The sequence below is a fragment of the Micromonospora sp. NPDC005324 genome (genome assembly GCF_040607155.1).
In the GTDB taxonomy this organism is placed as follows: Bacteria; Actinomycetota; Actinomycetes; order Mycobacteriales; family Micromonosporaceae; genus Micromonospora; species Micromonospora trifolii.
The window spans coordinates 167,932-220,064 of record NZ_JBEXGE010000010.1 but is presented as its reverse complement, the minus strand read 5'-3'; the positions used below and the strand labels follow the sequence as shown (position 1 = coordinate 220,064).

General features: G+C 71.5%; 50 protein-coding genes and 1 pseudogene (1 of these 51 running past the window's edge). 15 read left to right on the top strand and 36 right to left on the bottom strand.

All coding sequences use genetic code 11. From position 1 onward, the window contains the following. From ABZS40_RS13885 to ABZS40_RS13875, 3 genes and pseudogenes are all read right to left on the bottom strand, one after another. Positions 1–498, bottom strand: a pseudogene (locus ABZS40_RS13885) (hypothetical protein); the annotation flags it as partial. Beyond that, a complete protein-coding gene (locus ABZS40_RS13880; RefSeq protein ID WP_354943629.1) occupies positions 495–2,033 on the bottom strand; it encodes a replication-associated recombination protein A in 1,539 nt (512 codons plus the stop codon). The pseudogene ABZS40_RS13885 and the gene ABZS40_RS13880, both read right to left, overlap by 4 nt. A gap of 74 nt (positions 2,034–2,107) precedes the next feature. Further along, positions 2,108–2,329 carry a hypothetical protein gene (locus ABZS40_RS13875; RefSeq protein WP_030335598.1) on the bottom strand — a complete coding sequence of 74 codons (222 nt, stop codon included), beginning with the start codon at positions 2,327–2,329 and terminating at the stop codon, positions 2,108–2,110. 138 nt (positions 2,330–2,467) lie between these two features. Between ABZS40_RS13875 and ABZS40_RS13870 the strand changes: the two genes are divergently transcribed. After that, complete coding sequence (locus ABZS40_RS13870) at positions 2,468–3,208, top strand: GNAT family N-acetyltransferase (RefSeq protein WP_354943628.1); 741 nt, start codon at positions 2,468–2,470, stop codon at positions 3,206–3,208. A gap of 15 nt (positions 3,209–3,223) precedes the next feature. Here the strand turns inward: ABZS40_RS13870 and ABZS40_RS13865 are convergent, their stop codons facing one another. The 4 genes from ABZS40_RS13865 to aspS form a co-directional block, all read right to left on the bottom strand. Beyond that, positions 3,224–4,510, bottom strand: a complete 1,287-nt coding sequence (locus ABZS40_RS13865; RefSeq protein ID WP_354943627.1) for an MFS transporter — start codon at positions 4,508–4,510, stop codon at positions 3,224–3,226. Next, a complete protein-coding gene (locus ABZS40_RS13860) occupies positions 4,507–5,115 on the bottom strand; it encodes a helix-turn-helix domain-containing protein (protein WP_354943626.1) in 609 nt (202 codons plus the stop codon). Before ABZS40_RS13860 ends, ABZS40_RS13865 begins: the two co-directional genes overlap by 4 nt. Before the next feature lie 61 nt (positions 5,116–5,176). Further along, positions 5,177–5,989: a sugar nucleotide-binding protein gene (locus ABZS40_RS13855; protein ID WP_354943625.1), complete on the bottom strand. Its 813-nt coding sequence runs from the start codon at positions 5,987–5,989 to the stop codon at positions 5,177–5,179. A gap of 106 nt (positions 5,990–6,095) precedes the next feature. Further along, a complete protein-coding gene (gene aspS / locus ABZS40_RS13850) occupies positions 6,096–7,901 on the bottom strand; it encodes an aspartate--tRNA ligase (protein ID WP_354943624.1) in 1,806 nt (601 codons plus the stop codon). 139 nt (positions 7,902–8,040) lie between these two features. Between aspS and ABZS40_RS13845 the strand changes: the two genes are divergently transcribed. Next, a complete protein-coding gene (locus tag ABZS40_RS13845) occupies positions 8,041–8,772 on the top strand; it encodes a DUF998 domain-containing protein (RefSeq protein ID WP_354943623.1) in 732 nt (243 codons plus the stop codon). 114 nt (positions 8,773–8,886) lie between these two features. Continuing rightward, the gene (locus tag ABZS40_RS13840) at positions 8,887–9,510 is read left to right on the top strand and encodes a DUF998 domain-containing protein (RefSeq protein WP_354943622.1); all 624 of its coding nucleotides are present in this window, start codon (positions 8,887–8,889) and stop codon (positions 9,508–9,510) included. Positions 9,511–9,606: 96 nt separating this feature from the next. Here the strand turns inward: ABZS40_RS13840 and ABZS40_RS13835 are convergent, their stop codons facing one another. Together ABZS40_RS13835 and ABZS40_RS13830 are read right to left on the bottom strand one after the other, a co-directional pair. Then, a complete protein-coding gene (locus ABZS40_RS13835; RefSeq protein ID WP_354943621.1) occupies positions 9,607–10,653 on the bottom strand; it encodes a S1 family peptidase in 1,047 nt (348 codons plus the stop codon). A 372-nt stretch (positions 10,654–11,025) separates the two neighbouring features. Then, the gene (locus ABZS40_RS13830; protein WP_354943620.1) at positions 11,026–11,502 is read right to left on the bottom strand and encodes a helix-turn-helix domain-containing protein; all 477 of its coding nucleotides are present in this window, start codon (positions 11,500–11,502) and stop codon (positions 11,026–11,028) included. A gap of 55 nt (positions 11,503–11,557) precedes the next feature. On the opposite strand from ABZS40_RS13830, the gene ABZS40_RS13825 reads away from it, so the two are divergent. Continuing rightward, on the top strand, positions 11,558–12,070 hold the full coding sequence (locus ABZS40_RS13825; RefSeq protein WP_354943619.1) for a PaaI family thioesterase: 513 nt from the start codon (positions 11,558–11,560) through the stop codon (positions 12,068–12,070). 105 nt (positions 12,071–12,175) lie between these two features. Here ABZS40_RS13825 and ABZS40_RS13820 read toward each other — a convergent pair whose 3' ends face one another. The 3 genes from ABZS40_RS13820 to ABZS40_RS13810 form a co-directional block, all read right to left on the bottom strand. Continuing rightward, positions 12,176–13,117, bottom strand: a complete 942-nt coding sequence (locus tag ABZS40_RS13820; RefSeq protein WP_354943618.1) for an acyl-ACP desaturase — start codon at positions 13,115–13,117, stop codon at positions 12,176–12,178. Between the two features lie 71 nt (positions 13,118–13,188). Beyond that, positions 13,189–14,517 carry a histidine--tRNA ligase gene (hisS, locus tag ABZS40_RS13815; protein WP_354943617.1) on the bottom strand — a complete coding sequence of 443 codons (1,329 nt, stop codon included), beginning with the start codon at positions 14,515–14,517 and terminating at the stop codon, positions 13,189–13,191. Positions 14,518–14,590: 73 nt separating this feature from the next. Further along, positions 14,591–15,301 carry an MBL fold metallo-hydrolase gene (locus ABZS40_RS13810; RefSeq protein ID WP_354943616.1) on the bottom strand — a complete coding sequence of 237 codons (711 nt, stop codon included), beginning with the start codon at positions 15,299–15,301 and terminating at the stop codon, positions 14,591–14,593. 271 nt (positions 15,302–15,572) lie between these two features. Here ABZS40_RS13810 and ABZS40_RS13805 point away from each other — a divergent pair, with 271 nt between their 5' ends. Further along, entirely contained in the window at positions 15,573–16,457 is an 885-nt protein-coding gene (locus ABZS40_RS13805) for a peptidylprolyl isomerase (RefSeq protein WP_354943615.1), read from the top strand. Positions 16,458–16,514: 57 nt separating this feature from the next. Beyond that, entirely contained in the window at positions 16,515–17,357 is an 843-nt protein-coding gene (locus ABZS40_RS13800) for a peptidylprolyl isomerase (protein ID WP_354943614.1), read from the top strand. Between the two features lie 67 nt (positions 17,358–17,424). Here ABZS40_RS13800 and ABZS40_RS13795 read toward each other — a convergent pair whose 3' ends face one another. The 8 genes from ABZS40_RS13795 to ruvC all read right to left on the bottom strand — a co-directional run bounded on the left by ABZS40_RS13795 (position 17,425) and on the right by ruvC (position 26,919). Next, positions 17,425–19,947: a bifunctional (p)ppGpp synthetase/guanosine-3',5'-bis(diphosphate) 3'-pyrophosphohydrolase gene (locus tag ABZS40_RS13795; RefSeq protein ID WP_354943613.1), complete on the bottom strand. Its 2,523-nt coding sequence runs from the start codon at positions 19,945–19,947 to the stop codon at positions 17,425–17,427. A gap of 197 nt (positions 19,948–20,144) precedes the next feature. Then, a complete protein-coding gene (locus tag ABZS40_RS13790; RefSeq protein WP_354943612.1) occupies positions 20,145–20,711 on the bottom strand; it encodes an adenine phosphoribosyltransferase in 567 nt (188 codons plus the stop codon). 78 nt (positions 20,712–20,789) lie between these two features. Continuing rightward, on the bottom strand, positions 20,790–21,989 hold the full coding sequence (gene secF, locus ABZS40_RS13785) for a protein translocase subunit SecF (RefSeq protein WP_354943611.1): 1,200 nt from the start codon (positions 21,987–21,989) through the stop codon (positions 20,790–20,792). Position 21,990: 1 nt separating this feature from the next. Beyond that, positions 21,991–23,892: a protein translocase subunit SecD gene (secD, locus tag ABZS40_RS13780; protein ID WP_354943610.1), complete on the bottom strand. Its 1,902-nt coding sequence runs from the start codon at positions 23,890–23,892 to the stop codon at positions 21,991–21,993. A 278-nt stretch (positions 23,893–24,170) separates the two neighbouring features. Then, positions 24,171–24,527 (bottom strand): preprotein translocase subunit YajC, encoded by a 357-nt coding sequence (yajC, locus tag ABZS40_RS13775; RefSeq protein WP_238679790.1) that lies wholly within the window; start codon positions 24,525–24,527, stop codon positions 24,171–24,173. A 122-nt stretch (positions 24,528–24,649) separates the two neighbouring features. Continuing rightward, entirely contained in the window at positions 24,650–25,717 is a 1,068-nt protein-coding gene (ruvB, locus tag ABZS40_RS13770; protein ID WP_354943609.1) for a Holliday junction branch migration DNA helicase RuvB, read from the bottom strand. A 75-nt stretch (positions 25,718–25,792) separates the two neighbouring features. Then, positions 25,793–26,395 (bottom strand): Holliday junction branch migration protein RuvA, encoded by a 603-nt coding sequence (gene ruvA / locus ABZS40_RS13765; protein ID WP_091401818.1) that lies wholly within the window; start codon positions 26,393–26,395, stop codon positions 25,793–25,795. Next, complete coding sequence (gene ruvC, locus ABZS40_RS13760) at positions 26,392–26,919, bottom strand: crossover junction endodeoxyribonuclease RuvC (RefSeq protein WP_112584546.1); 528 nt, start codon at positions 26,917–26,919, stop codon at positions 26,392–26,394. The genes ruvA and ruvC overlap by 4 nt, the downstream gene beginning before the upstream one ends. 382 nt (positions 26,920–27,301) lie before the next feature. On the opposite strand from ruvC, the gene ABZS40_RS13755 reads away from it, so the two are divergent. Both ABZS40_RS13755 and ABZS40_RS13750 read left to right on the top strand, forming a co-directional pair. Continuing rightward, positions 27,302–28,084, top strand: coding sequence for a 3-hydroxybutyrate dehydrogenase (locus tag ABZS40_RS13755; protein WP_354943608.1), 783 nt, complete (start codon positions 27,302–27,304; stop codon positions 28,082–28,084). 14 nt (positions 28,085–28,098) lie between these two features. Continuing rightward, positions 28,099–30,018: a helix-turn-helix domain-containing protein gene (locus ABZS40_RS13750; protein ID WP_354943607.1), complete on the top strand. Its 1,920-nt coding sequence runs from the start codon at positions 28,099–28,101 to the stop codon at positions 30,016–30,018. Positions 30,019–30,064: 46 nt separating this feature from the next. On the opposite strand, the gene ABZS40_RS13745 is transcribed toward ABZS40_RS13750, so the two are convergent. From ABZS40_RS13745 to ABZS40_RS13710, 8 genes are all read right to left on the bottom strand, one after another. Then, positions 30,065–30,673 carry a TetR/AcrR family transcriptional regulator gene (locus ABZS40_RS13745; RefSeq protein ID WP_354943606.1) on the bottom strand — a complete coding sequence of 203 codons (609 nt, stop codon included), beginning with the start codon at positions 30,671–30,673 and terminating at the stop codon, positions 30,065–30,067. An 11-nt stretch (positions 30,674–30,684) separates the two neighbouring features. Further along, complete coding sequence (locus tag ABZS40_RS13740) at positions 30,685–32,253, bottom strand: MFS transporter (RefSeq protein WP_354943605.1); 1,569 nt, start codon at positions 32,251–32,253, stop codon at positions 30,685–30,687. A gap of 84 nt (positions 32,254–32,337) precedes the next feature. Next, entirely contained in the window at positions 32,338–33,009 is a 672-nt protein-coding gene (locus ABZS40_RS13735) for a transcriptional regulator (RefSeq protein ID WP_354943604.1), read from the bottom strand. Between the two features lie 79 nt (positions 33,010–33,088). Next, positions 33,089–34,102: a branched-chain amino acid ABC transporter permease gene (locus ABZS40_RS13730; protein ID WP_112583339.1), complete on the bottom strand. Its 1,014-nt coding sequence runs from the start codon at positions 34,100–34,102 to the stop codon at positions 33,089–33,091. After that, on the bottom strand, positions 34,099–34,980 hold the full coding sequence (locus tag ABZS40_RS13725) for a branched-chain amino acid ABC transporter permease (RefSeq protein WP_112583340.1): 882 nt from the start codon (positions 34,978–34,980) through the stop codon (positions 34,099–34,101). Before ABZS40_RS13725 ends, ABZS40_RS13730 begins: the two co-directional genes overlap by 4 nt. Beyond that, entirely contained in the window at positions 34,977–36,215 is a 1,239-nt protein-coding gene (locus ABZS40_RS13720; protein WP_354943642.1) for an ABC transporter substrate-binding protein, read from the bottom strand. Before ABZS40_RS13720 ends, ABZS40_RS13725 begins: the two co-directional genes overlap by 4 nt. 63 nt (positions 36,216–36,278) lie before the next feature. Further along, positions 36,279–36,971 carry an ABC transporter ATP-binding protein gene (locus tag ABZS40_RS13715; protein WP_354943603.1) on the bottom strand — a complete coding sequence of 231 codons (693 nt, stop codon included), beginning with the start codon at positions 36,969–36,971 and terminating at the stop codon, positions 36,279–36,281. Further along, positions 36,958–37,719: an ABC transporter ATP-binding protein gene (locus ABZS40_RS13710; RefSeq protein ID WP_238681526.1), complete on the bottom strand. Its 762-nt coding sequence runs from the start codon at positions 37,717–37,719 to the stop codon at positions 36,958–36,960. Before ABZS40_RS13710 ends, ABZS40_RS13715 begins: the two co-directional genes overlap by 14 nt. Before the next feature lie 223 nt (positions 37,720–37,942). Here ABZS40_RS13710 and ABZS40_RS13705 point away from each other — a divergent pair, with 223 nt between their 5' ends. Together ABZS40_RS13705 and ABZS40_RS13700 are read left to right on the top strand one after the other, a co-directional pair. Then, complete coding sequence (locus ABZS40_RS13705) at positions 37,943–38,800, top strand: SPFH domain-containing protein (RefSeq protein WP_354943602.1); 858 nt, start codon at positions 37,943–37,945, stop codon at positions 38,798–38,800. Between the two features lie 165 nt (positions 38,801–38,965). Then, positions 38,966–39,229 (top strand): hypothetical protein, encoded by a 264-nt coding sequence (locus tag ABZS40_RS13700; RefSeq protein ID WP_354943601.1) that lies wholly within the window; start codon positions 38,966–38,968, stop codon positions 39,227–39,229. A 199-nt stretch (positions 39,230–39,428) separates the two neighbouring features. Here ABZS40_RS13700 and ABZS40_RS13695 read toward each other — a convergent pair whose 3' ends face one another. Beyond that, positions 39,429–40,016: a CGNR zinc finger domain-containing protein gene (locus tag ABZS40_RS13695; protein ID WP_354943600.1), complete on the bottom strand. Its 588-nt coding sequence runs from the start codon at positions 40,014–40,016 to the stop codon at positions 39,429–39,431. A 127-nt stretch (positions 40,017–40,143) separates the two neighbouring features. Here ABZS40_RS13695 and ABZS40_RS13690 point away from each other — a divergent pair, with 127 nt between their 5' ends. Together ABZS40_RS13690 and ABZS40_RS13685 are read left to right on the top strand one after the other, a co-directional pair. Then, a complete protein-coding gene (locus tag ABZS40_RS13690) occupies positions 40,144–40,905 on the top strand; it encodes an SDR family NAD(P)-dependent oxidoreductase (protein ID WP_354943599.1) in 762 nt (253 codons plus the stop codon). Then, on the top strand, positions 40,899–41,696 hold the full coding sequence (locus ABZS40_RS13685; protein WP_354943641.1) for an SDR family oxidoreductase: 798 nt from the start codon (positions 40,899–40,901) through the stop codon (positions 41,694–41,696). Before ABZS40_RS13690 ends, ABZS40_RS13685 begins: the two co-directional genes overlap by 7 nt. A 78-nt stretch (positions 41,697–41,774) precedes the next feature. Here ABZS40_RS13685 and ABZS40_RS13680 read toward each other — a convergent pair whose 3' ends face one another. The 3 genes from ABZS40_RS13680 to ABZS40_RS13670 form a co-directional block, all read right to left on the bottom strand. Next, positions 41,775–42,950: an alcohol dehydrogenase catalytic domain-containing protein gene (locus tag ABZS40_RS13680; protein ID WP_354943598.1), complete on the bottom strand. Its 1,176-nt coding sequence runs from the start codon at positions 42,948–42,950 to the stop codon at positions 41,775–41,777. Beyond that, positions 42,947–44,401, bottom strand: coding sequence for an aldehyde dehydrogenase family protein (locus ABZS40_RS13675; protein ID WP_354943597.1), 1,455 nt, complete (start codon positions 44,399–44,401; stop codon positions 42,947–42,949). Before ABZS40_RS13675 ends, ABZS40_RS13680 begins: the two co-directional genes overlap by 4 nt. Before the next feature lie 62 nt (positions 44,402–44,463). After that, complete coding sequence (locus ABZS40_RS13670; RefSeq protein WP_210784958.1) at positions 44,464–45,120, bottom strand: TetR/AcrR family transcriptional regulator C-terminal domain-containing protein; 657 nt, start codon at positions 45,118–45,120, stop codon at positions 44,464–44,466. Positions 45,121–45,316: 196 nt separating this feature from the next. Between ABZS40_RS13670 and ABZS40_RS13665 the strand changes: the two genes are divergently transcribed. Further along, positions 45,317–46,489: an acyl-CoA dehydrogenase family protein gene (locus ABZS40_RS13665; RefSeq protein ID WP_354943596.1), complete on the top strand. Its 1,173-nt coding sequence runs from the start codon at positions 45,317–45,319 to the stop codon at positions 46,487–46,489. A 26-nt stretch (positions 46,490–46,515) separates the two neighbouring features. Next, positions 46,516–46,902, top strand: coding sequence for a peptidoglycan-binding domain-containing protein (locus ABZS40_RS13660; RefSeq protein WP_354943640.1), 387 nt, complete (start codon positions 46,516–46,518; stop codon positions 46,900–46,902). A gap of 35 nt (positions 46,903–46,937) precedes the next feature. Here ABZS40_RS13660 and ABZS40_RS13655 read toward each other — a convergent pair whose 3' ends face one another. The 4 genes from ABZS40_RS13655 to ABZS40_RS13640 form a co-directional block, all read right to left on the bottom strand. After that, positions 46,938–47,975, bottom strand: coding sequence for an aminotransferase class V-fold PLP-dependent enzyme (locus tag ABZS40_RS13655; RefSeq protein ID WP_354943595.1), 1,038 nt, complete (start codon positions 47,973–47,975; stop codon positions 46,938–46,940). 61 nt (positions 47,976–48,036) lie between these two features. Then, positions 48,037–48,573, bottom strand: a complete 537-nt coding sequence (locus tag ABZS40_RS13650; protein WP_354943594.1) for a SigE family RNA polymerase sigma factor — start codon at positions 48,571–48,573, stop codon at positions 48,037–48,039. Next, positions 48,573–49,184, bottom strand: a complete 612-nt coding sequence (locus tag ABZS40_RS13645; RefSeq protein ID WP_354943593.1) for a permease-like cell division protein FtsX — start codon at positions 49,182–49,184, stop codon at positions 48,573–48,575. The genes ABZS40_RS13650 and ABZS40_RS13645 overlap by 1 nt, the downstream gene beginning before the upstream one ends. An 88-nt stretch (positions 49,185–49,272) precedes the next feature. Beyond that, a complete protein-coding gene (locus ABZS40_RS13640; RefSeq protein ID WP_354943592.1) occupies positions 49,273–51,462 on the bottom strand; it encodes an FUSC family protein in 2,190 nt (729 codons plus the stop codon). A 418-nt stretch (positions 51,463–51,880) separates the two neighbouring features. Between ABZS40_RS13640 and ABZS40_RS13635 the strand changes: the two genes are divergently transcribed. After that, on the top strand, positions 51,881–52,133 hold the 5' end (the start) of the coding sequence (locus ABZS40_RS13635; protein WP_354943591.1) for a hypothetical protein. It continues 278 nt past the right edge of the window; the window shows 253 of its 531 coding nt (coding positions 1–253); the start codon lies at positions 51,881–51,883; its stop codon lies beyond the right edge, outside the window.

Genomic DNA, 52,133 nt, shown 5'->3' with positions numbered 1-52,133 from the left:
TGACCGCGGCCTTTTCCTAGCGGGGGGCGGTGGCCCCGGCGCGCGGGGGCCGGCGGCGGGTGGCCGGTCATCCGGGCGACGACCCGCTGGCGGCGTCTCACCGGGCCAGGGGCCGTCGACCGGTCGACGGGCGGCGGTGGCGCCCGATTCGGTCTGGCGCGGCGCCGGCGGCGCCGCGGACTCCGGCCCGCTGCCGCGCGCACCGGCCGGCTCTGCCGGCGTACGCGGGGTGGGTTGTGCCGGCGGTCCGGCCGGGTCTGCCGGCGGCATGCCTCCACGGGGCCGGTTCGGCTCCGCCGGTGCGCCGTCCGGGCCCAGCTCGGTGCGTTGCTGCTTCGCCGAGCGCAGGTCGTCGATCCAGCCGAACTCCTCGCCGGCTACCGGCTCCTCCGGCTCGGGCTCAACCGGCCGGCCGCGACCCCAACGGCGGGTCTTGGCGCGGGGATCGCGCCGCTCGTCCGGGCCCTCGTCCGGGCGGTCCCCACCACGCGATCTCACTGTTGACCCTCTCCCGCGGCGTCGGTGCCGCTGTCCTGCATCGTGCCGGGGGCACCCGTGCCCGTCGTCGGACGGGCGGCCCCCGGGGATAGCGCTGGCGCGGTCTGCGCCGTTACGGACGGCTCGGCTGTCCGCGTCTCCGGGCGGGCGGCCGGGGCCGGCAGACCACGCACGATCCGGCGCAGCAGCGGCAGTCGGCTGGCCACCGACCGCTCCGCGCCGTGCGGGCTGGGCTGGTAGTAGTCGGTGCCCACCAGGTCGTCCGGGACGTACTGCTGGGTGACCACGCCGCGTTGGTCGTCGTGCGGGTAGCGGTAGCCGGTCCCGTGGCCCAAGCCCCGGGCGCCGGCGTAGTGCGCGTCGCGCAGCCCTCGCGGCACCGGGCCACCGCGACCGGCCCGGACGTCGGCGACAGCGGCGCCGATGGCGGTGGTGGCCGAGTTCGACTTGGGCGCGGTGGCCAGGTGGATCACCGCCTGGGCGAGGTTGAGCTGCGCTTCGGGCAGCCCGACGTACTCGACCGCGTGCGCGGCGGCGGTCGCCACGCTCAGCGCCCCGGGATCGGCCATGCCCACGTCCTCGCTGGCGAAGATGACCAGACGACGGGCGATGAACCGGGCGTCCTCACCGGCGACCAGCATGCGGGCCAGCCAGTGCACCGCCGCGTCCACGTCCGAGCCGCGCATGCTCTTGATGAAGGCGCTGACCACGTCGTAGTGGGCGTCGCCGTCGCGGTCGTAGCGCACCGCCGCCACGTCGACCGCCTGCTCGGCGGTGGCGAGGTCGATCCGCCCGCCCCCGAGGGCCGTGGCGGAGGCCGCCGCCGCCTCCAGGGCGGTGAGTGCCTTACGAACGTCACCGGCGGCCAGCCGGACCAGGTGATCCTCGGCCTCGCTGGTCAGGGCCAGTGCGCCGTCCAGGCCACGCTTGTCGGCGACCGCGCGGCGCAGCAGGCCCCGCACCGCCTCGTCGTCCAACGGTTGCAGGGTGAGCAGCACGCACCGCGACAGCAGCGGTGAGATGACCGAGAAGTACGGGTTCTCGGTGGTCGCCGCCAGCAGGGTGACGGTGCGGTCCTCGACGGCGGCGAGCAGGGAGTCCTGTTGGGTCTTGCTGAACCGGTGCACCTCGTCGATGAAGAGCACTGTCTGCGGGCCGCCGGAACGGCGCTGGCGGCGCGCCGCCTCGATCACCGCCCGGACGTCCTTCACACCGGCGGAGAGCGCCGACATGGCGACGAAGCGGCGGTCGGTCGCCCCGGCCACCAGGTGCGCGATGGTGGTCTTGCCGCTGCCCGGCGGGCCCCAGAGGATCACCGACAGCGGAGCCCCGCCGGAGACCAGTTGCCGCAGGGGTGCGCCGGGAGCGAGCAGGTGCTCCTGCCCGACCAGCTCGTCGAGGGTCACCGGGCGCATCCGGACGGGCAGGGGCGAATCGTCGGCCACCGCGGTGAAGCCGTCGACACCGGCGGGACCGTCGGGCGCGCTGCGCGACCCGGCGGGTTCACCGAGGGAGAAGAGGGCGTCGGACTCCATCACGAAGACAGTACCGGGCCGGGCCCACGACGCCGGAATCGCGCCGCGGGCCCGCCACCGGTGATCGGTTCCGGTCAGCCACGCCCGGGGCGACGGCCCCGGTACCAACGGCCGCCGCCACCGCCGCCGCCGCCGCGCGGGCCGCTGCCCACGCCGGCCAGGTAGAGCGAGAGGAGGAGCAACCCGATGAGTACGAGGGTGTTCCAGTTGAACAGGTCGGGTGCGCCGAAGTTGGTGTCGAGCAGGTCGAGCAGCAGGGCAAAGCCAAAGACGATGGCCGCGAGAATGGCGAGCATGTCGGTCCTCCGGTGGGGGTTCCCAGTAGGTCGGCGCGTGATGTACCCAATCGGTCGACTCGCCAATCTCCACGGTGGAGATGGCCATGCCGGGACGGCCCGGCGAGGGCGTTCGACCCCCGGCTCTAGGCTGGAAGCATGATCATCGACGACCAGGTGCTCCAGGACCGGAGCGCCATCCTGGCCGCCGTCGGGCATCACCCGTTCGCCCGGCACGCGCTCGGGCGAGCCGTGCCGGCGCACGCGTACCGGCGTGATGGCGCGGTGCTGTGGCTGGTCCCGCCGGAGTACGGCCCGGCCGGCTGCGCGATCGGCCCGGCCGAGGCGGCGCTGGAGATCTGTGTCGCGCTCGTCGCCGACGGGATGCTCCAGCCCGGACAGCGGCTGCACCTGCCTCGACAGGATCGCGGTCGGCTGGCCGACCGGCTGGCGGTGGCCGAGCACAGCGACTGGGACTTCGACTGGACCGATGCGCCGCCGCCGACGCAGCCGGACGAGCAGCCGGTGGTACGCCTCACCGACGCAGACCAGCCGGCGCTGGCGGCGCTGGTGGAGGAGTCGTTCCCCAGCAGCACCTCCCGACCGGGCGACCCGCGGGTGGTGGACTGGTACGGCATCCGGGCCGGTGACCGGTTGGTGGCGTGCGGCGCGGACCGCAGCCAGGGTGACATCGGCTTCCTCGCCGGCCTGACCGTCGCCCCCGACCAACGAGGTCGGGGGCTGGGCGCGGCCCTGACCGCGGGGATGACCCGGGCGCTGCTGGCGCGCCACGACATGGTGGGGCTCGGCGTCTACACGCACAACGTCGGTGCGGCGCGGCTCTACCGTCGACTCGGGTACACCAACACCCTTCCGCTCAGCTCGATCCGCCTCGCCTGAGAGCGGCCCTCCTCGTCAGCGGTCAGCGGCGGGTACCGGGACCGGTGTCGGCTCGACGGCCGGGACGGCCCGACGGCCGGCCAGCCAGGCGGGCAGGTAGAGCGGTGCGGCGACGGCCAGCACCACACCGCCGACCACCATCGCGGTGCTGACGCTGGTGCTGGCGGCGAGCGCGGTGAGCACCACCCCGCCGAGCGCACCGGCCGGTGCCGCCATCATCGAGTTCAGCGAGAGCACGCTGGTCCGGTACGGGCCGTCGACCTGCCGGTGCAGCAGCCCACTGTGCAACGGGTTGGACGCGCCGTGCACGGCGTAGCAGGCCAGGTAGGCCACCAGCACGCCGACCGGCCCGGCGAACAACCCCATCCCGACCACCGTCACGCCCTGCAGGACGCGCAGCAGGGCCGCACCCGGCGCGGCGCCGAACCAGCGCAGCAGCAGTGGAGTCAGTGCCGCGCCGGCGGCCGAGGCGAGCCAGGCAGCCGAGTTCGCCGGCCCGAGCAGCACCGCGGCACGTTCCGGGTCGCCGATCACCTCGGCGAGTCTGACCGGCAGCAGCGACTCGAAGGTGACCATGCCGAAGCCCCAGAACAGCTCGACGGCCACCAACGCCAGCAGCACCCGGGAGCGACGCAGCAGCCCGACGGCCTGGCCGATCATCCGGGGCGCCTGGACCACCGAGGCCCGCAGCGCCGCGAACCCGGTGGCCGGCCGCTCCTCGACCAGCAGCACGACCAGCGCGACGAGCGCAGCCACCTGCGCGACGATGGCGGCCAGCACGGGCACGGTGAGCGCACTGACTGGCCCGATCGGGCCGAGCGCGATGAGGCCACCGCTGAGCAGCGCGCCACCGCCGATGGCCCCGCCGACAACGGTGCCGGCGTAGCCGAGGCCGCGCTCGTACTCGGCCTCCGGGTCGACGGCCAGGGTGGCGTCGACGTACCAGGACTCCAACGGGCCGCTGTCCAACGCCCGACAGATGCCCTGCAGAGCCCAGACCACGAAGAACAGCCAGAACGAGTCGGCCACCGCGAACAGCGCCAGCGAGGCGAGGTTGAGCACCCCGGCGGCGAGCAGCACCGGTCGGCGGCCGAGGGCGTCGGCGAGCCCGCCGGTGGGCAACTCCAGCGCCAGCACCAACAGCCCCTGCGCCGTGCCGACCAGCCCGATCTGCGGCAACGACAGGCCGCGCTCCTGCATCAGCAGGATCATCACCGGGATCATCAGACCCGTGGGCAGCCAGCGCAGGCCGTAGAGCGTGAGGTAACGACGCCGAACCTGGCGTACGGTCAACGCGCTCACCGGAGGCCCTCGCGCAACGGGTAGGCGGCCAGGAAGACCTGCACCGGGCGGGCCTCTGGGTCGGTAGAGGCGTCGGGCTGGGCCTCGCGGTGGTAGCGCTCCAGCACCTGCCACACCTCCGCCTTGAGCTCCTCCAGTCTGGCGGGCGGGATGGTCATGAAGATGTCGCCCATGCCGAAGCCGTCCCGCCAGGCGGGTGACCACTCGTGCTGGGTGGCGAACCAGCGGTCGGCGGTCTCGACGAGGAGACGCACCTGGTCGCCCTGGATCCACTCGATCGCGGCCCGGGCGTCGGGGTCGTCATCGAAGTCGCTCGGCTCCCAGTTGGTGACGTCGTGCGCCGCCTGCCACCAACGTTGCCGCCCGGTGCCTCGGTCGGGATCCTCGATGACGAGCCCGACCTCGGCGAGTTGACGCAGGTGGTAGCTGGTCGCGCCGGTGTTTGTGCCGAGCAGTTCGGCGAGGGTGGTGGCGGTGGCGGGCCCCTTCACACGCAGGGCGCCAACCAGCCGCATTCGTAGCGGATGCGCCAGCACCCGGACCTGCCGCTTGTCGATGCGGACCTCGCGTAGCGCCGCCCGCTGAGCGTCTTCGTCGTTCGCCATGACCGCAGAGTATCTCTGCACACTTTCTATGCACAAGTATTCTGCACAGAAAGTGTGCCTGTCAGCCGGCGAGGAGTTCGCGTACCCCGCGCAGTCGCGTCCGCAGCAGGGCGGCGGCGCGCGCGGAGTCGAGGCGTACGTCCAGAGGGCGGACCAGTCCGGTCGCGGCGCTGGTGGTGGTCTTCAACCCGGTCGCGTCCAGGCCGTACCGCTCGGCGACCAGCAGACCCAGCTCCGCCCGGCTGACCGCGTCCGGGCCGGCCACGTTCAGCAGACCGGCGTACGTCGAGGCGACCAGCTCCAGCACGGCCTCGGCCAGGTCGGTGACGTCGATCGGGCAGCGCAGTTCGTCGCTGAACAGGGTGGCCCGGCCGGCGAGCGCGTCCCGGCAGAGCTGGATCTGCTTGCTGCCCTCCCCCACGATCAGGGAGGTCCGCACCAGCGCCGCGCCCGGGTCGATCGCCCGCACGGCGGTCTCGGCCGCGGCCTTCGCGGCGCCGTACGCGTGCACCGGCGTGGGTGGTTCGTCGTCGGCGTACGGCACGGGTCGTCCGGCGTGCAGCGCGTCGCTGGACACGTGCACCAGCCGGGCACCCACCTCGGCGGCGGCGAGCGCCACGTGTGCTGCCCCGTCGGCGGTGACCGCCCAGTCCCCGTACCGATAGGGGGTCCCGACCACGGCGTCCGGCCGCACCTCGGCGACCAGCGCGCGCACGGCGGACCGGTCGGTCACGTCCAGTCGCCGTGCCGCAACTCCCGGCACGGCGATCTCACCGGAGTGGAACGTCCCGACAACCGACCACCCGGCGCCGAGGCCCCGCCGACAAACCGACCGCCCGAGTAAGCCGCTACCCCCGACAACAAGCACCCGCATCCCAGCCCACTCCCCCACCGACGATCAAGAGGTTTGCGTCATCTCGCGGGGCGATGATGACGCAAACCTCTTGATCAACCAAGCAACGGGCGGGAGGTGGTGGGAATCAGACGGGGTCTGCTACCGGGGCTGCGGGGCCGGCCGTGCCCGTGTGAGCCGTTGCGGCGGGCTTGGGCTTGGCGTCGATGCCGGCCTCGGTGCGCTGCTGGGCGGTGATCGGGGTGGGGGCACTGGTCAGCGGGTCGAAGCCACCCCGGGTCTTCGGGAAGGCGATGACCTCACGGATGGAGTCGGCACCGGCGAGCAGCATGCAGACCCGGTCCCAGCCGAAGGCGATGCCGCCGTGCGGCGGGGCGCCGTACTTGAACGCCTCCAGCAGGAAGCCGAACTTGTCCTGCGCCTCCTCGGGAGTGATGCCGAGCAGGTCGAAGACCCGCTTCTGCACGTCACCCCGGTGGATACGGATCGACCCGCCGCCGATCTCGTTGCCGTTGCAGACGATGTCGTACGCGTAGGCCAGGGCCCGGTCCGGAGCCTCCTCGAACCGGTCGACCCAGTCGGCGTTCGGCGAGGTGAACGGGTGGTGCACGGCCGTCCAACCGCCCTCGTCCGTGCGCTCGAACATCGGCGCGTCGACCACCCAGCAGAACGCCCAGGCGCTCTCGTCGATCAGGCCGGACCGCTTGGCGATCTCGACGCGGGCCGCCCCGAGCAGCTCCTGCGCCTCCCTGGTGGTGGCGCTCGCGGCGAAGAAGACCGCGTCACCCGGCTTGGCGCCGACCGCGTCGGCGAGCCCACCCAGGTGCTCGGCGGAGAGGTTCTTCGCCACCGGGCCGCGCGCCTCGCCGGTCTCGGCGTCCAGCACCACGTACGCCAGGCCGCGGGCGCCACGCGCCTTCGCCCAGTCCTGCCAGCCGTCCAGCTCCTTGCGGCTCTGCGCCGCGCCACCCGGCATCACCACCGCGCCGACGTAGCCGCCCGCGTCGATCGCCCCGGCGAAGACGCGGAACTCGGTGCCGCGCAGGTACTCGGTCAGCTCGGTCAGCTCGACGCCGTAGCGCAGGTCCGGCTTGTCCGAGCCGTACCGGGCCATCGCGTCGTGCCAGGTGATCCGCGGGATCGGTCGGGTGATCTCGTGCCCGGCCAGGTCCTTCCACAGCGTCGAGACGATTGCCTCGCCGAGGTCGATCACGTCGTCCTCGGTGACGAACGACATCTCGATGTCGAGCTGGGTGAACTCCGGCTGCCGGTCGGCGCGGAAGTCCTCGTCGCGGTAGCAGCGCGCGATCTGGTAGTACCGCTCCATGCCGCCGACCATCAGCAGCTGCTTGAACAGCTGCGGCGACTGCGGCAGCGCGTACCAGCTGCCGGGCTGAAGCCGCACCGGCACCAGGAAGTCGCGGGCGCCCTCCGGCGTCGAGCGGGTCAGCGTCGGCGTCTCGATCTCCAGGAAGTCCCGCTCGTGCAGCACACCCCGGGCGAGCTGGCTGGCGCGCGAGCGCAGCCGCAGCGCGTTCGCCGGGCCGCTGCGGCGCAGGTCCAGGTAGCGGTACCGGAGTCGGATGTCGTCGCCGGCCTCGATCTGGTCGTCCACCGGCAGCGGCAGCGGCGCCGCCTCGGAGAGCACCTCCAGCTCGACGACTGTCACCTCGACCTCGCCGGTGGGCAGCTCCGGGTTCTCGTTGCCGGCCGGGCGGCGGGTCACCTCGCCGACGACCTTCACGCAGAACTCGTTGCGCAGCGCGTGCGCATCTTCCTCGCGGAACACCACCTGGACTACACCGGAACCGTCGCGCAGGTCGACGAAGATGACCCCGCCGTGGTCGCGGCGGCGGGCCACCCAGCCGGCGAGCGTCACCGTCGAGCCGGCGTCCGCGGCGCGCAGGCTTCCGGCATTGTGGGTACGGATCACGGCTGGCAACTCCTCATCTGCGGTGCGGTGTGCCTCCGCATTCTGTCAGGGGTGGCCGCCCCGCCTCCGGGCACCCGTCAGGTCGACCGCGCTGGGCGAACCCGACTCAACCGGCCATCTCGCCGGTTAACGTGGCGAAATGCGGCCCGTACCGAACTGGGCCGTCGCCACGGCGGCGACGGCGCCTGTGCTGCTGGTGGCCGGTTGGACGGTGGCGGAGGCCCGGCAGCCCGTCGGGTACGACCCGGTCCGGGACACCATCAGCGAGCTGGCAGGACAGGACGCCACCGACGCCTGGATCATGGTGGTGGCTCTGGTGCTGCTCGGCTGCTGCTACCTGTCGGTCGCCGCCGTCCTGCACGCGGCCGGGCTGCCCAGTCGCTTCCTGCTCGCGATCGGTGGTGTGGCCACCATCGCGCTTGTCGCCTTTCCCCGGCCGCCGGTCGGTGGCTCGCTCAGCCATGGCATCGCGGCGACGGTGGCCGTCCTCGCCCTGGTGCTCTGGCCGGCCGGCTCGGCGCTGCGGCTGCCGCGTGGCCACGACACCGAGCACCCCACCCGACCGGAACCGCCCTGGGCGTTCCGCCGGGCGGTGGGGCTGAGCGCCACGCTCGTGCTGCTCGCGCTCTTCGGCTGGTGCGCGTTCGAGGTGACCAGCGGGTCCCGCACCGGGCTGGCCGAGCGGGTGACGGCGGTGGCGGTCTCCCTCTGGCCGCTGCTGGCGATCCTCTCCGCCCGGCGGGCGCACCTCGCCTGGTCGACCGGCGGCACCGTACGCGTCGGCCCGGACCTGCCGACCATCGGCGTCGTACCCCCGGATCCTCTCGGACCACCGAGCGGGCCCACCCCCGGGCGACCCGACCGGCTGTGACGAGTCGTCGCCCCGCCTGATCTGGCCTTGTCGTCCCCGGCTGCTCCGGCGTCCGCGCGTCGGCCCTGGCGCGCGGCCCGGGAACTGTGCCGGTCGGACCGCTACGATCGCCCGATGTCCGCCGTTCCCCGTTGGGCCCTGCTGTCGGCCGCTGGCGCACCGCTCTTCCTCGTCGGCGGCTGGACACTGGCGCAGGCCGCCCAGTCCGACGGATTCGACCCGGTGCGGCAGACCATCAGCGCGCTTGCCGCCGCGGGCGCGGACCATCGCTGGATCATGACGATCGGGTTGGCCGGCCTGGGCCTCTGTCACCTGACGACCGCGCTCGGCCTGGTCAGCGCCGCGCCGACGGGCCGAGCGCTGCTGGCGCTGGGTGGGCTGGCGACCCTGGTGCTGGTCGCGTTCCCGCAGAGCCCGGACGGTGACTCGACGACGCATGCCGTGGCCGCCGGGGTGGCCTTCGGGGCGTTGGCCGTCTGGCCGGCCCTGGCGGTGCCCCGTCGAGCGGCGCGGTCGCTCGACCGGGAGCGCCGCCACCCGCCGGCTCCCGCACGCCGGGTGGCGCTCGCGGCGGCGGTGGTCCTCCTCGGGCTGGTCGGCTGGTTCGCCGTCGAGTTCTTCACCGACGGGGCGTGGATCGGGCTGACGGAGCGGCTGGCGGCGGCGGCCGAGGCGGGCGTACCGCTGGCCGCTGTGCTGGTCTCCCGGCGGCGGCCGCGACTGTCCGGGGCCGGCTGAGCGCCGTCGCGTTCGCCCGCTGTCGGCGGGGTTCGGTGGCCGTCAACGCGACGCGGGCCGCCGGAGTGTTCCGGCGGCCCGCTAGCGGTGCGTGGATCAGAAGACGCTGACGCCGTAGCGGCTGAGCGCCTCGGTGACCGGCTGGAAGAAGGTCGTGCCGCCGGTGCGGCAGTTGCCGCTACCACCGGAGGTCAGACCCAGGGCGGTGCCGCCCGCGAAGAGCGAGCCGCCGCTGTCGCCCGGCTCGGCGCAGACGTTGGTGCGGATCAGACCGGAGACCGAGCCCTCGGCGTAGTTCACCGTGGCGTTGGTCGCGTTCACAGTGCCGCTGCGCAGGCCGGTGGTGCTGCCGGAGCGCTGCACCGACTGGCCGACGGAGGCGTTGCCGGAACCGGTGATGTCCCGGAAGCTGCCGTTGTAGAGGGAGACGTTGCCGGCGGCGTTGGCCGAGTTGTTGTGCCGCACGATGCCATAGTCGTTACCCGGGAAGCTGGTGCCGGTACGGGTACCGAGCAGCGAGGTCTGGGCGGAGTTCGAGTACCAGCTGGCCGAGATGTTGGTGCAGTGCCCGGCCGTCAGGAAGGAGTAGGTGCTGCCACTGCGCACGTTGAAGCCGAGCGAGCAACGCCCGCCCCCGCCGGCGTAGATGGCCTGACCGCCGGAGATCCGGGTGCTCAGCACGCCGGCCTCGGCCTCGACCCGGACCGCGCCGTTGGCCCGCGCGGCGGCGGCCTTGACCCGCTCCAGCTTGGCACCGGTGACGGTGCTGTCGACGGAGACGACGACCTGGTTGGTGACCGGGTCACTCCACCAGGCGGTGCCCGGGATCTTGGCGGAGCGCTCCAGCTCGGCCGTGGCCCGGTTGAGCTCGGCGGCGCCGCGGGTGACGTAGCGGACGACGGCGCCGGCCTTGCTCGCCTTGCTGGCGGCGGCCGCGTCGGTCACTGTGACGACGGATTTGCCGCTGGCGTCGATGTACGAGCCGGCGGAGCGGTCGCCGAGTTCCGCGGAGATCGCGGCGGCGGCGTCGGGCGACGCGGCAGGAGCGGCCTGGGCGGGCGCGCCGATGAGCGAGCCGACGACCAGGGTTCCGGAAACGGCGACTGTGGCCGCAACGCGGAATGAGGACCTCGTGGGTCGCATGTAACAAACCTCCTGGGCGGGGGAGCGGGTCTGCCGGGGGTAGCTGACCCGAGGGCAACCCGGCCGATCTGGGGAAACTGGCCGGATGAGACTGAAGTATTCACATACTTAAGATCATTAACAAGGCTTGGATTCACCCGGATTCGCCGATCCCGGTTGGTCGCACGGCCGCAACACCCCCGACACGCTGGCGAACAGCCACCGTCACACCCCACCGACATTCGACAGACTTTTGGTGCGCACGATCATCGATGTCTTCCCGCGCCGGGCGTCGGGTGCACCGCGCGCCGGGACGGCACTGGCGCCGCGCGACGGGCGCCGGACGTCAGGGTTCGGCGGGCGATGGGCGGCAGGGCCGCGGCGGGCGACGGGTCAGGGGGTACGGCGACGGGCGCCGGGACCCGGACTGGGCACCACGTCCCGTGGCCGGCCCACGTCGTGCCCGTCGGCGCAGCGCAGTTCGGCGCGCACCTCGGCGCCGCAGTCGCGGTGCCTGACACTGAGCGGCGGGCCCTCCGCGTCGGCGAGGTACCGGTCGCCCCAACCGAGGACGGCGACCAGCACCGGCCACAGGTCCAGGCCCTTCTCCGTGAGCCGGTACTCGTGGCGCAGCCGACTGCCGGGCTCCCGGTACGGCTCGCGACTCAGCACGCCCTGCTCCACCAGGCTCGCGAGGCGGTTGGTCAGCACCTGGCGCGGAATGCCGGTGCGTACGCGCATGTCGTCGAAGCGGCGTACGCCGGTGAACACCTCGCGGAGGACCACCAGCGTCCACCGCTCACCGAGGACCTCCATCGCGCGGGCGATGGTGCAGTTCTCCACTGACCAGTCCAGAGCCGCGGGTCGCATCGGACCAGGCTAGATCTCGTTGACAGACTCAGCAACTGGCTGCCAGGCTGCGTCCATGACGCAGACGCAGGAACCAGTGCGCAGCCGTACCTTCACCTGGGCGGACCCGTCGGTCAACGCCGCCCAGGTCGGTCGACGCAGCGGCCTGGACATGCTCCGGGCGATGATCGCGGGCGAGTTGGCCGCGCCGCCGGTGATGCACCTTCTCGACATGGCCCGGATGGAAGCCGACGAGGGTCGGGTCGTCGTCGAGCTGATCCCGCAGGAGTTCCACTACAACCCGCTCGGCAGCGTCCACGGTGGCGTGCTCTCGACCCTGCTGGACACCGCAGCGGGGTGCGCCGTGCACACCACAGTGCCCGCCGGCGTCGGCTACACCTCGCTGGACCTCAACGTGAAGTTCCTCCGCCCGGTCACCATCGACAGTGGCACCCTGCGTTGCGAGGGCACTGTGCTGCAACGCGGCCGCCGTACGGCCCTGGCCGAGGCCCGCATCACCGACGCCACCGACCGCCTGATAGCCCACGCCACCAGCACCTGCCTCCTGTTCCCCCTCCCGCTCCCCTGACCCCACCCCTCTGGGTCGATCATGAAGTTATTGCCCGGACACGCCGACGCGAGTGGCGATAACTTCATGATCAACGAGGTGGGGTGGGGGTGCAGGGGGTGGGTTTTAGCGCAGGGCTAGGCGGGCCGCTCGGGCGTCGCGCTTCTCCTCGAAGCGGCTCGCGGCGCGGTCCAGGTTCTCCAGCTGGGCGGCGAGCTGCTCGCGGGCGGCTTCGCCGTCGGCGTCGAGGCCGGTCACGTTGAAGACGTCCCACTGGCGCAGGACCGGCTGAAGCACCTCGTCACGGTGCTGGCGCAGGTCGTAGATGCCGGCCAGGGCGATCGCCACCGACTTGCGGGCGAACCCGTCGATGCCGCTGCCCGGCATCTGGAAGTCGGCCACCACGTCGGCGACGGCCCGCATGGCCTGGCTCGGAGCCAGCTCGAACGAGGCCGCGAGCAGATTGCGGTAGAAGACCATGTGCAGGTTCTCGTCGGCGGCCACCCGGGCCAGCAGCGCCTCGCAGGTGGGGTCGCCGGTGGCCTTGCCGGTGTTGCGGTGCGAGATCCGGGTGGCCAGCTCCTGGAACGAGACGTACGCCAGCGAGTGCAGCACCTCGTCGCCGTGGGCGTTGGTGTAGCCCTCCGACATGTGCGTCATCCGGGCCCGCTCCAACGCCACCGGGTCGACCGCCCGGCTGACGGTCAGGTAGTCGCGGATCGCGACGCCGTGCCGACCCTCCTCGGCGGTCCACCGGTGCACCCAGGTGCCCCACGCGCCGTCGCGGCCGAACAGGGTGGCGATCTCGTGGTGGTACGAGGGCAGGTTGTCCTCGGTCAGCAGGTTCACGATCAGCGCGGTGCGGGCCACGTCCGGGATGGTGGAGTCGGTAGGTGACCACGCCTCGCCGCCGAGCGGCCCGTCGAAGGTCCGTCCTTCGCTCCACGGCACGTACTCGTGCGGAAACCACTCCTTGGCGAGCGAGAGGTGGCGGTCCAGGTTGCGTGCGACAACCGGCTCCAACTCGACGAGCAGCGCGGTCTGGCTCACTGTGGTGCTGACGGTCACGAGAAACTCCCTACGGTGGCGTAACTTACGCTACCGTAGGTCCCCGCGGCCGTCAGCGCCAGTGGAGACACTCAACCGACTGTGGGTCTGAGGTCTCCCAGGGGTGGCGTCCACTCCCCCGCACCGGCCGTGACCTGCTCACCGGAGCGGATGTCCTTCACCTCGTCCGGCGTTCCCTCGGCACCGGGGAACCAGACGTACGGGATGCCGCGCCGCTCGGCGTAGCGGATCTGCTTGCCGAACTTCGCCGCGCTCGGCGACACCTCGGTCGGCACCCCGCGCCGCCGCAGCGCCTCGGCCACCCGGTTGCTGGCCGTACGCTGCTCCTCGCTGGTCACCGCGACGAGCACGGCCGTCGGCACCTCCCGCGAGACCGACAGCTCCCCCGCGCCGAAGAGCAGACCGAGCAGCCGGGTCACCCCGATCGAGATCCCCACCCCCGGGTACGAGACAGCGCCGGCGCTGGCCAGGTTGTCGTACCGACCGCCGGAGCAGATCGAGCCGAAGCGCTCGTAGCCGCGCAGCTGGGTCTCGTAGACGGTTCCCGTGTAGTAATCCAGGCCACGGGCGATGCGCAGGTCCGCCACGCAGAGGCCGGGCGAGTGCTCGGTGGCGGTGTCCACCACCCGGACCAGTTCCTCGATGCCCTCGTCGAGCAGCGGGTCGCTCACCCCGAGCGCCCGGACGGCGTCGGCGAAGGAGGCGTCCGGTGCGGAGATCTCGGCCAGCGCCAGGCAGGCCTTGGCCTGCGCCTCGCTCGCCCCGGCGGTCTGGGCCAGCAGCTCGGCCACCTTCGCCGGGCCGATCTTGTCGAGCTTGTCCACGGCGCGCAGCGCCGCCTCCGGGTCGGTCAGCCCGATGCCCCGGTAGAAACCCTCGCAGATCTTGCGGTTGTTGACCTGGATCGTCACCGGTGGGATCGGCAACGAGCGCAGCGCGTCCCCGATGACCAGCGGCATCTCCGCCTCGTGGTGCGCGGCCAGGGTGTCCCGGTCGACGATGTCGATGTCGGCCTGGACGAACTCCCGGTAGCGGCCCTCCTGTGGCCGCTCGCCCCGCCACACCTTCTGGATCTGGTAGCGGCGGAACGGGAAGCTCAGCTTGCCGGCGTTCTCCAGCACGTACCTGGCGAACGGCACTGTCAGGTCGAAGTGCAGGCCGAGCTGGTCGTCACCACCGGCACCCTCGGCGTCGGCGTGCAGCCGCCGGATCACGTAGACCTCCTTCGAGGTCTCGCCCTTGCGCAGCAACTGGTCCAGCGGCTCCACGGCGCGGGTCTCCAGCGGCGCGAAGCCGTACAGCTCGAAGGTGGCCCGGATCTTGTCGAGCACGAACTGCTCGATCATCCGCTGGCCCGGGGTCCACTCCGGGAAGCCGGAGATGGGCGTGGGCTTGCTCATCGGCGTACTCCTTGCGGTTCCGCGCCGGTGGCGCCGTGGTGTCGTGGGTCCGCGCGCGGCGCGGACGAAAGATCTAGAGGCCCCGGATGGGAGCGGCCGGCGACGTGCCAGCCACCTCGACGAGGTACGGGTTGCTGGCGCGCTCGCGGCCGATGGTGGTGGCGGGGCCGTGGCCGGGCAGCACGACGGTGTCGTCGGCCAGCGGAAGAATCTTGTCGCGCAGGCTGGTGAGCATGGCCGGCATGCTCCCGCCCGGCAGGTCGGTGCGGCCGATCGACCCGGCGAAGAGGACGTCACCGGAGAGGCACAGCTCGTCAGCCTCCCAGCCCGACCCGGCGCCCGGCAGCCGGAACAGCACCGACCCGCCGGTATGGCCCGGGGCATGGTCGACGGCGATCTCCAGGCCGGCGAGCGTGAGGGTGGCGCCGTCGGTCAACTCCGCCACGTCCTCCGGCTCGGTGTAGCTCAGCCGGCCGCCGAAGAGCGACGTCAGGTCGGTCGAGAGGCCCTTGGACGGGTCGGCCAGCATCTCCCGGTCACCGGGGTGCACGTACGCGGTGATGCCGCGCGCACCGCAGACCGGCGCGACCGAGAAGGTGTGGTCGAGGTGGCCGTGGGTGAGCAGCACGGCGGCCGGGTGCAGGCGGTGCTCGGCGAGCAGCGCGTCGAGCTGGTCGAGCACCCCGATGCCGGGGTCGACCACCACGCACTGCTCCCCCGGCGCGGTGGCAACCACGTAGCAGTTGGTGCCGAAGGCGTCCGCGGGAAAGCCGGCCACGAGCACTGGCTCTGTCCTTTCCGTCGAGCAGCTGTCGTCCTGCACAGCAGCCTATCGGGCGGGCCGAGCGAGTTTGCCGCGTCCGTCCCACCTGCCCCGCAGGGCACAGTGACAACCTCCGATAAGCGCTGCTCGGGACGGGGTGGACCTCGTACACCACATTCCCAGTGACTAGCCGTACACTCTGGCGGGCGTGTGGCGCGGCACACGCTGACGCCCGGACGGGCCGGTGCTACCGGCCGCCGGCGGCGACCAGGCAGAGGAAAGGGGAGCACCTGTGGCTTCCAGCAGGGACCGGCAGCGCAAAATGGCGCGGGCGAAGCTCGACCGGCAGATGGCCCGCCGGGCGGCGTCCACGCGGCGCCGACGGCAGATCCAGGCCGGAGTCGGCGCTGCTCTGATCCTCGTGTTGGTGGTGGCCGGCTCAGCCTGGGCGCTCGGTGCGTTCGACTCCGACCCGAAGCAGAACACGGATGCCGCGGACACCTGCCTCTGGACGCCGCAGGACGCGACGGCAAACACCAACCTCAAGGACGTCGGCACGCCGGCCACCAAGGATCTGCCCACCGACGGCACCCGGGCGATGACAGTGACCACCAACCAGGGCGCGCCGATCACCGCGGAGCTGAACCTGACCAACTCCCCGTGCGCGGCGGCGAGCATCGCCCACCTGGCGAGCCGGTCGTTCTACGACAACACCAAGTGCCACGAGATCACCGCCGAGGGCGCGCTGCGCTGCGGCGACCCCAGCGGCACGGGTCTTGGTGGGCCGACCTACTCGTTCTACGACGAGGAGTTGCCGACCGTACCGTCGGCGTCGCCGTCGGCCACCCCGGCTCCCGGCCAGCCGCCGACGTACCCGAAGGGCACTGTGGCGATGGTCTCCAACCCGCCGGGCAGCAACGGCAGCCAGTTCCTGGTCTTCTTCAAGGACTTCACCACCGCCGACCCGAAGTACCCGGTCATCGGCCGGGTCACCGGCGGGCTTGACGTGGTGGAGAAGATCGGCGCCCTTCCGACCGTGGACAATGGGACCGGGGCGAAGGTCAAGCCCAGCACCGATGTGACGATCCAGAGCCTCACGGTCGGTGAGCCGGTCACCGGTGCGGCACCGGCGCCGTCGGCCTCCGGCACCCCGGTCAGCAGCCCGAGCGCCGGCTGACCGGTCGCCCCACCCATGCACGCGGCACCCAGCAGCAGATAGCAGGAGGATCCAGGCGTGACGTCCACCAGAGAGCGGCAGCAAGCGGCGGCACGACGCGCCCGGCTTGAGAAGGAGATGGCCGAGCGCGCGGCCAAGGCCCGCAAGCGCCGGCAGACGACGGCGATCATCAGCGCGGGTGCCGCGCTGGTGCTCGTGGTCGCCGGCACCGTCTGGCTGGCGGTGAGCCTCGGCGGCGACGACGACAAGCCCGACACCACCGCCGCGGCGCCCGGTGCGTCCGAGTGCGTGTTCAACGCGCTGCCCACGGAGCAGCGGCCCCCGCAGATCAAGGATGTGGGGCTGCCGAGCAACGAGCAGTCCGGCACCGGCGTGCAGACCATGACGATCGACACCAACCTCGGCCCGATCACCGCCAAGGTCGACAGGTCGTTGGTGCCGTGCACGGCGGGCAGCTTCACCTACCTCGCGGAGAAGAACTTCTTCGACAACACCAAGTGCCACCGCCTGGTGACCGAGGGCATCAAGGTGTTGCAGTGCGGCGACCCGAGCGCCACCGGCAACGGCTGGCGCCCCACCGACGGCCAGGGCGGCCCGAGCTACCGCCTGCCCGAGGAGAACCTGCCCACCGACAAGCGCCCGCCCTACCCGGAGGGTGTCATCGCGATGGCCAACTCCGGCCAGCCGGGCAGCACCGGCAGCCAGTTCTTCATCGTCTACGGCGACTCGCCGTTGGACCCGGCGTACACGGTGCTGGGCACCGTCACCGGCGGCCTGGACCTGGTCAAGGACGTGGCCAAGGCCGGCGACGACGGGGCTTTCGCCCAGCAGGCCGGCGGCGGCCACCCGAAGAAGGAGGTCATCATCAAAGACCTCACAATGAGCAACCCGCAGGGCTGACCCCCGCGCGCACGACGAAGCGCCCGCCGGCTGAGCCGGCGGGCGCTGTCATTTCCAGGAGTACGCGTCAGGCCCCGGAGGTGACCCGGTAGGCATCGAAGACGCCGTCGACCTTGCGGACCGTGGCCAGCAGGTGACCCAGGTGCTTCGGGTCGGCCATCTCGAAGCTGAACCGGCTCACCGCCACCCGGTCGCGGGTGGTGGTGACGGTGGCGGAGAGGATGTTGACCCGCTCCTCGGAGAGCACCCGGGTGACGTCGGCCAGCAGCTTGTGCCGGTCCAGAGCCTCGACCTGGATGGCGACCAGGAACGTCGAGGCGGAGGTGAGCTTCCAACTCACCTCGACGACCCGCTCGCTCTGCGCGCGCAGGTCCTCGGCGTTGGCGCAGTCGTCGCGGTGCACGCTCACCCCGCCGGAGCGGGTGACGAAGCCGAACACCGAGTCCGGTGGGACCGGGGTGCAGCAGCGGGCCAGCTTGATCCAGACGTCGCTGACGCCTCGGACCACCACGCCCGGGTCGCTGCTGCTCTGCCGGCTGCGCGGCGGCCGGGTGGCGACGGCGGTCTCGGCGATGTCCTCCGCCGCGCCCTCCTCGCCGCCGTACGCGGCCATCAGCTTCTGCACCACGGACTGCGCGGAGACCTGGCTGTCGCCGACTGCCGCGTAGAGCGAGGCCACGTCGGCCAGGTGCAGGTCGCGGGCGATCGACATGAGCGCGTCGGAGGTGAGCATCCGCTGCAACGGCATGCCCTGCTTGCGCATCGCCTTGACGATCGCGTCCTTGCCGGCCTCGATCGCCTCCTCGCGCCGCTCCTTGTTGAAGTACTGCCGGATCTTCGTCCGGGCGCGTGGGCTCTTGACGAAGCCCAGCCAGTCCTGCGTCGGGCCGGCCGTCTCGGACTTCGACGTGAAGATCTCGATCACGTCGCCGTTGGACAGCGTCGACTCGAGGGGCACCAGCTTGCCGTTGACCCGCGCCCCGATGCACTTGTGCCCGACCTCGGTGTGCACCGCGTACGCGAAGTCCACAGGCGTCGACCCGGTCGGCAGCGGGATGACGTCACCCTTCGGGGTGAAGACGTACACCTCCTGGCTGGACAGGTCGAAGCGCAGCGCGTCCAGGAACTCGCTCGGGTCGGCCGCCTCTCGCTGCCAGTCGAGCAGCTGCCGCAGCCAGGTCATCTCGTCGATGTGGGCGGGCGGGCCGACGATCTGGGTGCCCTTGTGCTCCTTGTACTTCCAGTGCGCGGCGATGCCGAACTCCGCGGTGCGGTGCATCGCGTACGTGCGGATCTGCATCTCCACCGGCTTGCCGGTGGGCCCGATGACCGTCGTGTGCAACGACTGGTACATGTTGAACTTGGGCATCGCGATGTAGTCCTTGAACCGGCCCGGGACCGGCTGCCAGTTGGCGTGGATCACACCCAGCGCGGCGTAGCAGTCCCGAACCGTGTCGACCAGGATCCGCACGCCGACCAGGTCGTAGATGTCGTTGAAGTCGCGACCCCGAACGATCATCTTCTGGTAGATCGAGTAGAGGTGCTTCGGCCGCCCGGTGGTCTCCGCCTTGATCTTGGCGGCCTTCAGGTCGGTGCCGACCTTCTGCGTCACCTGCCGCAACAGCGACTCGCGCTGCGGCTGGTGCTCCCCGATCAGCCGGTTGATCTCCTCGTAGCGCTTCGGGAAGAGCGTGCCGAAGGACAGATCCTCCAGCTCCCACTTGATCGTGTTCATGCCGAGCCGGTGCGCCAGTGGCGCCAGGATCTCCAGCGTCTCCTTCGCCTTCTGCTCCTGCTTGGGGCGGGGCAGGAAGGTCAGGGTGCGCATGTTGTGCAGCCGGTCGGCCAGCTTGATCACCAGCACCCGCGGGTCCTTGGCCATGGCCACGACCATCTTGCGGATCGTCTCGGCCTTCGCCGCGTCGCCCAGCTTGACCTTGTCGAGCTTGGTGACGCCGTCGACCAGCAGGGCGACCTCGCCACCGAAGTCGGCCCGCATCTGGTCGAGGGTGTACTCGGTGTCCTCAATGGTGTCGTGCAGCAGCGCGGCGACCAGCGTGGTGGTGTCCATCCCCAGGTTGCCGAGGATCGTCGCCACCGCGAGCGGGTGGGTGATGTAGGGGTCACCGGACTTGCGGTACTGCCCGGAGTGCCACCGCGCGGCCGTGTCGAAGGCGCGCTGGAGCAGCCGGGCGTCCGCCTTGGGGTGGTTGTCCCGGTGGCTGGCGATGAGCGGCTCCAGCACCTCGCTGACCTGGGAGGTCTGCCAGGGCGCGTTGAACCGGGCCAGCCGGGCCCGGACCCGCCGACCGGTGGGCGCGTTGGACAGCCCGAAGCCACCGCTGGGCGACGGGTCGATGCCGGCGTCGGTCGGGAACGGCACCACGACGCCATCGGCGCCGGGGGACGCCTCGGCGCTCGGCGGGCCACTGACAGGACCAACCCCGCTCTCGCCGGAAGCCCTGTCGGAGCCGTTGCCGGTGCCCGTCACCCGGGCCGGCGCGTCGCCTGTCCGGTCGGTCACCGAGCCGTCAGCGTCGCCTGTCGGGTGCACCGTGCCCTCCGCCGGAGGGACGACATCGTGGGACACCGGCCTCCTCACCGCTCGCCGGAAACACGCCGGCCGAAGATCGGCCAACCTGGTCTCGCCCGCCGGACGGGTTACCGCCGGCGTCAGCAAAGGGCAATGCTACCCGCACGGACGGCCCCCTGCCGCTCCGCCGGACGGTCGGCGCCGGGTCCATCCGACGGGTCCGGGATCAAACGGTCAGCAGAGAATCGACCGGCTCAAACGGTCAACAGGGCGTGGACGGGACGCGGCGCCAGTCGCTCACGCCCACCCAGGAAGCCGAGCTCCAGCAGCACAGTGAAGCCGCTGACGGTGCCGCCAGCCCGCTCGACCAGGTCCAGCGTCGCCTCGGCGGTGCCACCGGTGGCCAGCACGTCGTCGACCACCAGCACCCGGTGCCCGGCGGTGAAGGCGTCCTCGTGCACCTCGAGGGTGGCCTCGCCGTACTCCAACTCGTAGGAGACCGAGTGCGCCGGGCGGGGCAGCTTGCCGGCCTTGCGCACCGGAACCACGCCCACGCCGGTCGCGTACGCGATGGCCGCCGCCACGACGAACCCGCGCGCCTCGATGCCGACCACCACGTCGAAGGTGTCCCGCCCGTGGTACGCGACGATCCCGTCGATCACCTCACGAAAGACCTTGCCGTCGGCGAACAGCGGCATCAGGTCCTTGAACATGACGCCGGGCTTGGGAAAGTCGGGCACATCCAGCACCCGACTGGCGACCAGTCGGGCGACCTCCGGGCCACTGTCCCCGTGCGCTGCGGCGCTGTGGGTCTCCGTCACGGCTGTTTCGCTCTCCTTCGACGACGAACGGCGTCCGGCAACAGCATGCCGGACGCCGTTCGGGTGTTTCCTGTCGGGTCAGCGCCGCTTGGCGCCACCCGGCCGGTTGCCGCCGCCACCCGGGCGACCGCCCCGGGCACCGGTGGGCCGCTTGCCCGCCGGCCGAGCGCCCACCTTGGGGGCGGCACCGGCCAGCGCGGCGGCGTCCTGGTCGACCGGCTCGTCGGTCGCGTCGGCCTGGGCCACCGGGCTCGCGGCAGCGCCCTTACCGGTGACCTCGCCGCGGCCGACCGCGCCCCGCCGGGTCAGGACGCGCTTGTTGTGCGCCTGGATCCGCGGGTCGTAGTTCTTCAGAAGCGCCAGCAGCGGGGTGGCCACCAGGATGGAGGTCAGGAACGCCACCGCCATACCGACGAACAGCACCAGACCGAGGTCCTTCAGCGTGCCGGCGCCGAGCAGGCCGGCACCGATGAAGAGCAGACCGCCGACCGGCAGCAGGGCGACCACCGAGGTGTTCAACGACCGCATCAGGCTCTGGTTGATGGCCAGGTTGGACGCCTCGCCGTACGTCTGGTTGTTGTTGGCCGTGATGCCCCGCGTGTTCTCCTGGACCTTGTCGAAGACCACCACCACGTCGTAGAGCGCGAAGCCCAGAATGGTGAGGAAGCCGATGATCGTCGACGGGGTGACCTCGAAGCCGACCAGCGAGTAGATGCCGGCGGTGAGGATCAGGTTGGTGATCAGCGAGGCGACCGCGGCCACGGCCATCCGCCACTCGAAGCGCAGGATCAGGTAGACCATCACCAGCGCGATGAAGATGACCAGACCGAGTACGGCCCGCTCGGTCACCTGGCTGCCCCAGGCCTCACTGACCTGGTTGTCGCTGATCTGGTCGGCGCTGATGCCGAGGTCCTCGGCGATCTGGGCCTTGACCGCGGTGGCCTGCTCGGCGGTGAGCTGCGGCGTGCGCAGCTCGTAGGAGTCGCCGCCCGGGCCGCCGACCTTCTGCGTGGTGGCCACCGTGACGCCGGTGTTCTCGGCGGCGAGGGCCGAGTTGACCTCCCGCTCGGCGTCGTCGAGGGTGCCGACGCTGGCCGGCACCTGGAACGAGTTACCGCCGGCGAACTCGATGCCCAGGCTGAACCCACGGATCGAGAAGCTGAGGATCGCGATCAGGACCAGAAGCCCGGCGACGCCGAACCAGAGCTTGCGCCGACCGACGATGTTGAGACCGGCCTCGCCGTTGTAGAGGCGGCTCGCCAGACCGTTTTCAGCCATCTCAGGCCTCCTTGGCGCGCGGGTTGCGGGGCTGAGTCGGCTGGTTGCGGGCCGGCAGTGCCCGGCCCAGACCGCTGACCCGCGGGGACAGGAACGCCCGGGTCCGGGCGAACATCGTCATGATCGGGTGCCGGAAGAGGAAGACCACTACCAGGTCCAGCACGGTGGCCAGGCCGAGCGCGAACGCGAAGCCCTTGACGGTGCCGACCGAGACCACGTAGAGCACCACAGCGGAGAGCAGGGTGATGGCGTTGGCCGAGATGATCGTCCGGCGGGCCCGGATCCAGGCGCGGGGCACCGCGCTACGCGGGCTGCGACCCTCCCGGATCTCGTCTTTCAGTCGTTCGAAGTAGATGACGAACGAGTCCGCCGCCACACCGAGCGAGACGATCATTCCGGCGATGCCGGCGAGGGTGAGCGTGAAGCCGATCTGCCGGCCGAGGAACACCAGCGCGCCGAAGACCAGCAGCGCGGAGAGGATGAGGCTCAGGAAGATCACCGAGCCGAGCAGCCGGTAGTAGAAGAACGCGTAGATGATGACCAGCAGCATGCCGATACCGGCCGCGAGCAGACCCGCGCGCAGGTGACTGGCACCCAGCGTGGCGGTGACGTTCTGCGCCTCCTGCTGCTCGAAGGTCACCGGCAGCGCGCCGTAGCGGAGCTGACCGGCGAGGGTGCTGGCGTCCTTCTGGGTGAAGGTGCCGGTGATCTGGGAGTTGCCGGTCAGCACACCCTGGATCTCCGGGGAGGAGACGATCTTGTTGTCCAGCACGACGGCCACCCGGCACTTGCCGTCCTGACCCAGCGCGGTCGCGTCGCAGGCCTGACCTTCGTTGTTGAACGCCTCACGGGTCAGCGAGGTCCACTTGCCCTGGCCGTCGCCGGTGAAGTCCAGGCTGACCACCCAGGCGTTGGTCTGGTCGAGCACCGCGTCGGCGTCGGACACGTCGGTGCCTTCGACCTTGGCCTGGTCGAGCAGGTACTTGGACGCGCCGTCCTCGCAGGAGACCACCTGCTGCTTCGCGTCGGAGATCGACGCCGGGGGGCGCTGGTCGAGCTGCGCGCAGCCGATCGTCGGCACGTTGAACTGCATCTGCGCCGGCAGCACCGCGACCTCCTGCGGAGACAGCGTGCCGAACGGCTTGAGCTTCTCGGCCAGCGACGGGTCGGCGGTCAGATCGGCCGGGGCCTGCAACCCGTTGGCGGCCTGCCACGCGGCGGCGCCGACCTTCTGCTCGACGACCTTGCGCTGCTCCTCGACACTGGCCGGCACCGGCTCGGCGCTGGCGCTGGGCGCTGCGGCGCTCGGCGAGGCAGTGGCGGACGCGGAGGGGGTCGGCGTGGCGCTGGGCGACGCCGGGGCCATTCCGCCCTGACCGCCGCTGGGCGACGAGGTCACCTTCGGCGAGGCGCTGCCCGTCGGGGTCGGCGCCGCGCTGCCGGTCGGGGCGGCGCTACCGGACGGGGCCGGCGTCGCGGCGGGCGGCGCCTCGGCCACCCCGCTGCCGGAGGCGCCCTTGAGCACCTTGCGGAAGCGCAGCTCAGCCGCTTCGCCCACGTCGTCGAGGTTCCGGTTCTCACCGGGCAGGGAGATGACGATGTTGCGGTTGCCCTCGGTGACCACCTCGGCCTCGGCCACGCCGAACGCGTTGACCCGGCTCTCGATGATCTCGCGGGCCTCCTCGAGGTTCTCCGCCGTCGGGGGCTTGCCGTCGACGCTGTTGGTCGCCTCCAGCGTCACCCGCGTGCCGCCGATGAGGTCCAGGCCGAGCTTGGGCTCGAGCCGGTCCTTCCAGCTGCCGCTGGCGCCGGCGAAGAACACCAAAAGATAGAGGACCACGAAGATGAACCCGAGCACGGCGAGCTGCCGCCCGGGGCGCATCTGTCCCTGAGGTGGTGCCACGGCTGTCCTGTCTCCCTGTACGGTCGCGCCGCTGTCGCAGCGGCGGCGGTGTCGGGCCGGGGGTCCCGCCCGACGGGTCTGCCTTGAGCCGACGGAGCGCCGACACGAGGACCAGACACCTCCGGCGCGGAACGCCGACGGTCACGGGAACGTGCCGACGCCCGGCGTCGACCCAACTATCCAGTTTTCACGTCTCGCCCGCTGCCCCGTTCGGACGCGACAACCCGGAAGCCGGCCGACCGGCCGTACGCCGCAATCGCCGCTCCCGGGGGTAGGGGTCAGTCCTTGACGGTGTCCGCGTCCTCGGTGACCGGCTCGCTCGGCAGCTCCGCGCGGGTGACCACCCGCGCGATGGCCGGGCGGGCGTAGCGGGTCTGCACGCCCGGGGCGACCTCGATCAGGACGGTGTCGTCCTCGATGCCGGTGACCGTGCCGTAGAGCCCACCGATGGTCACGACCTCGTCGCCGGGGCCGAGATTGGACTGCATCGACTCCGCCTCTTTGCGGCGCTTCTGCTGGGGCCGGATCATCATGAAGTACATGACCCCAAAGAGCAGGGCGATCATCAGGATCGGCGTGAAACCGCCGGCCCCGCCACCCGCTGCTGCCAAATGCACGGTTACTGACCTTCCCATTGGCCACCTGCCCGGCACCGTGGGTGCCGGAGCGGAGGCGGATTCTCACGTCCTGTAGAGACCGCGGCGAAGTCTAAACCCTGCACCTGAGAACGCCGAATGCGGCACAGATCACGTTCACATCACGGCTGATCGACATCCAAGGAGAACAAGTCGGGCACAGGTGGACTATCCGGACCAAATGTACCATTCGGCGGTGTGCGCCCCAGATGCCGCCAGGCGGCCTCGGTCGCCACCCGACCCCTGGGCGTACGGGCCAACAGCCCGGCCCGCACCAGGAACGGCTCGCAGACCTCCTCGACCGTGTCCGGCTGCTCCCCCACCGCCACGGCGAGGGTGGACAACCCGACCGGGCCGCCCCGGAACGAATCGACCAACGCTGTCAACACCGCGCGGTCCAACCGGTCCAGGCCCAGCGCGTCCACGTCGTACACGATCAGGGCCGCGCGGGCGGTGTCGAGATCGACCACCCCGTTCGCCCGGACCTCGGCGTAGTCGCGGACCCGGCGCAGCAGCCGGTTCGCGATCCGCGGCGTGCCCCGGGACCGACCGGCGATCTCGGTCGCGCCCTCCGGGCTGATCGGCACCCCCAGGATCCGCGCCGAACGGTGCAGCAGCGTCTCCAGATCCGCCGGGGCGTAGAAGTCGAGGTGCGCCACGAAGCCGAACCGGTCCCGCATCGGCCCGGTCAACAGGCCCGAGCGGGTCGTCGCGCCGACCAGGGTGAACGGCTCGACGTCCAGCGGGATCGCCGTCGCCCCCGGCCCCTTACCCACCACCACGTCTACCCGGAAGTCCTCCATCGCGCTGTACAGCAGTTCCTCGGCCGGCCGCGCGATCCGATGGATCTCGTCGATGAAGAGCACGTCACCCTCGGCGAGGCTGGTCAGGATCGCCGCCAGATCCCCGGAACGCTCGATCGCCGGGCCGCTGGTCACCCGGATGCCCGCGCCCAGCTCGGCGGCGACGATGTTGGCCAGACTCGTCTTGCCCAACCCGGGTGGGCCGGAGAGCAGGATGTGATCCGGCGGCGACCCCCGCCGCATGGCGCCCTGCAACAACAGGTCGAGCTGGTCGCGTACCCGGTCCTGGGCGATGAACTCGGCCAGGCGCCTCGGCCGTACCGTGGCCTCCGCGTCCAGGTCGGCGTCGCTGACGTACGCCGAGACGAGCCCCTCGGTCTCGCTCATCGCGCCACCCTCATTCGCGACTGCGGGGCTCGCAACAGCGGCTCACTCCTCGCGCTCATCGCACGGCCCGGGCGGTCATCGGGTGCGGCCCAGCAGTCGGATGGCCTGCTTGAGCAGGACCGGCACCGGCGGCGTCTCACCCTCGATCGACTCCGCCACCGCGGCCACCGCCTGATCGGCCTGACCGGCCGTCCAGCCAAGGCCGACCAGCGCCTGGCGGACCTGGTCGGGCCAGCTGCCGCGGGTCACCCCGGCCACCCCGTCGGCGCCGATCGGCACCGGGCCGATCCGGTCACGCAGCTCCAGCACCAGACGTTCCGCGCCCTTCTTGCCAATCCCGGGTACGCGGGTCAGGGCGGCCGTGTCGGCGTTGGCGATCGCCTTGCGAACCGCGTCCGGGGTGTGCACCGCCAGCACCGCCTGGGCCAGTCGCGGGCCGACCCCACTGGCGGTCTGGAGCAGCTCGAACAGCGACTTGGCATCGTCGTCGGCGAAGCCGTAGAGGGTCAGCGAATCTTCCCGCACGATCAGGCTGGTGGCGAGCCGGGCGACCTGGCCGACCCGCAGCTCCGCGAGGGTCCCCGGGGCGCAGTGCACGGCGAGCCCGACCCCACCGACCTCGATCACCGCCTGGTCCGGACCGGTCGCGGTCACCGTGCCGCGCACGCTGGCGATCATCGTGCTCCTCCTCGTCGTGCCCGGTCGGCCGCGGCGGCCAGCTTGGAGCGGGTCCCGCCGCGCCACACGTGGCAGATGGCCAGGGCCAGCGCGTCGGCGGCGTCCGCCGGCTTCGGCGGCTCGGCCAGCCGCAACAGCCGGGTCACCATCGCGGTCATCTGCGCCTTGTCGGCCTGACCGGACCCGGTCACGGCCGCCTTCACCTCACTCGGGGTGTACGTCTGCACCGGCAGCCCGGCCCGCGCCCCGGCCAGCACAGCGATGCCACTGGCCTGCGCGGTGCCCATCACGGTACGAACGTTGTGCTGGCTGAACACCCGCTCGACGGCGACGCTCTCCGGTTGATGCTCGGCGACCAGCTTGTTCAGCGACCGGTCCAGGTGCAGCAGGCGCAGCGCCAGGTCGTCGGCCGGGTCGGTGTAGACCACGTAGTAGGCGACCAGGGTGCAGGGCCGGCCGGGGACACCCTCGACCACGCCCACCCCACACCGGGTCAACCCCGGGTCCACGCCGAGCACGCGCACGCCGCCCCCTCCCCAGCCGTCAGCAGTACGTGTGTTCGACACCCTAACCGGCGCCCTTCCCACCAGCCCCACGGGACACGCCCCACGCGTCCCCGGCGGACCGGGAGCGGCCTTCGGGCGCCCACCGCCGTCAAGGTCACGCTCGATCCAGGATGTAGTGGCCACGACGAGCCGGGATGCCACTACATCCAGGATGTTGCGCGATCTTGCAGCGCGAGGAGTGGCGGGGCCCGGCAGCGCGATGGGCGGCGGGACGGGATGGAAGGGGCGGCGGCGGGGTGGGCACCGACGGCAGGGGCGGGTGGGGCCACACAGCTTTGGTACGGAGTATGTGTCGCTGGCCCATGTGCCGGGGAGCACACAGCTCGTAACTTCTTGCGCCATGACGGCAGAACCCGTGGTGGTCCCCCACGTCGTACAGGTCGACCTCTCCGGTCGGACCGCCCTGGTCACCGGGGGCGGCGGCGGTATCGGGCGGGCGTGTGCCCTACGGCTGGGCGCGGCCGGCGCCACGGTGCTCGTGGTGGACCGCAACCTGGAGGCGGCCAAGGCAGTGGCCGCCGAGGCCGGTGGCCGGGCCGAGGGCGTGGACCTGTCCGACGCCGCGGCGGTGGATTCGCTCGACGTTGACGTGGACATCGTGGTGAACAACGCCGGGCTCCAGCACGTCGCGCCGTTGCAGGACTTTCCGGTCGAGCGGTTCGAGTACATCCAGCGGGTGATGGTGGAGGCGCCGTTCCTGCTGATCCGTCGGGCGCTGCCAAACATGTACGCCCGGGGCTGGGGGCGGATCGTCAACATCTCCTCGGTGCACGGGTTGCGCGCCTCGCCGTACAAGGCGGCCTACGTCTCGGCCAAGCACGCGCTGGAGGGGCTGTCGAAGGTGGTCGCGTTGGAGGGCGCCGCGCACGGGGTCACCGCTAACTGCATCAACCCGGCGTACGTGCGTACCGCCCTGGTGGAGAGCCAGATCGCCGACCAGGCGGCCAGTCACGGCATCGACGAGGCCGAGGTGATCGAGAAGATCATGCTGGCCCGTGCCGCGATCAAACGGCTGATCGAGCCGGAGGAGGTGGCCGAGCTGATGGCGTACCTCTGCTCGCCGCCGGCGGCGTTCATCACCGGGGCGTCGATCGCCCTCGACGGGGGCTGGACGGCCAACTAGTGGGGCTGAGCACAATGTCGACCATGTCTTCGCCGGTGGAGTTCCTGGAGCTGCTCGCCCGAGAGGCCGCGGCGGTCGAGTTCGAGGGACCGCTGGTGGCCGCGCGGGCCGCCGGGCTGCCGCCGGACCGGCTGGCCGAGCTGGAGCAGGCCAAGTCGGTGGCGTTGCGGGTCCGCGCACTGTTGGAGCGTCGGCGCCGCCGGGAGAGCGAGCTGTCCGGCCTGTACGACACCGTCAGCGACCTGGCCGGGCTGCGCGACCTGGACGACGTGTTGCGGGCGATCGTGCACCGGGCCCGTCACCTGCTCGGCGCGGACGTGGCGTACATGACACTCAACGACGACGAACGTGGCGACACCTACATGCGGGTGACCGACGGGTCGGTCTCGGCCCGTTTCCAGCGGCTGCGCCTGCCGATGGGCGCCGGTCTCGGAGGCCTGGTGGCCCAGTCCGGCGCCCCGTACGTCACCGCCAACTACGGCGAGGACGCGCGCTTCCACCACACCGGCGAGATCGACGCCGGGGTGGGCGAGGAAGGGCTGGTGGCGATCCTGGGGGTGCCGCTGCGGCTCGGCTCGACCTCGATCGGGGTGCTCTACGCGGCCAACCGTTCGGCCCGGCCGTTCGTCCGGGAGGAGGTGGCGCTGCTGGTGTCGCTGGCCGCGCACGCCGCGGTGGCGATCGACACCGCCCGGCTGCTGACCGAGACCCGTTCGGCGTTGGCCGAGTTGTCGGCGGCGAACACCACCATCCGGGCGCACAGCAGCTCGGTGGAGCGGGCCGCGGCGGCACACGACCGGATGACAGCTCTGGTGCTGCGCGGCGGCGGCGTGGAGGACGTGGCGGCGGCGGTGACGGAGGTGCTGGGCGGCGCGCTGCTGGCGCTGGACGCCGAGGGTCGCCTGCTGGCCCGGGTGGGTGAGATCGAGGAGCCGGACCGCGCGGACATCGTCGAGGCGGTGGCCGCGTCCCGGACCGAGGGGCGCAGCGTGCGCCGGGGTCCACTCTGGTACGCGGCCGTGGTGGCCGGCGCGGAGAACCTGGGCGCCCTGGTGCTGCGCCCGGACGACGAGTTGGTCGACGCCGACCAGCGCATCCTGGAGCGGGCCGCACTGGTGACCGCACTGCTGCTGTTGTTCCGCCGGACGGTCGCGGAGGCGGAGGGGCGGGTGCGTGGCGAGTTGCTGGACGACCTGATCGCCCGCCCGCTGCGCGACACCGACGCGCTACGCAGTCGGGCCCGTCGGCTCGGGGTGGACCTGGACGCGCCGCACGTGCTGGTGGCGGTGGGCGACGACGCGATCGCCGCGACCGGCTCGGCGCGGCAGCGGGTGCTCTCCTGGGCCACCACGTACGCCTCGGCGCGCGGCGGACTGGCCGCGGCGCGCGACGGCCGGGTGGTGCTGATGCTGCCGGGGTTGGACGCGGGTGGCAGCGCCCGCGCGGTGGCCCGGGACCTGTCCCGGGTGACCGGTCGACCGGTGACCGCCGGGGCGAGTGGCCCGTCGAACACGCCGGCGGCGCTGGCCGGGACGTTCCAGGAGGCGGACCGGTGCCTGACGGCGCTGGGCGCGCTGGGCCGCGCCGGGCAGGGTGCGAGCACAGTGGAGTTGGGCTTCGTCGGGTTGTTGCTGGGCACCGTCGGTGACCGGGGCGAGAAGGACGTGACCGACTTCCTCGGCGCGACCGTCGGGCCGGTGCTCGACTACGACGCCCGGCGCGGCACGGCTCTGGTGAAGACGCTGGAGGCGTACTTCGGGGTGGGTGGCAGCCTGGCCCGGGCCGCCGAGCAACTGCACGTGCACGTCAACACAGTGACCCAGCGGTTGGAGCGGGTCGGGCAGTTGCTCGGCGTCGACTGGCAGCGACCCGAGCGGGCGCTGGAGGTGCAGCTCGCGCTGCGCCTGCACCGACTGCGCGCACCGGCCGGCTGACCAACGCCGGACGGCGGCGCGAACACCGCAGGCCGAGCGCTCGGCGTCAGCGGGCCTTGATGCCCTCCAGCACGGCGTCGACGACGCGTTCGGGCAGGGACTGCTCGTCCAGGTCCGGATTCCACTGGAGCACCCGCTGGATCAGCATCGGCCCGGTGAGCAGCGCCATCGTCACCTCGACGTCGATGTCGGCGCGGAGCACCCCCTCGTCGATGCCGCTCCGCAGCACCTCGCGCATCAGCTGTCGCCTCGGCGAGATGATGTTCTGGTAGAGCTGGAACTGGTCGGCGCTGCGGTTCACGGCGGGCGCCAGGCAGGGCATGATCTTGGCCGCTCGCGGGTCGACGTTCTTGCCGATCGCGCCGACCAGCAGCACCAGGTCGTCGCGGACGGAGTGGCCCGCGGGCTGCGCCATGACGCCCTTGAGGCGGCGCAGCGCGTCCAGCAGCAACGCGTCCTTGCCGGCCCAGCGCCGGTAGATGGTGGCCTTGCCGACCCCGGCGCGGGTGGCGATCGCCTCGATCGAGAGCGCCTCGATGGTGCTGCCCTCGGCGAGCAGGTCGAGGGTGGCCTCGATGATCGCCTCGTCGGCGCGGATGCTCCGCGGTCGCCCGGGCGACCGCGGAGCATCGGCAGTGGACGTCATGTCCGCCATTCTCCCCGAACCTATGCCGTGCCGGCCAGCTCAGGCTCGGCGACCGGCGCCGCCGGGGCGACGCTCACGTCCTCCTTGCCTGGCATCCAGCGCAGCACCACGATGATCCCGAGTGCGGCGATGACCGCGGAGAGCCCGGCCGCCCAGTGCATGGCGGTGACGAACGCGTCGTTGGCCGCCGAGATCAGCGCCGGCGCCGCGGGGCCGAGCTGGCCCGCCGCCGCGTACGCCCCGGAGATCGACTCGTTGGCCGCGTCCTGGGCCTGCGTGGGCAGACCGGTCAGGGCGTCGCCGATGTCGCTGCGGTAGACCGCGGAGAGCACCGAGCCGAGGACGGCCACGCCGAGCGCGCCGGCCACCTGGCGGATGGTGTTGCTGACCGCGGAGCCCACGCCGGCCTTCTCCCGGGGCAGCGCCGACATGATCGACTCGGTGGCGGGCGGCATGATGTTCGCCATTCCGGCGCCCTGGATGAGGAAGACGAGCAGCACGATCCAGATCGGGGTGGAGGCGCCGATGAAGACGAACGCGGCGAGTGACACCACTGTCAGCGCCAGCCCGACCGTGGCGACGGCCTTACCGCCGTAGCGGCGGACCATCGCGGCGCTGCGCGGCGCGAAGACCAGCTGGGCGCCGGCGAAGGGCAGGAAGAGCAGACCGGTCTGCAACGGGCTGTAGTCACGCACGAGTTGCAGGTAGAACGAGCCGAAGAACATCGAGCCCATCGCGGCGAAGAACACCAGGCCGACGATGGCGACCGGCGCGGCGAACCGGGGCACCTTGAACAGTCGGACGTCCAGCGACGGGTGGTCGCTGCGGCGCTCGTGCTGCACGAACCAGCCCAGTACCGCGATGCCGACCAGGATCGAGCCCCAGGCCACCGGGCGGTCGAAGCCGTGCTCGCCGCCGTCGATGATGCCGTAGGAGAGGGCGACCAGGCCGACCACGGAGAGCAGCACGCCGAGCACGTCGATCCGGCCGGGCCGCGGGTCACGCGACTCGGGGACCAGCAGCGCCACCAGGACCACGCCCGCGACGACCACCGGCACGTTGATCAGGAAGACCGAGCCCCACCAGAAGTGCTCCAGCAGCGCGCCGCCGAGGATCGGGCCGATCGCCACGGCGAGACCGACAGCGCCGGCCCAGACACCGATGGCACGACCACGCTCGCGCGGGTCGAAGACGTTGGAGATGATCGACAGCGTCACCGGCATGATGGCCGCGCCGCCGACCCCCATCAGGGCGCGGGCCGCGATGAGCTGTCCGGGGCTCTGGGCGTACGCGGAGAGCAGCGACGCCAGGCCGAACAGCACCAGACCGATCATCAGGAAGCGCTTGCGGCCGGCGCGGTCGCCGAGCACCCCGAAGGTGAACAGCAGCCCGGCGAAGACGAGGGTGTAGGAGTTAATGGACCACTCCAGCTCGCCCTGGCTGGCGCCGAGGCCGTGCACCGGGTCGGCCAGGGTGCGCAGGGCGACGTTGAGGATCGTGTTGTCGAGGACGACCACGAGGAGGCTGATCACCAGCACGCCCAGGATCGCCCACCGCCTCGGGTGTCCGGTGTTGTTGTGCAGCTCCATGCCTGACTTTCCCCCCACGCTGATCACCCGCGACGAAATACGATACGGGTCAGACTCGTAACGCGGGTCAGCCTACGACGCGTATTAACGATACGGCACCGATCCGTATCGTATGTGGTGGGCATCACGCCCTGGCACGACCGCCAGGCAGGCGTTCACGGCCTCGGTCAACGTGCCGAGACGGACCGCCGGGCCGCCGAGCGGCTCGATCCAGCCCGGCCCCGCGCCGTACACCCGAAGGAGCGGAAAGCCCCGGGCGAAGCGCACCAGGGGGTACGCGCGGCCGGTGAGCGGCGTCTGCGACCAGATCACGACGGTGCGCGGGCGCGCCCGGTACACCGCTCTGGTGAGCGCGGGCCAGGGCAGCGCGGGGCCGAGGTTCAGACAGCCTCGGCCCTGCTCGCGCAGCGCGGCGGCCAGCGCGAGCAGACCCAGGCTGCGCGTTTCCTTCTCGGCGCCGGCCAGCAGCACCCCGCCGGTGGGCAGTGACCGGCCCGGCTCCCGGCGGTACGCGTCCAACCCGACCCGGATGCCCTCGAAGAGGGCGTGCTCGACGACGATCTCGGCGGCGGTACGCCCCGACAGCCGGGCCAGCAGCGGGCGGCAGACCTGCTCCCAGAGCGCCGGCACGCCCCACGCCTCGACCAGCTCCAGCAGCACCGAGGCGACGCCGTTGGCGTCCAGGTCCTCGGCCGCCAGCGAAACCTGCTTGTGCGCGATCTCCACGGCCTCCGCCGGCATCGGATCGGTCAGCACCAGACGTACCCCCGGGTAGACGTTCTCTACCCGGGGGTTCGCTCGCAGAGCGCGTGGCAGATGCGCCGTCGTGGGAATTTCAGCGGCGGCGGGCCGCCAGCCGGTGGGCCAGCGCGGCGACGCTGCCCCAGATGCCGCGCCGGAACAGCACCACGACCAAAACGAAGATGCCGCCGGTCACCAGGCCGATCGCCTCGAACCCGGAGAACGACAACCAGTCCTCCAGCCGGACCACGAGGGCGGCGCCGAGCACCCCACCCCAGAGGGTGCCGATCCCGCCGAGCACCACCACGATGACCGCCTTGCCGGAGGTGGTCCAGTGCAGCACGTCCAGCGAGACGAACCGGTGGCCGACAGCGAACAACCCGCCACCGAGGCCGGCGATGAACCCGGAGAGCACGAACGCGGTGAGCTTGTAGCGGTGCACCGGGTAGCCCAGCGCCCGCGCCCGGGCCGGGTTGTCCCGGATGCCGACCAGCACCCGACCGAACGGTGAGTGCACGATCCGCCAGGCGGCGGCGAGCCCGAGCAGCACGATCGGCAGGATCGCGTAGTAGAAGAAGTAGTCGTCGGTGAGGTCGACGCCGAACAGCTCGCGGGGCACCCCCTGGAGGCCGTTCTCGCCCTGCGTCACCGAGCGCCACTCGTTGGCGACGTAGTAGACCATCTGCGCGAAGGCCAGGGTCACCATGGCGAAGTAGATGCCGGTCCGTTTGACCGCCAGGTACCCGATCGGCACCGCCAGCACGGCCGCGGCGAGGGCCCCGGCCAGCACCGCGAGCGGAAACGGCAGGCCGGCGTGGATGGCCACCAACCCGGTGACGTACGCGGAGGTGCCCCAGAACGCGGCGTGACCGAAGGACATCAATCCGGTGAAGCCGAGCAGCAGGTCCACCGCCACGGCGAACAGCGCCCAGCAGAGGATGTCCACAGCGACCGCCGGGTAGAGGCCGTTGGGCAGCCACGCCGCGACGGCCAGGCCGACGGCGAGCAGCGCGTAACGGACCCAGCCGGGGGCCCGGGCCACGGCGATCAGCCCGGACGGTGGCGTCGAGCGGGACGCGTCGGTGGGAGTGTCCACTGTGTTGGTCATGCGGGGGCCTCCTCCCGACCGAACAGGCCGGCCGGGCGCCAGAGCAGCACACCGGCCATCACGACGAAGACGATCGTCTGCGAGACGAGCGGGAAGTTGGAGAGGTACGCCTCACCCCACGCCTGAACGAGGCCGATGCCGAAGCCGGCGGCGACCGACCCGAAGATCGAGCCCAGCCCGCCGATCACCACCACCGCGAACACCACGATGATCAGGTCGGCGCCCATCAGCGGGTTGACAGCGCGCATCGGCGCGGCCAGCACACCGGCGAGGCCGGCCAGCCCGATGCCGAAGCCGAAGACCGGGGTCACCCACCGTCCGACGTCGATGCCGAACGCCCGGGTCAGGTCCGGCCGCTCGGTGGCCGCACGGACCACCATGCCGATCCGGGTCCGGGTCAGCACCCACCACACCGCGACGCAGAGCAGCACCGCGAAGCCGAGGATGAACACCCGGTACGTCGGGAAGTCGAAGAGCCCGAAGTCGACCGACCCACTCAACAGCGACGGTGTCTCGTACGGGCTGGACTGCACGCCGTAGCGCAGTTTCACCAGATCCTGGAGGATCAGCGTCAGACCGAAAGTGAGCAGGAAGTTGTAGAGCGGGTCCAGTTTGGTCAGCCGGTGGATGACAGCGCGTTCCAGCGCCATGCCGAGCAGACCCAGCCCCACCGGCATGATCACCAGGGCGGCCCAGAACGGCACGCCCGCCTCACTGAGCAGCACGTACGCCCCGAACGCGCCGAGCATGTAGAACGCGCCGTGGGCGAAGTTGACCACCCGCAGCATGCCGAAGATGACGGCGAGCCCGAGGGCGAGCAGGGCGTAGAACGCCCCGCTCACCAACCCGTTGAACGTGTTCTGCGCGAATCCACTCATAGTTTGCAGTCCGCCGAGGGCGCGCGGAACGCCTCCGCGGCGGGAATCGTCTTGAGCACCTTCACGTAGTCCCACGGCTCGGTGACCTCGGCCTGCGGCTTCACCTGGGCCAGGTACGCGTCGTGCACCACCCGGTGGTCCTCCGCGCGGATCTTGCCGTTGCGCAGGAAGACGTCCTCGACGGTCCTGCCCTCCAGCCCCTTGACCACGGCGTCCGCGTCGTCGGTGCCGGCGGCCTGCACCGCCTCCAGGTACTGCAACGCCGCCGAGTAGTTGGCGGCGTGCGCGAAGGTCGGCCGGGTGCCGGCCTTCTGCTGGAAACGGTCGGCGAACTCCCGGTTCTTGGCGTCGAAGTTCCAGTACCAGGCGTCGGTGTACGTGGTGCCGGCCAGCGCCGCCGGGGTGAGCGAGTGGATGTCGGTGAGGAACATCAGCCCCACCGCCAGGCCGACGCCCTTGTCCCGCAGCTTGAACTCGTTGTACTGCTTCACCACGTTGACCAGCTCCGCGCCGGCCTGCATGGTGCCCAGCACGTCCGGCTTCGGGTTCAGGTTCGGCGCCTTGAGCAGGAACGTGGAGAAGTCACCGCTGGTGTTCGGGAACGGCGCCCCGTCCTTGCCGACGACAGTACCGCCGGCCGCCGTGATGGCTGTGGAGAAGCTCTTCTCCATGTCCTGCCCGAAGGCGTAGTTCGGGTAGAGGATGTACCAGTTCTTGCCGATCTGCTCGGTGGTGGTCTTCCCGGTGCCGTTGGCCAGCATGTACGTGTCGTACGCGTAGTGGAAGGTGTATTTGTTGCAGCTCTTGCCGGTCAGGTCGGTGGTCGCCGCACCGATGTTGAAGTAGAGCTTCTTCTTCTCCTTCGCCACGTCGGCGACCTTCAGCGCGGCCGACGAGGTGGGCACGTCCAGGATCAGGTCGACGCCCTTGCGGTCGTACATCTCCTGTGCCTTCGAGTTGGCCACGTCCGGCTTGTTCTGGTGGTCGGCGGTCTCCACAGTGATGTCGGTGGTCACCGCCTTGTCGCCGTACTTCGCTGTGAAGTCGGCGATGGCCATCTCCACCGCCGCCACCGAGTTCTTCCCGGACAACTCCGAGTACGCCCCGGACTGGTCGTTGAGCACGCCCAGCACGATCTTGTCGCCGGTCAGCTTCTGGTCGCCACTCGACTGAGGGCCACCGCCGCCGCATCCGGCGACCAGCACCACCACGGCCGACGCCGCGGCCACACCCATCGTCCTGCGCATGCCCACTCCATCCATCCCGCGCGGCGTCGCGCGGGTCGTCGTTGAGAGAATTCAGATCCCGAGGTACGCGAGCAGTTCGCGTTCGCGCGAACGCACCTCGGAGTTGTCCATCGCCTCGGCGACCCGGCCCTCGGCCAGCAGGTAGTGCCGGTCGGCGACAGCGGTGGCGAAGTGCAGGTTCTGTTCGACCAGCAGCACTGTCACCCCGTGCCGTTTGGCCTCGCGCAACAGGTCGCCGACCTGCTGCACCAGCAGTGGCGACAGCCCCTCGGTGGGCTCGTCGCAGAGCAGCAGCCGGGCGCCCATCCGCAGCACCCGGGCCAGCGCGAGCATCTGCTGCTCGCCGCCGGAGAGCATGGTGGCCGCCGAGTCCCGTCGGGTGTACAGGGCCGGGAACGCCTCGTACACCCGCTCCAGCGACCACGGGTCGGGGCCGACAGTGGGTGGCAGCGTGAGGTTCTCGGTGACTGTCAACGTGGCGTAGCTGCCCCGGTCGTCGGGCACCCAGCCCAGCCCCAGGCGGGCCCGCTTGTGCGCCGGCAACCTGGTGATGTCCCGCCCGTCCAGCTCCACAGTGCCGCGCTGACCGGGGTGCAGCCCCATCACGCAGCGCAGCAGTGTGGACTTACCGGCACCGTTGCGGCCGACCAGGGTGACCACCTCGCCGACGGAGATTTCGAGGCTGACGTCGCGCAGCACCTGCGCCTCGCCGTAGAAGGCGGACAGGTTCTCAATGCGCAGCATCGGCGGCTCCCAGGTAGGCGGTGATCACGCGCTCGTCGGCGCGGACCTGCTCGTACGGGCCCTCGACGAGGACCTTGCCGGCCTGGAGCACTGTGACGGTGTCGGCGAGACGGCCGACCACGCTCATGTTGTGCTCGACCATCACCACGGTCCGGCCCTGGCGGACCCGACCGATCAGCTCGACGGTGCGGTCGACGTCCTCCAGGCCCATGCCCGCCGTCGGCTCGTCGAGCAGCAGCACCTTCGGGTCCAGAGCCAGGGCGATGGCCAGCTCCAGCGCGCGTTTCCGGCCGTACGCCAGGGCCGCCGAGGGGGTCTGTGCCAGCTCGGCCAGCCCCACCATGGCCAACAGTTCGTCGGCCCGTTCGGTGTAGCGGCCCATCAGCTTCGCCGACCGCCAGAACCGCCAGCCCAGCCCGCTCGGTGACTGCAACGCCAGCGCGACGTGTTCGCGGGCGGACAGTTGGGGAAAGAGGCTGGTGATCTGGAACGAGCGGGCCACGCCGAGCCGGGCCACCTGCTCCGGGGGCAGCCCGGTCACGTCCCGCCCGGCCAGCTCGATCCGGCCACCACTGGGTCGCAGGAAGCCGGTGAGCAGGTTGAACAGGGTGGTCTTGCCCGCGCCGTTCGGGCCGACCAGCGCGTGCACGCTGTCCGACGCCACGTCGAGGTCGACGTCGTCGACCGCCCGGAAGCCCCGGAAGTCGCGGGTCAGCCCACGGGCCGACAGGAGCGCTTGCCCGGCCATCGCCTCATCCTCCGCACGTCGCGGCGACGGTCGGTTCGGTGACCGTGGTCACAGGCCCGTCGCGTGGACGAAACCTACGGCGGGCCGCCGGAGTCGAACCATGTCGATGGACTCCATATTCGACCCACTGTTGACGTGCGTGAACTCCACTCCCCCGCGCCGTCGACTTGACCGGACCCCCTAGGTTGATGATCCACACAGCCCACCGGAAGGTCCCCACCCCATGCCCGTCGGCTTCACCATGGCGATCGTCTTCGCCGTCGCCCTGGCGGTCAGCGCCGTCGTCGCTCTCGTCGCCCCCGCACGGCCGCTCAAGCGGATGGCCACCCTCGCGGCGCTCGGCTTCCTCGCCCTCACGCTGGTGGTCGGCATCGCCTCCAGCGCCCACTCGGTACCCATCCGCTCGGTCGGCATCGTCACCAGCTTCGGCAAGCCCACCGGCGAGGTGACCGGCTCGGGCCTGAAGTGGGTGGCGCCCTGGCAGAAGGTCGGCGAGTGGGACGCGGGCCGACAGAAGTACGACCACATCGGCGGCAACAACTGCGTACGCGTGCGCACCGGCACCCTCGCCGACGCCTGCGTCGAGGTGCTCGTCGAATGGCAGGTCAAGCCGGAGAACGCGCCGAAGCAGTTCATGGACTACAAGGGCGACTTCAACAGCTTCCGGGGTCAGCGGGTGGGTGTGCAGCTCGACAGCGCGGTCAACGACGCCTTCGCCGCGTACAACCCGCTGGAGAAGATCGACGCCCAGACCGGCGACCTCAACGTCGACCTGAAGCCGTTCGCCGCGAACATCAAGACCAGCGCGGAGACCCGCCTCGCCACCGACGTGGACATCCTCTCGGTGACCATCACCCGGGTGAACCACGACGACAAGACCGAGGGCAACATCAAGGCGTTCCAGGACAAGCTGGCGCAGACCCGCAACCTGGAGCAGGACCGCAAGAACGCGGAAATTTCCAAGCAGATCACCGAGACCAACGCCACCGTCGACAAGGTGACCCGTTGTCTGGAGATCGCGGAGAAGAACGGCGCGAACCCGGGGCTCTGCATCAACCCGGGCATCGTCACCGGCAAGTGACACGCAGTCGGGTGGACTGACGGGGGTGGCCAGAACGGTCGCCGTCGGCCGGGAGTGAGTGGAGCAGCAACCTCACAGAATCGCCGTCACGGGCAGCTGTGGTGCCGGGATCGGGCTCCGTCCGGGTTAGCCTTGACGCATATGGCTACCTTTCGCAGCGCCTCAGTGCTCCTTTCCTCAGACGGCACCAGGACCCCCGGCACCGCCGCGCTCTTCGCCGAGCCGGCCCGTCGGGGCGGGCCCGCGCCGTGGGCGGGCGACTTCCGCCCCGCCAACAGCGCCGGCAACGGCCCCAAGAACGCGGTTGGAAAGACCTTCATCCTGGAGTTGCCCGACGGCAGCACCGGCAAGGTCGTGGTCCAGGGCCTCAAGAGCGGCAAGGGCGGCGTCGTCCTGGCGCTGATGGGCGAGGACGCCCCGCCCTTCTGACCAGTCGCACGACTCGCGTCACTCGGGCGCCCAGGTTGACCCCGCCCGGGGTCAGCCCGGGGCGCCCGACCGACCACGCCCGTCGCCCGCGACAACGTACGAGCTGCGACGAGGGCCGGGGGTTGCGGCCCAGGCTCAGGCTGACCCGCTCGGCGCAGGCCAGAGCGACCATCCGCTGAACGCCCCGCCCGGCGTGGCGTCAGGGCGCTGGGGTGGCGCGCCGACGGGCGCGGGAGGCGCGCAGGTTCATCGTGTTGCCGCAGGTCTTCATGTCGTGCCAGACACGTGTGCTGTTGCGCGACATGTCGTAGAACGCCGCCCCGCAGCCCGGGTTCATGCACGTCTTCAGCCGGGCCAGCGTGCCGGCCTGCGAGGCGAGCAGCACTTCGAGGTGCACCAGCGAGGCGACGGCGGTCGCGCCATCGCCGCTGGGCTCGTACGTCACTCGACCGTCGCGGAACGAGACGTCGGCGGCCAGCGAATGCGGCACCGGGTCGTCGGGGCCGTTCGTCAGCCAACCACGGACGTCATCGCGGAGGGCGCGCAGCGGCGCGAGGTCGCCGCTGCCAAGCGAGATTCGGCGCGGTGTCTGAGCGGTCCGCTCGCCCCACGTCCGCAACGATGCGTCAAGCCAAATCTGCGCCGTGGTCTCGTCGTCGAGCAGCTCGAGCGTCGGCGCTACCGGCACACCCTCGGTGTTCAGCAGATCCTGAACGACGCACAGACCACCAGGCGCCAGCGCGACTCCGAGGCGCCGGGTGCTGCCCGAAGTGTCTTCGTTGGTCACGGTCGCGAGTCTAACGCCGATTCTGACACCACCGTAGGAATGACGGCAACGTCACATGACATAGCCGTAGCACCTACGGTGGTGTCACGCTGATCTGGTCATGGACGAACAAGCAACGGAGTGAGCAATGAGCATGTCGTTGAGCGACACCGCCGCCCTCGTCACCGGATCCAGTGGCGGAATCGGCGCGGCGACCGCGCTGTCGCTCGCCGCCCAGGGAGCGAACGTCGCGCTGGTAGCCCGGCGTAAGGACCGGCTCGACGAACTCGTCGAGCGCATCCAGGCCAACGGCGGCACCGCCCTCGCCATCGAGGCGGACATCACCGACCAACTCCAGGCCGCTGCCGCGGTGGAGCGGACGGTCGAGACCTTCGGCGGTTTGGACACTCTCGTCAACAACGCCGGCATCATGCTGCTCGGCCCCGCCGAGAGCGCGCCGGTCGAGGAGTGGGACCGCATGATCGCCATCAACGTGCAGGGCCTGCTCTACACGACCCACGCCGCCCTGCCGTATCTGCTCACCGCCGCGGAGGGCACTCGCGGCACCGCCGACATCGTCAACGTCAGCTCGCTCGCGGGCCGCTTCCCGGTTGCCGGCTCCGCCGTCTACAGCCTGACAAAGCAGGGGGTCGGGGCCTTCAGCGAGGCATTGCGCCAGGAGGTCGGCGGCCGGCATGTGCGGGTTTCGCTCATCGAGCCCGGCCCGGTCTCCACCGAACTGTTTACCCACATCCGCCCGGAGGTGCTCGAAGCGGGCAAGGAGCAGTGGGCGGACTCGACATTCCTGCACGCCGAGGACATCGCGGACACCATTGCCTTCGTGGTGACCCGGCCAGCACGCGTGGTCATGAGCGAGCTGCTGGTCCGACCGGACGGAAGTCAGTGGTGAGGGCCGTCGGGCCGAAGCCAGAAACCAGACGAGGAGTACGCGTGACCCGACAGAACATCGTCATCACCGGTGCCAGTTCGGGGCTCGGACGTGGACTGGCGTACGAATTCGCCGCTCGTGGCCGGAACCTCGCCTTGTTCGCCCGACGTACGCACCGGCTGCAAGAAATCCACGACGACCTGTCCCGGCGGTTCCCGGCCAGCACCGTTCTGGTCCGAGCGCTTGACGTCACCGACGCCGAAGCGGTGGAACAGCAATTCCTTTCGGCCGCCAACGATCTCGGTGCGCTCGATCGGATCATCGTCAATGCCGGCCTGGGTTTCGGCAGTCGCATCGGCGACGGCAACTTCGCCGCCAACGCCGCCGTCCTGCAGACGAACGTGCTGGGAGTTCTCGCCCAGAGCGAGAGCGCCATGCGGATCATGCGCGAACAGGGGCACGGTCACCTGGTGCTCATGTCCTCCGCTGCCGCGTTTCGTGGTGCACCGGGCGCCATGGCCGCCTACGCCGCCTCCAAGTCGGCGGTGACATCGCTCGGCGAGGCGATGCGTATCGACGTGCTCGACCAGCCGATCACCGTGACCACTCTGCATCCCGGTTACATCAGGACGGAGATGAACGAGGGCGTCGACAAGCTGCCCTTCATCATCGACGAGAAGTCCGGCGTCCGGCTGCTCGCCGCAGCGATCGAACGCGAACGGGCGAAGGCGTTCGTGCCCAATCTGCCGTGGCGGCCCCTGACGTCGATTCTCCGGCGCCTACCGGACCGTGCCGTAGCCCGGCTCTCGTAGCCGAGGTGCCCGGGGTGGACCCTCTCGGTCGACCCCGGGCACCCGGCCGCATCACACTGAATCCGGCGGGCCGCCAGCTCAGTCCAGTGTGACCACCCAGCGAGCGCCCTCGCCCCGCGCCAGCCGGTCGAACGCCGTGGGCGCCTCGTCCAACGGAATCGTTCCGCTGACCAGCACACCCAGATCCAGTGCGCCGTCGGCGAGTTCGGCAGCCAGCACCGGCACCTCCCGGTCCGGGTCGGACGAGCCGTACACCGAAGAGCGCAGCGTGCGCGCGGAGTGGAAGATGTCCAGCGCCCCCAGGCTGACCATGTCGTCCTTGGCGCCCATGCCGACCACTGTCACCGCTCCCCCACGCCGGGTGAGCCGCCAGGCAGCCCGGATCGTCGCGGCGCGTCCGACGCACTCGAAGGCGTGGTCGACGCCGCGGCTCTCGGTGCGCGCCCGTACCTCCTTGGAGAGCCGGTCGTCGGAGAGCAGGAAGTCGGTCGCCCCGGCGGCGAGCGCCAGGTCCCGCTTCGCCTCGGCGACGTCGACGGCCAGGATCGTCCTGGCACCGGCCCGGCGGGCCGCGCTGAGCACGGCGAGCCCGACCCCACCGAGCCCGACGACCGCGACCGACTCGCCGGGTGTCACCCGGGCGGTGTTCCGGACCGCGCCGACGCCGGTGAGCACCGCACAGCCGAGCAGTGCGGCCTGTTCGGGCGGCAGCCCGGCGGGGATCGGAATGACGGCACGCTCGGGTACCACCACCGCCTCGGCGAGTGCGCCGAGGCCGAGGGTCAGGTGCAGCGGTATCCCGTCGTCGGTCTCGCCTCGTGGCACGGTCGGGGCCGTGGTGTCGGCGCAGAGCCACGGTTCGCCGCGCCGGCACCACCAGCAGGCCCGGCAGGCCGGTGCCCAGTTGAGGACGACCGGTGTGCCGACGGTCAGCTGGCTGCCCGGCCCGACCTCGGCCACCACTCCGGTCGCCTCGTGCCCGAGGACCAGCGGGAACCTCGCGGCGAGGGTGCCGTTGACCATGGACAGGTCGGAGTGGCAGACACCAGCCGCCCTGATCGTGACCCGCACCTCGCCGGGGCCGGGCGCGGGCAGGCGTACCCGCTCGACCCGCAGCTCGGCGCCGGATCCGCGCGCGACCAGCGCGCGAACGATGACCGGCGCGGGCGCCGGCTCGGCGCCGCCACCCGGCGCGGCCGGAGACAGCTCGGGCCGGGCGGCGGGCACGGCCGGGGACAGCTCGGGGTCGGTCATCGCTGGATCGCCTTCAGCTCGCAGAACTCGGCCAGCCCGTGCACGCCCAACTCCCGGCCCAGGCCGGACTGCTTGTAGCCGCCGAACGGGGCGAGGGGGTTGAACGGGGCGCCGTTGATGTCGACAGCGCCGGTGCGCAGCCGCCGGGCCACCGCGAGCGCCGCGTCGGTGTCGGCGGACCAGACCGCGCCGGCCAGCCCGTACGTCGAGTTGTTGGCGATGTCGACCGCCTCGTCGGTGTCGGCGAACGGGATGACGGCGAGCACCGGGCCGAAGACCTCCTCCTGGGCGAGCGCGCTGTCGGGGTGCACGTCGGCGAAGACGGTCGGGGCGACGAAGTGCCCCCGGGTCGGCACCGGGGCGTCGGGCCCGCCGGCGACCAGCCGGGCGCCGTCGGCGAGGGCCCGGTCGATGTGGCCGCGCACCCGCTCGGCCTGGGCGGCGGAGACCAGCGGGCCGAGCCGGGTCGCCGGGTCGAACGGGTCGCCGAGTCGGTAGCCGGCCACCGCCGTGGCGATCAGGTGGAGGGCTTCGTCGTACCGGTCGCGGTGCACCAGCATCCGGGTCCAGGCGGTGCAGGTCTGCCCGGAGTTGAGCAGGGCGTTGCCGACGCCCACCTTGACGGCGGTGGCCAGGTCGGCGTCGGGGAGGATCACGTTGGCGGACTTCCCGCCCAGCTCCAGCGCGACCCGGGCGATCCGGTCGGCGGCGAGCCGCATGATCCGCGCGCCGGTGGCGGTGGAGCCGGTGAAGGAGACCAGGTCGACGTCGGGGTGCCCGGCGAGCGCCTCGCCGACCACCGGCCCGGTGCCGGGGACCAGGTTGAGCACGCCCGGCGGCAGGCCGGCCTCGGTGACCGCGTCGAAGAGCAGGTACGCGGTCAACGGGGTCAGCTCGCTGGGTTTGAGCACCACAGTGCAGCCGGCGGCCAGGGCGGGCGCGAGCTTCGCCATCACCTGGTGCAGTGGGTAGTTCCACGGGGTGATCGCGCCGACCACGCCGATCGGCTCGCGGACGACGAGGGAGTTGCCGATGCTCTCCTCGACCGGCGCGCGGGCGGCGAGCGCGACGTGGTCGCGCAGCACTGTCAGCGGGAGCCCGACCTGCACCCGGGTGGCGAGCTTGAGCGGCGCGCCCAACTCCACGGCGATGGTGCGGGCGAGGTCGTCGGCGCGGGCGGTGAGCGCCACGTGCAACCGGTCGAGGTGGGCGGAGCGCTCGGCGGGGGTGGCGGCCGACCAGCCGGGAAACGCGGCCCGGGCCGCGGCCACGGCGCGATCCATGTCGGCCGGGGTGCCGGCCGGCACCTGCCCGATGAGCTCCCCGGTGCTCGGGTTCTCCACGTCGGTGAGACCGGCGTCGGCGGGAGGCGTCCACTGCCCGCCGATGTGCAGGTGGCGCCGCAGGCGCAGGAAGTCGGGCAACTGCGACGGCGGGGCGGCGAGGTCCATGTCGTCCCTTCGGGGGTGGGCGATGGCGACGGGCGATGAAACTAGCGCTGGGAGTTTGGACGCTACCCGTTGGGCCGGGCGGACTCCACCGTCTCGACGGTGCGGGTGTACTCGGCGGCCAGTCCGTGCAGCAGGGCGTCCAGGCCGAGGGCGAAGGCGCCCTCGTCCACGCTCTGCTGGTGTTCGGCGAGCCGGTGGGCCTGGCGCAGGTGCGGGTAGTGCGCCGCGTACAACTCCGGGTCCTCGACGAAACCGCGGGCGAACGAGCCGAGCGCCGACCCGGCCACGAAGTACCGCAGCGCCGCGCCGATGTGGGTGGCGCGGGCCGGCGGCCAACCGGCCCGGACCAGCCCGCCGTAGACCGCGTCGGCCATGGCGAGGGCGGCCGGTCGACGACCCGGCCCCTGCGCCAGGTACGGCACGATGTTCGGGTGCGCGGTGAGCGCCCTCCGGTACGACCAGGCCCAGTCCCGCAGCGCGGCGAGCCAGTCCCGACTGGCGAAGCCGCTGGTGTCGACGGCACCGGTGACGGTGTCGGCTACCGCGTCGAGGATCTCGTCCTTGGTGGCGAAGTGGTTGTAGAGCGAGGGACCCTGCACGCCGAGCGCGGCGGCGAGTCGGCGGGTGGAGAGCGCGCCGAGCCCGTCGGCGTCGATCAGCGCGAGCGCCGTCTCGACGATCCGGTCGCGGGTGAGCAGAGGCCGTCGAGGTCGGGGCACGTCAGAACTCCTCGGTCTGCGGTGTCCCTCCCCGTGGGAACCACCTGTTCACGCACCCTATCGGGGACCGCCTGCGGGCAGGCGTCACCACGTCGGCCGGAGAAGGGGTCTGGACGAATGAAAACTTACACCGCTAGTTTATGAGGGACCGCCACGGTCCGTGGCGGCGCACCACCACGCCGACCGAGGGGGAACCGTGGACTTCGCACTGTCCGACGAGGAACGCGCCGTCCGGGACACCGTGCGCGCGTTCATCACCCGCGAGGTGATGCCCCTGGAAGCGGAGGTGCTCCGCCGCGAACGGGCGCACCAGCCGGGCCTCGACCACTCCGAGGTGCGCGAACTGCAACTCAAGGCGCGCAAGTTCGGCTTCTGGGGCCTGGCCACCCCGGAGGAGTACGGCGGAATGAACCTGCCGGCCGTCCTCCAGTCGTTGATCTGGACCGAGCTGGGCCGCACGTTCGTGCCGTTCCGCTTCGGCGGCGAGGCGGACAACATCCTGTTCCACGCCACCGAGGAGCAGAAGCGGGAGTTCCTCATCCCGACCATCGAGGGCGAGCGACGCTCCTGCTTCGCGATCACCGAACCGGGCGCCGGTTCCGACGCGGCGAACATCCGGTTGTCCGCCCGCCGCGACGGCGACGACTGGGTCCTCGACGGCGAGAAGACGTTCATCACCGGCGGTCACGACGCGGACTTCGCCATCGTGGTCGCGGTGACCGACCGGGAGAAGGGCGCCCGCAGGGGCGGCGCCACCGCGTTCCTGGTGGACCGGTCGATGGGCTGGCGCTCCGAGTTCATCCAGACGATGGGCGAGGGCGGGCCCGCGTCGCTCATCTTCGACGGCGTACGCGTGCCGCACCGCAACATCCTCGGTGAGATCGGGCAGGGCTTCACGCTCGGCATGGAGTGGATCGGCAAGGGGCGCTACACCATCCCGTCGCACGCCATCGGCATCGCCGAACGGGTGTTGCAGATGGCCATCGAGTACGCCAACACCCGGGAGACCTTCGGCACGAAGATCGGCACCAACCAGGCCATCCAGTGGATGATCGCCGACTCCGAGACCGAGCTCGAGGCGGCCCGCTGGCTGGTGCTGCGCTCGGCGTGGACCGTCGACGCGGGCCTGGACCCCCGGCACGCCTCGTCGATGGGCAAGCTCTACGGCGCCGGCATGGTCAACCGGGTGGTCGACCGGGTGCTCCAGATCCACGGCGGCATGGGCTACACCCGCGAGCTGCCGATCGAACGCTGGTACCGGCAGGTCCGGCTCTACCGGATCTTCGAGGGCACCGACGAGATGCAGCGGCTGATCATCTCGCGGGACCTGCTGCGCGGGTACACGAAGATCGGTGGCCACCTGGCCTGAGCCCACGTGTCCGTTCCTTGACTGACGTGCAACAGAGCGGCCCCGTCTCCGCGTCGAACCGGTCGTACAACAACGTCGTCGCCATGTGGCAGAAGATCCTGCTGGCCGACGGCTACCTTGCCGCCTCCGGCCTCGACTGCCGATTCGGTGCGGCGACGACCGCCGCCACCAAGCGGTGGCAGCGCGACCGGGGCCTGGTGAGCGACGGCATCGTCGGCCCCAGGACCCTCGCCAGGGCGGCCACCCGCCTCAGCACGTACGAGGACGACAACTGGTTCTCCTACGACGGGCTCGGCAGCAACGTCATCTACTTCGGCCGCCTCCCGGACGGCAGGTGGGACATGAGCCTCGGGCCCGATCTGGAGTGGCAGCCTCTCGCGTACACGAGCGCGACCTTCAGCATCTGCTCCTGACCGGTCGGCCGTGCCCCGCGACGGGCACGGCCGGCCTACCCGGTCAACGCGGTCAGCGCGGCGTCCACGTCGGCCTCGGTGGAGTAGATGTGGAACGATGCCCGGACCCGCCCGGCGCGCACCGCCGCCCGGATGCCGGCCGCCGCGAGGCGCTGCTGCGCGTCCGGCACGTCCACGCTGACGATGGCGCTCTCCCCCGGTGCCCGGCCCAGCCCGGTCAGGAACCGGTTGGCCAGTGCCACGTTGTGCGCCCCGATCGCCGACACGCCGATCTCGGCGACCACCTCCAGGGCGGGCGCCGCGCCGACCCAGCTGAACCAGGCCGGTGAGATGTCGAACCGTCGGGCGTCGTCGGCCAGCCGCAGCGGCGGGCCGTAGTAGGAGGCGTGCGGGTCGCGGCCCGCGTACCAGCCGGCCGCGTCGGCGCGCAGCCGCTCACGCAACCCGGGGGCCAGATAGGCGTACGCGGTCCCGCGCGGATTCATCAGCCACTTGTAGCCGCCCACCGCCACCACGTCGGCCCGGCCGCCCTCGAACGGCAGCCAGCCACACGCCTGGGTCGCGTCCACCGCCACCAGCGCGTCGTGCGCGCGGGCCGCGGCCACGATCTCGTCGTACGCCGCGACCGCCCCGTCGGCCGACTGCACCAGGCTGAACGCCACCAGATCGGTATCGGCGTCGATGGCGTCGACCAGCGACTCCAGCGGCACCGTGCGGACCTTGACGCCACGCTCCTCCTGCACCAGCCAGGGGAAGAGGTTCGAGGTGAACTCGACCTCGGGGACCACCACAGTGGCACCGGCCGGCAGCGCCGCCGCGACCGGCGCGAGGAGCTGGGACACCGCCGCGCCGACCGCCACGTCACCGACCGGCACCCCGATGAGGCCGGCGAAGGCGACGCGCGCCCGGTGCGTCGACTCGCCCCAGCCCTCCCACGACGTACGACCAACCCGCCAGGCGGCGAGAGCCTCCTGCAACGCCGCCCACGCCGGCTCCGGCGGCAACCCGTAGCTGGCGGTGTTCAACCAGCCCGGCTCCGGCTGCCACAGCTTCTGTGCCTGCTCGATCTCCATGCCGTCGACGCTAGGCCGAGCGAGGCGCGACGGGCACTGCCAATCGGCGATCGGCGGCCTGTCAGATCCGGACGAAGTCCTGACCGAGCAACGCCCGCAGCCTGGTCAACGCGCGGGCGTTCTGCATCTTGACCACCGACACGGAGACGTCGAGGGTGCTGGCGACGGCCTCGACGCTCTGATCCTCCCAGTGCCGGAGCACCACGATGGCCTGGTCGCGGATCGGCAGGGTGGCCAACGCCTGAAGCAGGGCGACGTGCAGCTCCATGGTGTCGTCGGGCCGTTGCGACGACACCTCCGGCAGCTCGGCGAGCACGACCTCGGCGGCGCTGTGCCGCTTGCTCTGGTCGAAGACGGCGTTCATGAGGACCCGGCGGCTGTACGCCTCGAGGTTCGCGGTGCGCCGGATCCAGCCCCAGTTCGCGTACATCTTCGCGAAGGTCGTCTGGGTCAGGTCCTGGGCGAGGTGCCAGTCGCGACACATCAGGTAGGCGGTACGCCGCAGCCTCGGTGCGGTGGTCTCGACGAACGCGGTGAACTCCGCCTGCTGGGCGGTCTGCTCGCGCCGTCGAGTCGCGCCCCAGCGGGCAGCCGCCATCAGTCGACCGCCGACGCGCTCGTGCCGGCCGGGCAGTCGATGCCGATGATCGCCTCGACACCGGGCAGACGTTCGACCCGGGCGGCCAGTTCGACGTACTGGGACCGCGCGGCGAGCCTGACCCGGAATGACTCCGGCAGTTGGCTGCGCACGATGTGTTCGTCGAGTTCGGGAGCGTCCGCGTACACCTTCTTGAACTTCCGCAGCGCCTCTTCGCGGCTCTCATACGACACGGTCCCGACCGCCGGGTCTGCGTCCAGCGCGCGGTTGACCGCACTGCGCTGCTGATCGGTGATCTCCAGGGCAAGGTAGACCGCGGCGTCGGTCGCGGTCTCGTCAGCGGGGGCCTGGCACGCCCTGTTCACCAGCATGCCGAACGCCGCCGGCACCGTCGTCGGTCGCGGCGCCGACGGCTGCGGCGGTGTCGCCACGTTCACCGCCCCCACCGCCGCGACGGCGATCACGGCGGCGACACCTGTCGCCACCAGCCGTTGTCGGCGTCGGCGCAGGCCGGTGCCGGCGACCACCGCGTCATCGACCAGGTCGACCAGGGGTAGTTCGGGCTCGTCGGCGACAGCGCGGTCGAAGAGCACCCGCAGGTTCTGATCCATGTTTCCTCCCGTGGCCCCGGTGGGCTTCCACATGTGTTGACTGGTTGGGGCACCGGATCGGTCACATCGACGCCGGGCGGTACCGGCGTCACGGCTTACGGCGGCGCCCGATCGACTCGTCGCCAGCGGGCGAGGGGATCCGGCCGAGACTGTCGGCGAGGCCGGCGAGCCACCGGTCGACCTCCACCAGGTGCCGGACCGACTGGTGGTCTGCCTCGCCGAGGAGCGGACGGATCCGGTCCAACTGGTCGACGCAGCTGGTCGAGACCGGTGCCCGCTGCGATGTCCGGCCGTGGGCGACCTCGTCGGCGAGGGCGTCGTACGCCGATCGCAGGCGTCCGACGGAGTCTCGCAGCAGTGCCGCCGCCCCGGGCCAACCGGCGAGGCAGCCGGGCGGGTTGCGGCGCAGCAGCGACTCCGCGCCGGGCACGACGTGGTGCCCGGCGCTCAGCACAGCGTCCCAGTTCACCTGCTGGCGGTGCGGATCATGCCGCTCCGAGTGGTACTGGCAGTACGACGAGTCGATCAGGACCATCCGGCGACGGACCCGGTTGAGGGCACCCGCGGGCGGCGGAGCATCGCCGAGCAACGCCTGGACCGTCTGTTCGACAGCGTCCGCGCTGGCCTCCAGGTAGCGGGTGGCATTGTGCCGCAGGTCATGGCCCGCGCCGCGCGGCCAGATCGCCACCCCGGCGAGCACGCCGATCACCGCGCCGAGCAGCACGTCGACGAGGCGGGCCTCGGCGAGCCGCCACCCTTCCGGGCTGAGCTGGGCGAAGACGACTGTCAGCAGCACTGTGAACAGCGCCTGCTGCCACACCGGACCGAGCAGGCGGCCGACGCCGAAGGCCAGCAGCAGGGTGACCGGCAGGACGATGGCGTACACGATCGGCTCGTCGACGACGAGCATCACCCCGCCGCTGACGACCGCGCCGACGATCGTGCCCAGCACGGCCGGCCGCAGCGCGGTGCGGGTGTCGGCGGCCGAGGTACGCAGGACGGTGAGGGTTGCCAGCAGCACCCAGAAGCCATGGGTCAGCTGCAACACCCCGGCGGCCACCCGGGCGATGGCGAGCGCCACGGCCAGCCGCAGCGAGCTGTGCAGGTGGGCCGAGCGCGGCGCCAGGTGGGCGCGAAACTGCCACCAGTACAGCGTCCACGGGCTGCGCCGGACGTACTCGAACAGCGCCGAGGAGGCGCCGTCCCCGCCGAGCCGCGCCCCGGTGGCCACCCGGGAGCCGACGACGAAGACCCGCACCTGGTCCGCGAGGGCCAGCGCGGTCGCGTCCCGGCACAACCGGGGTACGTCCGGCGCGTCGCGGACCTGACCCTCTCCGACGGGGTACGCCGCCTCGGCTCGTCCGACCGCCACGTCCAGGTCGACCGGGGCTACCGCCGGGGCACCCGGCGACAGGCTCCGGCCGGCCGCGCGGGTGGTGTCCGCGCACGAACGCAGCAGACGCGCCGCCGCCAGGTCCGGGATCGGTTCCGGCGGAGCGTCCGCCGCCAACCGGTCCGCCTCGGTGAGCACCTCCCGTAACGCGGCCGCGCAGATCCGCAACGCCCGATCCTGAGCGCCCGCCGCGGTGGGCGCCCACGCCGGAGGGCTGCGGTTCAGCTCGATCGCCGCCGCCACGTCGTACGCCCGCTCGCGCCGCGTGTCCCGATCACCCGCAGCGGAGTGCGGGTCGGTCAACCTCTCGGCGGCGGCGTCGAGGAAGGCGGCGACGCCGTCCGCTGCCTCGGCGAGGCGCTGCCGGTAGGAGACCGGCACCGGGTCGGGCCAGAGGAACACCTCGGCCGCGGCGAGCAGCACGACGGCGAGGGTCACCCCACCGAGTCGCTCCGGCAGGGTGCCCGGCTGGTACGGCGGGAACGACGCCAGGATGTAGAAGAGCTGGAACGCGCTCGCCAACCCCACCAGGCGCGGGTTGCCGACCCCGGCGAACGCCACCACGAACCCGACGACCAGCATGCCACCGGCGGCCGCCCAGGTGCTCCACGCCAACAGCGAGCCCGCCGCGATCAGCGCCCACACCACCGGCAGCGACAGCACGAGGATCCGCGCCCGTTGCGGCGCCGGGCCAGGTAGCTGCGCGAACGATCCGGCGGCGATGGTGCCGAACAACCCGTACGTGGCGAGCGTCGAGCTGCCCGCCCCGTACCGGCAGCCGTAGAAGACGACGGACGCGACGAGCGTCAACCGGGTCGCGCGTCGCAGGATGGCGTCACCCGGGTCACGGCGGCGAAGCCGGTCAAGGAGGCTGGTTCCGAGCACGACCCCTCCCCCGGTTCGTCGCAGCACCCCTCCCCGGCCCACCATTCTCCACCGCGCCCCGCGACGGACGGCGGGTTTGGCGACGAATCACCGCCGGGAGCTGCCGAGAAGCCCGAGCCGGAGGGCCCGGAACAGGGACCTGGTCGAAGTACGCCCGGGCGGGCTCGTCGTGCGGCTTGGGACCGGACCGCAGGTATTTCGACAGGCAGGAGGCGTGGCCCGCCATGTCGAGTTGGTGCCCCGGATGCGGTGGCCAGGTCCGCGGCGGGACAGGGTCGCGCCGGGTCCGGCCAGCAGCTATGAATATCGGATGAGTGCCCACGCCGGTACGACAGGGACCCCACGTGCCCCGGCCCTCGTAAAGCCCGAAGTGGGCAACCGTGCCAGGCCCATCGCCTGCTGGGGCCTCCTGAGCCTGGTGGTGGTCCTGTCAGCCTGCACGCCAACAGTTGACTCGCGCCAGCACGCCACCCCGCCGTCCGACGGCGCCGCGCCGTCCACGGGCGCCAGCGGTGGTGGGCCGCCCTGCACGCCATCGGTCGACACGCTGCCGGCACCACCGGCGGGCTACCGGCTGGTGGGGAAGGACGTGGCGGTGCCCGACGCCCTCGTGATCTCGACGGAGGATTCCGGGGAGACCGACCCGGCGGCGCGACTGTTCGCCAAATGGG

Coding starts and splice junctions, on each gene's coding strand:
- ABZS40_RS13880 (WP_354943629.1), bottom strand. CDS start 2,033: ATGGAGTCCGACGCCCTCTTCTCCCTCGGTGAACCCGCCGGGTCGCGC.
- ABZS40_RS13875 (WP_030335598.1), bottom strand. CDS start 2,329: ATGCTCGCCATTCTCGCGGCCATCGTCTTTGGCTTTGCCCTGCTGCTC.
- ABZS40_RS13870 (WP_354943628.1), top strand. CDS start 2,468: ATGATCATCGACGACCAGGTGCTCCAGGACCGGAGCGCCATCCTGGCC.
- ABZS40_RS13860 (WP_354943626.1), bottom strand. CDS start 5,115: ATGGCGAACGACGAAGACGCTCAGCGGGCGGCGCTACGCGAGGTCCGC.
- ABZS40_RS13855 (WP_354943625.1), bottom strand. CDS start 5,989: ATGCGGGTGCTTGTTGTCGGGGGTAGCGGCTTACTCGGGCGGTCGGTT.
- ABZS40_RS13845 (WP_354943623.1), top strand. CDS start 8,041: ATGCGGCCCGTACCGAACTGGGCCGTCGCCACGGCGGCGACGGCGCCT.
- ABZS40_RS13840 (WP_354943622.1), top strand. CDS start 8,887: ATGTCCGCCGTTCCCCGTTGGGCCCTGCTGTCGGCCGCTGGCGCACCG.
- ABZS40_RS13835 (WP_354943621.1), bottom strand. CDS start 10,653: ATGCGACCCACGAGGTCCTCATTCCGCGTTGCGGCCACAGTCGCCGTT.
- ABZS40_RS13830 (WP_354943620.1), bottom strand. CDS start 11,502: ATGCGACCCGCGGCTCTGGACTGGTCAGTGGAGAACTGCACCATCGCC.
- ABZS40_RS13825 (WP_354943619.1), top strand. CDS start 11,558: ATGACGCAGACGCAGGAACCAGTGCGCAGCCGTACCTTCACCTGGGCG.
- hisS (WP_354943617.1), bottom strand. CDS start 14,517: ATGAGCAAGCCCACGCCCATCTCCGGCTTCCCGGAGTGGACCCCGGGC.
- secF (WP_354943611.1), bottom strand. CDS start 21,989: ATGGCTGAAAACGGTCTGGCGAGCCGCCTCTACAACGGCGAGGCCGGT.
- yajC (WP_238679790.1), bottom strand. CDS start 24,527: ATGGGAAGGTCAGTAACCGTGCATTTGGCAGCAGCGGGTGGCGGGGCC.
- ruvB (WP_354943609.1), bottom strand. CDS start 25,717: ATGAGCGAGACCGAGGGGCTCGTCTCGGCGTACGTCAGCGACGCCGAC.
- ruvA (WP_091401818.1), bottom strand. CDS start 26,395: ATGATCGCCAGCGTGCGCGGCACGGTGACCGCGACCGGTCCGGACCAG.
- ABZS40_RS13755 (WP_354943608.1), top strand. CDS start 27,302: ATGACGGCAGAACCCGTGGTGGTCCCCCACGTCGTACAGGTCGACCTC.
- ABZS40_RS13750 (WP_354943607.1), top strand. CDS start 28,099: ATGTCGACCATGTCTTCGCCGGTGGAGTTCCTGGAGCTGCTCGCCCGA.
- ABZS40_RS13745 (WP_354943606.1), bottom strand. CDS start 30,673: ATGGCGGACATGACGTCCACTGCCGATGCTCCGCGGTCGCCCGGGCGA.
- ABZS40_RS13740 (WP_354943605.1), bottom strand. CDS start 32,253: ATGGAGCTGCACAACAACACCGGACACCCGAGGCGGTGGGCGATCCTG.
- ABZS40_RS13730 (WP_112583339.1), bottom strand. CDS start 34,102: ATGACCAACACAGTGGACACTCCCACCGACGCGTCCCGCTCGACGCCA.
- ABZS40_RS13725 (WP_112583340.1), bottom strand. CDS start 34,980: ATGAGTGGATTCGCGCAGAACACGTTCAACGGGTTGGTGAGCGGGGCG.
- ABZS40_RS13720 (WP_354943642.1), bottom strand. CDS start 36,215: ATGGGTGTGGCCGCGGCGTCGGCCGTGGTGGTGCTGGTCGCCGGATGC.
- ABZS40_RS13715 (WP_354943603.1), bottom strand. CDS start 36,971: ATGCTGCGCATTGAGAACCTGTCCGCCTTCTACGGCGAGGCGCAGGTG.
- ABZS40_RS13710 (WP_238681526.1), bottom strand. CDS start 37,719: ATGGCCGGGCAAGCGCTCCTGTCGGCCCGTGGGCTGACCCGCGACTTC.
- ABZS40_RS13705 (WP_354943602.1), top strand. CDS start 37,943: ATGCCCGTCGGCTTCACCATGGCGATCGTCTTCGCCGTCGCCCTGGCG.
- ABZS40_RS13690 (WP_354943599.1), top strand. CDS start 40,144: ATGAGCATGTCGTTGAGCGACACCGCCGCCCTCGTCACCGGATCCAGT.
- ABZS40_RS13680 (WP_354943598.1), bottom strand. CDS start 42,950: ATGACCGACCCCGAGCTGTCCCCGGCCGTGCCCGCCGCCCGGCCCGAG.
- ABZS40_RS13675 (WP_354943597.1), bottom strand. CDS start 44,401: ATGGACCTCGCCGCCCCGCCGTCGCAGTTGCCCGACTTCCTGCGCCTG.
- ABZS40_RS13655 (WP_354943595.1), bottom strand. CDS start 47,975: ATGGAGATCGAGCAGGCACAGAAGCTGTGGCAGCCGGAGCCGGGCTGG.
- ABZS40_RS13650 (WP_354943594.1), bottom strand. CDS start 48,573: ATGGCGGCTGCCCGCTGGGGCGCGACTCGACGGCGCGAGCAGACCGCC.
- ABZS40_RS13645 (WP_354943593.1), bottom strand. CDS start 49,184: ATGGATCAGAACCTGCGGGTGCTCTTCGACCGCGCTGTCGCCGACGAG.